This is a genomic window from Neorhizobium sp. 2083 (assembly GCF_031455615.1).
Classification (GTDB): domain Bacteria; phylum Pseudomonadota; class Alphaproteobacteria; order Rhizobiales; family Rhizobiaceae; genus Neorhizobium.
Genome location: NZ_JAVDTC010000005.1, coordinates 336,763 through 392,740 on the forward strand (window position 1 = coordinate 336,763; position 55,978 = coordinate 392,740).

The window sequence follows — 55,978 nt, forward strand, 5'->3', positions numbered from 1 at the left end:
CGTCGCCGCCTTCCGGGCGGAGGCCACCCGCATCGGCGCGACCGATGCGATCCAGGCGATGGTCGAGGATCTCCGCCGCGCGAGCCCGGATTTCGAAGCCATCTGGCGCGACTACGACATCCAGAACTACGGCCAGGGCCTCAAGCATTTCCGCCATGAGATCGCGGGCGACCTGATGCTCGAATATTCGTCCTTCACGGTCGATGGCCGTCCGGATCTCGGCATCGTCGTCTTCACCCCGGCAACGGCGCAGGACGTCGATAGAATCAAGCTGCTGATCGAAGGTGCGGGAGAGGCCGGTTGAGCCGGGCTGAAAAGGAGCAGCGGCTCCTCCCGCGTCAGGCTACCTGCACCATGTGACCTGCGGAAACCTCGCGATACTCGCGCTTGGGCGGCCGGTAATCCATGCCGCGGACCGGGCTTTTCAGCTCGTCGTTGGAAATGCCCCGTCGGATGCCGCGGCGGGCCGGATCCGGTACCGGCACGGCCGCCATCAGCTTTTTGGTATAGGGATGTTGCGGATTGTCGAAGACCGCAGCGCGCGGACCGATCTCGACGATCTCGCCGAGATACATGACCGCTACCCGATGGCTGACCCGTTCGACCACCGCCATGTCATGGCTGATGAACAGGAAGGCGAGGTTCAGGCTCTGCTGCAGGTCAAGCAGCAGGTTGCAGACCTGCGCCTTGATCGACACGTCGAGCGCGGAAACGCTTTCGTCGGCGACGATCACCTTCGGGTCGAGCGAGAGCGCCCGGGCAATGGCGATTCGCTGGCGTTGGCCACCGGAAAACTCGTGCGGATAGCGGCCCGCCATGTCCGGCGACAGCCCCACCTTGCGAAGAAGGTCGGCGGTTTTTTCCTTGGCTTCCTTCGCATTGCCGAGCTTGTGCTTGACGAAGGGTTCGGAGATCGCGGCGCCGACCGTCATGCGCGGATTGAGCGACGAGAACGGATCCTGAAAGATCATCTGGATGGTCTTGCGCATGTCGCGCAGGCCCGTCTGGTCGAGGCGCAGGACATCGTAACCGTCGAGCGCCACCTCACCGCCCGTCGGCTCGATCAGCCGCATGATCGAGCGGCCGGTCGTGGACTTGCCGCAACCGGATTCACCGACCAGTGACAAGGTCTCGCCCTGGAAGAGTTCGAAGGACACGTTCTCGACCGCGTGGACGGCGCCGGTCTGCGTCGCGAACAGGCCCGAGCGAACCGCGAAGCGGGTGACGAGGTTCTTCACCGCCAGAACCGGGGTTTTTCGCGTATCGACGGTGCCTGCGACTTCCTTGGGCTCGGCCGTTTCGCCGGTATTGATGTCGACGACCGGGAACCGGGTCGGCCATTTGCGGTCCTGCATCGAGCCGAGCCGGGGCACGGCGGAAAGAAGCGCGCGGGTGTAGGGATGTTTGCCGTGGTGAAAAATCTCCTCGGTCGGGCCGCTTTCGACCGCCTCGCCGCGATACATGACGATGGTGCGATCGGCGATCTCGGCGACTACGCCCATGTCATGGGTGATGAAGAGCACCGACATGCCCTCTTCTTCCTGCAATACCTTGATCAGGTCGAGGATCTGTCCCTGGATGGTGACATCGAGCGCGGTTGTCGGTTCGTCGGCGATCAACAGCTTCGGTTTCGAAGCCAGGGCCATGGCGATCATGACGCGCTGGCGCATGCCGCCCGAAAACTGGTGCGGGTAATCGTCGAAGCGGGCGCCGGCATTCGGGATACGGACCTTTTCGAGAAGCCTCACGGTTTCGGCGCGCGCCTGGGATTTCGTCAATCCCTTGTGGCGCGTCAGCACTTCCGAGATCTGCCGCCCGATCGTGAAGATCGGGTTGAGCGAGGTCATCGGCTCCTGGAAGATCATCGAGGCGTCGTTGCCGCGCACGCCGCGCATCTCCTTTTCAGAGATAGACAGGAGATCCCTGCCGGAAAGCATGATGCTTCCTTCGATGCGGCTCACATTGGCTGCCAGAAGCCGCATGATCGACAGCGAGGTGACGCTCTTGCCGGAGCCGCTTTCGCCGACGATCGCCACCGTCTCGCCGGGATGAACATCGAAGGAGACGTCGCGGACGACGCTTTTCCATTCGCCGTCGACCAGGAAGGAGGTCGTCAGGTTTCGGACGGACAAAACAGGTTTCTCGGTCATCGGGATTTCCGTCTTAGGGGCTTCCGTGTTGGGGGCTTCCGTCATTGGGGCTTCCACGGGGTGGCAAAGGAGGCGGACGCGCGGCCTTCCGCCTCGCGGGCGGCTTCCAGTTCGGCGATCTTCTGGTCGATGACACGGCGGTCGATCATGCCGTGCGGGTTTTCGCGGGTGGGCATGGTTTCGGCGACGTGCAGGAAACGCTCCTGCGCCACGGCATAAAGCCGGCGCAACTCCCCCAGCGGGTCGGTGTGGTCGTCGGCGTTGATGCGCAGCCAGGGGTAATCCTGGTCGCGGTAGAGAACCATCGCGGCGGATTGCCTGCCACGCTTGTCTCCGCCGGCTGCCTCTCCGGCATCCATGGCAGCGAGCAGGCGTTCGGCGAGCGGTGCGCCCTCGGCCGCCTTTTGCTTGTAGACCCTGAGCGTCTCGGCGATCACCTGAGGCCGGGCCAGCATGTTGCCCGCAACGGAGACGTTGTCGTCAACGAGATGGCCCGCCCAATCGACGCAGATTTCGCCGGTATAGGCAGCGTTGCGGCCCTGGGCGTCGATCAGGTGGAACTGACGTTGCCTACGGCCGTCGTCGCGAGCGGTCAGCGCCTCGATGATCTCTTCCGGCGATCTGCCTTCCTCCAGGAGCTTCAGTCCGTCGGTGCCGTAGAGCGGGCTGACGAAGGCCTGGGTGGCAACCGCCCCCACCCTGCCCTTGATATGCGGCACGGCGGCGCCGACCGCGAAGAAACGGCTGGCGACGGAAATTCCGAAATGACCCGTCTGCGGATCGCGTGCGACGATCGACCAAGTCATGGCTTACCTCCCCACCGCGTAAGCCTGCATCAGGCGCGGCGTCGCCGCTGCCCGCATCAGGCCGTCCGCATCGCGGCGGGCGGCGGTCAGGCGGCCGACGCTCCAGGGATCGGCAACGGTGATCTGGTGGCCGCGGCTGCGCAGTTCGGCGAGCACGTCGGCGCCGATATTGCTTTCCACCATGATGTTCCCCGGCTGGCTGGTGCGCGGATAGAAGGAGCCGGGGAAATGCGTGGTGTGGAACAGCGGCATGTCGATCGCCGCCTGCAGGTTCGGCTTGTGGTGGACGTAACGCAGGAAGAACGGCAGCTGCCACTGGTCCTGCTGGTCGCCGCCGGGCGTGCCGAACACCAGCGTCGGACGGCCCTGATGCAGGGCCAGCGACGGGGTGAGTGTCGTGCGCGGGCGCTTTCCAGGCTCGAGCGAGGTCGGCAGGCCGGGCTTCAGCCAGAACATCTGGGCGCGGGAATTCAGCGCAAAACCAAGGCCCGGCACGATCGGCGAGGATTGCAGCCACCCGCCGGACGGCGTGGTCGAGACCATGTTGCCCCAGCGGTCGATGACATCGATATGGACGGTGTCGCCGCGCTTTTCGGTGAGGTGCGACATGGTCGGCTCGTAGACGGCGCCCTTGCCGCTGACTTCCGCCAGCATTCCCATGGTGAGGTCGAACTGGTGGTCGTAACCGGGAACGCGGCCGGGACGCAGTTCGAGCGAGGCTCGGCTGCCGATCAGCTTGCGGCGCTCGGCGTTATAGCCTTCCGAAAGCAGGTATTCGGTCGGGATCTGCGCGAAATCCGGATCGCCGTAATAGACTTCACGGTCGGCGAAGGCGAGCTTCATGGCTTCCACGACGACATGCACGAAATCCGGTCCCGCCGGATCCATCGCCGAGAGGTCGATGCCTTTCAGCAGCGCCAGCGACTGCAGCAGCACCGGTCCCTGCCCCCAGGCCGGCGTCTTGGCGACGGTCCAGTCGTGATAGTCATAGGTCTGCGGTGCCTCGACGGTCGCCTTGTAATTCGCCATGTCGTCGGCGGTCAGCACGCCCTTGTGGCGGGCGCCGCTCGCATCCATGACTTCGGTCGTCAAGGCATAACGGTCGATCGCCTCGGCCACGAAACCGCGGTAGAAGGCGTCGCGGGCGGCCTCGATCTGGTTTTCGCGGCCGGTCCTGGCTTCGGCCTCAGCGATGATGCGCTTCCAGGTATCGGCAAGCACCGGGTTCCTGAAATTGCTCTGCGCCTCGGGAGCCACGCCGCCCGGCAACCAGGTCGCGTAGGAGGTCGGCCATTCGGTCTCGAAGAAGCTGGCCAACCCCTTGATGGTGGCGGAAACGCGGGCGAGCACCGGATGGCCGTGCTCGGCGTAATAGATCGCCGGCTCCAGCACGTCGCGGACGCTCATCGTGCCATAGTCGCGCAGCATCAGCATCCAGCCGTCGAAGGCACCGGGGATGACCGTTGCCAGCAGGCCGTCACCCGGGATCAGTTTCAGGCCTTCCGACGTGTAATGCTCGATGGTCGCGCCGGCCGGCGCCGGCCCCTGCGCACAGATGACTTCGACCTTGTCCTTCTTCGCCGAATAGAAGACGGCCGGCATATCGCCGCCCGGGCCACACAGATGCGGTTCGACGATCTGCAACACGAAACCGGTTGCGACGGCCGCATCGAAGGCGTTGCCGCCCTTTTCGAGGATGGCCATGCCGACGGAAGAGGCGATCCAGTGGGTGGAGGTGACGACCCCGAATGTGCCGAGGATTTCCGGCCGTGTGGTGAATTCAGTCATGGTATGGTTCCTTTCAGATCTTGTTTCGCACGGCCATCACGCTTCGCGGGGATCCAGCGCATCGCGCAGACCATCGCCGAGAAGATTGAAGCCGATAACGACGAGGAAGATCGCCGCACCCGGCCACATCGCCATCCAGGGAGCCTGGCTCAGGAAATTCTTGGCAACGTTCAGCATCGAGCCCCAGGAGGGGGCCGGCGGTTGCTGGCCGAGGCCAAGGAAGGAAAGGCTCGCCTCGGCGATGATCGCGGTTGCGATCGTCAGCGTCGCCTGGACGATGATCGGGGCGAAAACGTTGGGCAAGATGTAACGGACGATGATTTCAAAATGATTCAGGCCGACGGCACGTGCGCCTTCGACATAGTCCTCGGTCTTGACGGCCAGGACCTGGCCGCGGGTCAGCCGAACGAAGATCGGCATTGCCGACAGCCCGATGGCGATCATCGCATTCAGCAGGCTCGGGCCGAGAAACGCCGCAAGCGCGATCGCCATGATCAGGAAGGGCATCGCGAGCAGTGCCTCGGTGATGCGCGAGATCACCATATCCACCCAGCCGCCGAAATAACCGGAGATCAGGCCGAAGGGCACGCCGATGCCGACCGCGATGGCGACGGAAAACACCCCGGCCATCAGCGACGCCCGCGCGCCCCAGATCATGCGGGACAGGATGTCGCGGCCGAGATCGTCGGTGCCGAGCCAGTACATGGCCGAGGGCGCCTTGCGGATCGCTGTCCAGCTGGTGGCGACGGGATCGATGATCGGCAGGATCGGCGCGCTCACCGCCAGGATGGCGAAGAACAGGACGATGACGGCGCCGACAAGCGCGCTCCTGTTCCTTTTCATCTTGCGCCAGGCGCGGCTCTTGTCGCGCTTTACCGCCGCGACGGACGGTGCTTGATCGATCGTGGTCATAGGGCGGCCCTCAGACGCGGATTGAGCAGGACGTAGAGGATGTCCGCAAACAGGTTCATCAAGATGAAGCCGACCGCCGTGCACAGCACGACGCCCTGCACGACCGCATAGTCGCGGTTGAACACGGCATCGACGATCAGCTTGCCGAAGCCCGGAATGGTGAAGATCTGTTCGGTCAGGACCGCGCCGGCGAGCAACTCGCCGAACAGCAGCGCCGACAGGGTCACCACCGGCAGCAGCGCATTGCGGAAACCGTGGCTCAGGATGATTTCGCTCGGCGACAGGCCCTTGGCGCGGGCGGTGCGGATATAATCGGCGCTGAGCACGCCGATCATTGCCGAGCGGGTATGGCGCATCAGGGTCGCGGCGAGCGCATTGCCGAGCACGAAGGCCGGCATGACCATGGTCTGCAGGGACCGGACGGGATCGACGAAGATCGACTCGTAACCGGAGGCCGGCAGCCAGCCGAGCTGCACCGAGATCAGCAGGATCAGCATGATGCCGAGCCAGAAGTTCGGGATCGACAGGCCGGTGAGCGCCAGCACGTTGGCGAGGTAATCGATGAAGGTGTTTTTCCTGACCGCCGCCAGGATGCCGATCGGGATGCCGATCAACATGGCAAAGAACATCGCCATCACCGCAAGCTGGATCGTCACCGGCAGCTTCTGGAGGATCAGTTCCAGGACCGGCTGGTTGGTGCGCAGCGAAATGCCGAAATCGCCGGTCAGAACGCCGCCGAGCCAGTAGAAATATTGCACGACGACCGGGTCGTTGAGCCGGTATTTGTCGCGCAGGAATTCGATGACGGCGGGATCGCGCTCCTCGCCGGCCATGGCCAGAATGGGATCACCCGGCAACAGCTTTTGCAGTGAAAAGACGAAAATGGAGATGATCAGCAAGGTCGGGATGGCGACCAGCAGACGCTTTCCGATGTAGACAGGCATGACGCCGTCCCCCGTTGAGCAGTGTTGTCACAAAGTGATGCGGGAAAAGTGCCGCATGGGTCCACTCCCATGCGGCACGGGAGCGTTAGCCCTTCTTGACGCCTTGCAGGCGGATCATGCCGTCAGGACTGGGCACGAAACCTGTGACGTTCTTCTTGTAAGCCCAGATCCACGACTGGTGGCCGAGATAGATGATCGGCATGTCTTCGTTGAGGATCACGGAAGCCGCATCGTATTTCTGCTTGCGGACCGCATCGTCGGTCGAGGCGCGCGCTTCGTTGAGCAGCTTGTCGACTTCGGCGTTGCAATACTTGGTATCGTTGATGCCGCCCTTGCAGGTGATGAACTGGTGGATGTTGCCATCGGGATCGACACGGCCGGACCAGTCGGAGCGGCTGAGCTGGTAGTTGCCGCGGGTCTGTTCGTCGAGGAGCGTCGCGAATTCGGTCGACTTCAGGCTGACGTCGAAGCCGGCCTCGGCGACCATCGCCTGCAGGATCTGCATCATCTGCTGGGCGACCGGATTGTTCGGGATCTGCAGTTCGACCGGGACGCGGTCGAAGCCGGCGGCCTTGATGAGGGCCTTGGCCTTGGCGACATCGCGGGCCGGAACCGGAAGCGCCTTGTTGAACCACGGGCTGTTCGGCGGGAACGGCTGGTTGCCGCCGACGGCGGTCCCTTCATAAACGATCTGGTTCATCGCGTTGCGGTCGATCGCCAGCGAGAAGGCCTGGCGCAGGCGCTTGTCCTTGCCGAACGGATTGTCGGCGCGCGTACCGTTGCCGATATTGGCGTAAAGCGCCATGTAGCCGATGTTGACGGTCGCGTCGTATTTGAGGCCCGAATTGCCCTTGACGGCGGCAACGTCGGTCGGCGCGAGGCGCTCGATGAAATCGAGATCGCCCGACTGCAGGTTGGCAAGGCGCACAGTCGTATCCGGGATCGGCAGGTAGGTGACCTTGTCGACGAAGATCTTGTCCTTGTCCCAGTAATCCTTGAACTTTTCGAGCACGATGCGGTCCTGCTGGACGCGCTCGACGAACTTGAACGGGCCGGCGCAAACCGGCTTGGAGCCGAAATTGGCGCCGAGCGCCTTGGCGGCGACCGGCGAGACGATCATGCCGGCGCGGTCGGAAAGCTGGGCGAGCAGCGTCACGTCCGGGGCCTTCAGCGTGAACTTGACTTCCAGCGGACCGGTCGCCTCGACCTTGGCGACAGAGGTCAGCTCGCTCTTGCGGCGGGATTCCGGCAGGGTCATGTTGCGTTCGATGGTGGCGACGACGGCTGCGGCATCAAGCGGCGTGTCGTCGTGGAACTTGACGCCCTGCCGGATCTTCATGGTCAGTTCCTTGCCGTCGGCGGACCATTTCCACTCGGTGGCGAGCTGCGGAACGATCTTCAGGTCCGGCGACACGTCGACCAGCTTGTCGCACAGGGCCGTATAGACGATACGGCCGACGAAGGTGCGGGACTGAGCCGGATCGAGAACGTCGGCATCGTCCTGCAGGCCGATGCGCAAATCGACCGCAAGCGCCGGGAAGGCGAAAAGCGCGCCCGCCAGCAGGGCGGTCGTGAGCCTGGTAAGTCGCATCATCATCAATATTCCTCTCTTTTTAGGTTCCTGTTTTTAGTCTTGGCCGGTTTTCCGGCTTCTGGTGGTGGCTGCCGCGGGGGCGACTGTTCAGCTTACCTGGCTCAGCGGCCCCTGTTCTGTAGGGCTGAGGGATGTCGCCCGGATCAGACGCTCCTGGAGCATCAGCAGATGTTCGCGCATCGCCTCCCCTGCCCGCACCGGATCCCGGGCGGCAATCGCCTCGATGATGCTCTGGTGCTGCGCGAAGGAGATATTGACCGCATTGCCGCTGGACCGGGCACGCTCGCGGATCGCCCGCCATGCCTCGTCCTGGCGGACACGGTTGATGACATCGAAGATCGACAGGAAAAGCTGGTTGCCGGCGCTCTGGGCGATCAGCCGGTGCAGCGTCCCGTCCCACAGCTCGCGCGCGTCGGCATCGGTGCTTTCGATGATCTTCAAGGCGATCTCGTGCATCTTGGCGATATCCGCCGGCTTGGCACGCATGGCCGCGAGCTGGGCGAGCTGCGGCTCGATCCGCAAGCGGACCTCCATGATCTCCATAAAATCAGTGCCGGCGACGATCGAGCCCAAATGGTTGCTCCAATCGCTCGGCCTTTCGCCGATAAAAGTGCCCGAGCCCTGGCGGCGCCAGATCAGGCCCTCGGATTCCAGCACTTCCAGCGCACGGCGCACGGCGCGGCGACTGATGCCGAGCATATCGGTCAGGGCGCGCTCGGTCGGCAGGCGGCCTTCCGTACCCAACTCCCCCGCTCTCAAAAGCTCTCTCAAGCGATCCAGGGCGTAGCTCGAATTGTCGGGAGCCTCGCCCGCCTTCCCCTGTACCATTTTATGTACCAATTTCTAATTGGTTCAAATGGACGGCATTTGCCGACCTCCGTCAAGTTAATTTTTCGGCAATTTCTGCAATGCACAAAATTCATGCACCGGAATTGCAATCGAGGCTTGGAGGGCCGCAATCAAAACTTTAGAATAGGCGGCTACAAAGGGATTCGTGAGTGCTGCTGCATCGCGGCGGCCGCAAGATTTCGGAGCGGAGCATCCCATGAACCAATACGACCTCATCGTCGTCGGCAGCGGACCGGCAGGTCGCCGAGCCGCCATTCAGGCAGCCAAACTCGACAAGAAGGTTCTGGTCGTCGAACAAGGCAAAAGGGTCGGCGGCGTTTCGGTCCACACGGGGACGATCCCCTCGAAGACGCTGCGCGAAACCGCGCTCAACCTTTCGGGCTGGCGCGAGCGCGGTTTTTACGGCCGGGCCTACCGGGTCAAGCAGGAGATCAGCGCAGAAGATTTGCGCCGCCGCCTGCTGATCACCCTCGATCACGAAGTGGAGGTGCTGGAGCACCAGTTTGCCCGCAACCGCGTCCAGAGCATCCGCGGCAAGGCGACCTTCGTTACATCCGACACGCTGGCGATCACCAAGGACGACGGCGACGTGATGCATGTCATGGGCAAATCGATCCTGCTCGCGGTCGGCACCAAACCCTTCCGCCCCGACTACATGCCCTTCGATGGCAAGACGGTTCTCGACAGCGACGAGCTTCTGGAAATCGAACAGCTGCCTCGGTCCATGGTCGTGATCGGCGCCGGCGTCATCGGCATCGAATATGCCACGATCTTCAGCGCGCTGGATGCCGCCGTGACCGTCATCGACCCGAAGCCGACCATGCTCGACTTCATCGACAAGGAGATCGTCGAGGACTTCACCTACCAGCTGCGCGACCGCAACATGAAGCTGCTGCTCGGCCAGAAGGCCGAAAAGGTCGAGCGCCTGCCAGACGGCAAGGTTTCCGTCGAGGTCGACAGCGGCCGCCACATCGTCACCGACATGGTTCTGTTCGCAGCCGGGCGCATGGGCGCCACCGATACGCTGAACCTCGCCGCAGCCGGCCTCGAGGCCGACAGCCGCGGCCGCCTCAAGGTCAATCCGGAAACCTTCGAGACGTCGGTTCCCAACATCTATGCCGCCGGCGACGTCGTCGGTTTTCCGAGCCTTGCCTCGACCTCGATGGAACAGGGGCGCGTCGCGGCCCGCGTCGCCGTCGGCGCGATCGCCAAGGAACCGCAGAAATATTTCCCCTACGGCATCTATGCCGTGCCGGAAATCTCCACTTGCGGTCTCACCGAAGAGGAAATGAAGGAGCGCGGCATTCCCTACGAATGCGGCATCGCCCGTTTCCGCGAGACCTCACGCGGCCATATCATGGGCCTCGATACGGGTCTCCTGAAGCTGATCTTCTCGCTCAAGACCCGCCGGCTGCTCGGCGTCCACATCGTCGGCGAAGGCGCGACCGAACTCGTACACATCGGCCAAGCCGTGCTGAACCTCAAGGGCACGGTGGAATATTTCGTCGAGAACACGTTCAACTATCCGACGCTTGCCGAAGCCTACAAGATCGCCGGGCTGGACGCCTGGAACCGGATGGGCGAAGGCCCGAAGGAAGCACCGGTCGCAACCGCGCAGCCGCTCGATACGACCGCGAACAGCGAGGCCGCGACAGAGAAGAAAAAAGCCGCCTCCAAGTGAGGCGGCTCAACACGAGGAAAACCGAAGTGGCCTGGAAACCTGTCGTCCGCCCCGATGGTGAGGGTGAAAAAATCCTCTTCAAGGTCGGGTTGATGACCTTCAAGGCTACCTCTGCCGAGACCGATGGCCAGTTCGCCTTTATAGAAACGATCCTGCCGCCGGGCGCGAGCGTAGAACCTCATCAGCATCCGGAGGCGGAGGTGTTCTATATTCTGGATGGTCAATTCACGTTCTGGATCGGCGACGAACCAGGTACGATCTGCGATAAAGGGGCCTTCCTCAGCGTGCCGCCGCAGGTACGGCATGCCTATCACAACCACACGAATCTACCAGGCAAGATTCTCGGAATGCTTGCGCCAGGTGGCGACGGTGGTTTGGAGACCTTTTTCCGCCAGGTCGGCGTACCGCTCAGCGACGGCGATGAAGCGCCCGATCTGACCCGGCCCGTCGCGGTTCTCCATGAAGAAATCGCGCGTCGGCGCAACAAAGATCGGTCGCAGATGTCCTGACGTCGCGATCAAACCATGTCGCTTGACGACGAAAAGGGAATGTCGGCAGCCGATATGAAAATGGCCCCTTTCGGGGCCATTTCCTTGCGATTAACGCGAGTAGAATTCGACGACCAGCTGCGGTTCCATGATGACGGCGTAAGGAACGTCCGTCAGGCCCGGGATGCGGGCGAAGGTGGCAACCATCTTGTTGTGGTCGACTTCGATATAGTCCGGAACGTCGCGTTCAGCGAGCGAAACGGCTTCGAGAACCGTGACGAGCTGCTTCGACTTCTGGCGGACTTCGATAACGTCGCCGGCCTTGCAACGGTAGGAACCGATGTTGACGCGGACGCCGTTGACGGTGACGTGGCCATGGTTGACGAACTGGCGGGCAGCAAAGACCGTCGGAACGAACTTGGCGCGGTAGACGATCGCGTCAAGGCGCGATTCGAGCAGGCCGATCAGGTTCTCCGAAGTGTCGCCCTTGCGGCGGTTGGCTTCGTCATAGATGGCGCGGAACTGCTTTTCGCGCAGGTCGCCGTAATAGCCCTTGAGCTTCTGCTTGGCGCGCAGCTGCACGCCGAAGTCGGAGAGCTTGCCCTTGCGGCGCTGGCCGTGCTGGCCCGGGCCGTATTCGCGGCGGTTCACCGGGGACTTCGGACGGCCCCAGATGTTTTCGCCCATACGGCGGTCAATCTTGTATTTGGACGATTCGCGCTTGCTCATCGTATTTCCTTCTCAAACAGTTACACCGGTTTGTTGCCAAACCGGATCAAGGAAACACACCCTCCTCTGAGCTCTGGTTCAAGAGCTCTGACAGGTCTCTCACGAAAGCGTCCGGAGAAAACCACGGGACATGTCAGTGAAACACCGGGTCTTTGCAGCCCGGCGTTGGCGCGGTGTTTAGGGGGATGTCATGGAAATGTCAACAGCGCCTGCGTCTTAACCTTTCGGCAAGCCTGTCTGAAGGCTTTTTTGACGGGGCAAGGCATTAGCACCATCTTATGGAAAGGAGGTATCGTGTCATGAAATCGAAACTCTGGAGCAGCCCGATCAGGATCGAAAATCCCGAAACCGGCATGGTCCGCACCGTCAAGACGGTACGCGAGGCGAAGGCCGTCCTCGACCGCTTCTGGCCGGACTATCACGGCAGTCAGCATCATCACGCGGAACAGGTCTGCGAGGAGGCGCTGAAGGGAAAATCGAGACCCTCGGAAGCGCGGCGGGCCTTTATCGCCGCGGCTGTCGAAGCGCATTTTCACATCCACTGAGGGCCTATTCGGCGGCGATCCTCGCCTCGCCCTCATCCGGCGCGTCGGCGCTGCCCGGCGCGGTTTCCGCCTGCAGATCCGGGAAGGCGACGATGCGCTTGCCCGAAAAATCCGCATGCACGACGATCAGGCCCTGTTCCTCGAAATAACCGAGCAGGCGGCGGGCGCGACGCGCCGAATGGGTGCCATAGGCCCGCGCGATCCGGGCGTCCGAGGGACATGGTTCGCCGCCGATTGCCGCCTTCGCCATCAAGAGAAAAACGCCCTGCAGATCATCCGAAACGCCGGATGACAGCGAGAGCGCCGTCGCCCAGGCCTCGCCTGAAGCGGTTTCCGCATCGACGCCCGAGCGGGCGATCGCCGTGCGGCGGCGGAATTCGCCGAGCGACAGCGGCGGTCCGGGCAGGCGCCGCATCCGGGCGCGCACCAGAAAATCCTGGTAGAGGATGGAATCCGTGCGATAGGCCGATTGCGGATCGTCGAGAATTTCCGACAGCACGGCGGACAGCCGCTCCTCACGCTCCTCGGCGGACAATTCCGGCTGCACGGCGCGCGGCTCCTGCGATGCAGGCGCGGCTGATGGCGTCGAGCGCGACAATTCGGCGAGGATATCCGTCGTCGGCCGCGGCGCTGGCGGGGCCCGGCGGACGATCGGCCGGCTGAATTCTTCCGGATCCGGCGTGAAGATCAGGTCCTCGACATCCTGCGGCGCATCCGGCAGCGGCATCAGCTTGGGACTGGAAGAGCGCGCAGAGGTCTCGACCGTGCCGATGACGATCGGCAGCGGACGGCGCGACAGGGCCGGGCCGAGGGCGACGAAATTGCCGCGTTTCAGGTCGCGGAACATTTCCGCCTGGCGGCGGTCCATGCCGAGCAGGTCGGCGGCGCGGGCCATATCGATGTCGAGGAAGGTACGGCCCATCAGGAAGTTCGAGGCTTCCGCCGCGACGTTCTTGGCAAGCTTTGCGAGGCGCTGGGTGGCGATGACGCCGGCCAGCCCGCGCTTGCGGCCACGGCACATCAGGTTGGTCATGGCGCCGAGCGAAAGTTTTCTGGCGTCTTCCGAGACATCGCCGCCGACCGACGGCGCGAACATCTGCGCCTCGTCGACCACGACGAGGACCGGATACCAGTATTCGCGATCGGCATCGAACATGCCGTTCAGGAAAGCGGCGGCGGCGCGCATCTGTTCTTCGAGATCGAGGCCTTCGAGCGTCAGGACGCAGGAGACGCGGTTCTTGCGGATGCGGTTGGCAATGCCGGCAAGCTCGGCCTCGGTGCGCTCGCCGTCGACGACGACATGACCGAATCTTTCCGACAGCGTGACGAAATCGCCTTCGGGGTCGATCACCACCTGCTGTACCCAAGGAGCGGACTGTTCGAGCAGGCGGCGCAGCAGGTGCGACTTGCCGGAGCCGGAATTTCCCTGCACCAGCAGGCGCGTCGCCAGAAGCTCCTCGATATCGAGCTTGGCCGGATCGCCCCCGGACACAATTCCCATATCGATACCGACCTGCAATGCACTTACCTCGTATGCTGTCTCTTCGCGGTGACCGTTGGAGGCCGCGACTCCGGAACCCTAACAGAGATCGGGATTCGTTTCGCCGGGCAAGATCGAAAATGCACAGGCGTTTGGCGGTTATTCGAAATTGAGCTGCCAGGAGATGCCGAAACGGTCCTGCAGCCAGCAGAATTTCCGGCTGAAACCGTAATTGTCGAGCGGCATCAGGAACATTCCATCCTCGCTCAGCGCTTCGGCCAGCCGCCCGAGCTCTTCATCGGTTCCGCATTCCACGAAAAAGGAAAAGGAGGGCGTGAAATCGAACACATGCTTCACGGGGCTGTCGATGCAGACCACCTGCTGGCCGGCGACCTCGAAGGTGGCACGGAACACGCTGCCTTCCGGCCCCGCCTCGCCCGGCCCGTAGCGCCTGATGTCGGTGACCCGGCCCGCCGGCAGCACCGAGGTGTAAAAGGTGATGGCCTCCTCGCAATGACCGTTCTGAAACATCAGGAACGGCCGCACGGATTTCACTGGATCCGACATCATGTCCCTCCTTTTACGAAGCTGCCCTTCGGTAAAGCGCCAGCGAACCAGCGAGCGCCAGAAGCGCGCCGCCGCAGAGCCGGTCCAGCCAGAGCGCGCCTTTCTTCTTCAACAGGTGCACCGCCCGCGAGCCGAGCAGCGCGTAACCGAGCATGACGGCGAAATCGATCAGGGCGAAAACGAGCGCCAGGATCGTATATTGCGGAAACTGCGGCGCGTCCGGCACGATGAACTGCGGCAGGAAAGCCGAGAAGAACAGGTAGCCTTTGGGATTGGTGACCGCGACGAGGAAGCTTTTGAGGAAGATCGACGTAGCGGAACCCGAGCCGGCGGCGGCATCGCCTGACGTTACGTCAAGCGAGCCTTTCGAGCGCAGAAGCATGAACCCGAGAAACGCGAGATAACCGGCGCCCAGCCATTTGATGACCGAGAACCAGAATTCCGAGGCCGCCAGCAGCGCGCCGAGGCCGAGCGCCACGGCACCGATCAGCACGAAGTCGGAAATCATCGCGCCGGCCATGCCCGGCAGAGCGCGGCGCAGCCCATAACGCGAGCCGTTGGTGAGGGCCAGCAGCACGGTCGGCCCGGGTGTGGCGATGCCGATGAACGCGACGATCGCAAAGGCAAGCAGGGTGACGTCACTCATCTATCTCTCCTCCTACCAGAGATTCCGGCCGTCGATGACCGTGTGCGGCCAGTCCTCGGCATCGAAATCGTCGAAAAGGCGGGCATTCACGCCGATACGCCGGGTCTTGCCGTCCCAGGTGCCGTCCATCTGGAAATCCGGGCTGTCGCTATAGGTCGTGCAGCCGCAGGTGCCGCAGAAATGATGCGCCACCATTTTCGAGTTCCAGCGATAGACCCTGTCGCTCGCGGCATCGGCAGTGACCTTCACCTGCTTCGGCTCGTAATAGGCATGCAGTGCGCCGCGCCTGGAGCAGAAGGTGCAGGTGCAGCGGGTGAGCGCCTGCGGCAGTTCACCCCTGATCTCGAAAACGGTCTCGCCGCAATGGCAACGTCCGGTGATCATCAGCTGTTCCTCCCCGATAAAGCTCAGGCGGCCGCGCGCTTCAAGCCGACCGACAGCAGGCCGGCGCCGATCATCAGCGAACCGCCAGTGCGGTTGACGATCCGCTGGACCTTCGGCTTGCGGATGGTGTTGCGCGCCATCGAGGCAAGCACGCCGTAGAGCGTGGCGTTGAGCGTCGCGAGCACCAGGAAGGTCACTTCGAAGACAGCCATCTGGAAGAACAGCGGCTGGCTCAAATCCAGGAACTGCGGCAGGAAGGCCACGAAGAAGACGATGCTCTTCGGGTTCAATGCCGTCACCACGTAGGTATGGAGGAAAATCCGGAGAGGATTTGCCGAAGCCACCTCTGCCTCGTCCACCTCGTCGGCCCGTTCGGAAACGGGCGCGCGCCACAGCTTGATACCGAGATAGACGAGATAGGCGGCGCCTACCCATTTCAGCACCGTGAAGAGCGCCGCGGAGGTCGCAAGCAACGCGCCGAGACCGAGCATGGAGGCGGTCATCGCCGTGAAATCGCCAAGCGCCACACCCGCGACTGTGGCCGATGCCACCTTGCGGCCATGGCTCAGAGCGTAGGAAATGACGAGCAGGATGGTCGGCCCCGGAATGGCCAAAAGAACCGAGGACGCGGCAACGAAGGCGAGCCAGTGTTCAAGCGACATGCGAATGTTCCTCCAGAGAATGGAGGGAGCAAGCCACCGATTTTTTCGGTTTGCAAGCGGTGTTTTATTCAGTCCTCACGCACCCACCGATAGAGAACGTCCGGCTCCTTCTCTTCATTGTCGCGGCCATCGGTCTGCTCGATCGCGAGGAAGCCACGCGTCTCGTAGAAGCGGCGAGCAGCTGTATTGCGCTGGAAGGTCCAGAGAAAGAGCTGTGGGTATGCCGTCTTGGCGATATCGATAAGGCGGGTGCCGATCCCCTCACCCTGTGCGTTCGGCAGGATATAGAGCTGGTCGATCCAGTCCTTGCGAAAGGCGACGATGCCGAGCAAAACGCCATCCCGTTCGGCGCCCCAGATGTCGCAAGTCGCGAAGAGATGTCCGCTCCAGTATCCGCGATCTTCCTCCGGCGTGTGACGGCGAGCGAGCCAGGGCAGCCGCCTATCAAAGGACGTGCGATGAACCTTAGCCGCGGCCGGCATGTCGTCACAGCCAAGTTTACGAAATACGACCGTCATTCCTTGAGCCCAAACCCTCGCATCCCTGCAGGCGAGCCCCCGGCGGTAACCGCCGGAGACCCTATGCCGGTCCTCTCACAGCCGGATGTCCCAAGGGTTGAACCGGACATTTCGGCGTTCCTCCTCGAGTTCGGGGAACCCCACATCGCGGCGCATCCGGTTGGAAAGTTCCGAGATCTGGTTCTTCTCCTCACGGTGTTTCCAGGCTGCCAGGAGCAAGGCACGTGCGGTCTTCCAGACCCCGTGTTCGCGGCAGAGGTCATGAACCGCAGCCGAAAGGGTATCAACAACCAAAAATTGTGATTCACGCATGATTTTCCGTCCCGGCGCATGTCGCGACCAGGTCCTCTGAGATATAGAAAGACGCGCGGATGCGGGCGAGAAAACGGAGTGGATCGCTTCGTCAGCCGGTCACGTCAGATCAATGGAAGAAGTGCCAAAAACGGCGGAAATTCAGACTTATACGGTCTGAAAGCACATGCCGGCCGGCATCGATGAGCTACGCATCGAGGCCAAAATAGCCGTTCCGCCAGAAAGGCGCATAAAAATGGTAATGGACTTCATTTCACGCCTCCTGTGTTCGATTTGCGGAATGGGTGGATGATACACGAGATAACCAGATGAGCAAGCCCACAATCGCGAATTGCAGCCGCCACGAGAAAACCGTGGCAAAAAAGGCACATTACCCGATGGCGCTCACGCCTTCAGACCGAAACCCTGCATCAGGCGTCTCGTGGCGAAATCGGGATTGCCGGAGGTGAAGACGGCAAAGTCGTAGTTGTCGGGGTGCTCTGCGCCCTCGACCAGCGGCACCTTTCGCCGTGCCTGCCTGGCGATCGCCTCGGCGGGATCGAGCCAGTCGACCGGCCAGGGCGCCAGCCTGCGGAAGACATTGGCCATGAAGGGATAATGGGTGCAAGCGAGCACGACGATGTCGGTCTTCCGGTCGTCCTTCTCGACGAAACAGGGAGCGATTTCAGCAAGGACCGCTTCGTCGGAAATCGTCTCGCCACGGATATAAGCTTCCGCCATGCGCGCGAGATTTTGCGAACCGACAAGGCGCACGTGACACTGGGTGGCGAAAGACTGGATGAGGTCCCGCGTATAGGCGCGCTTGACCGTGCCCGGCGTGGCAAGCACGGAGACGAGGCCAGACCGGGTACGTTCGGCGGCGGGCTTGATCGCCGGCACGGTGCCAACGAAGGTCATCTTCGGAAAGGTTTCGCGCAGGTCGGCACCGACCAGCGTGAAGGCGGTATTGCAGGAGATGACGCAGACTTCCGGATCGTATTCGTCGAGAAGTTTGGCAAAGAGGGTGATGATCCTCTCGCGCAGTGCCGGTTCCTCCCAGTCGCCGTAGGGAAAGCCGGCATCGTCGGCGACATAGATGAAGCCGCGTTCCGGGATCAGCACCCGCGCCTCGCGCAGCACGGTCAGCCCGCCGATGCCCGAATCGAACATCAGCACGGGTTTTAATTCATTCGTCTGCGTCATTCCCCGTATTCTCCCCAGATGCCCCTTCGGGCAGGTCAGCCTTTTCAGGCTTCGGCCCGTCCTTTTTCGACCATCCGCGGGGAAAACGGTCGAGCGAGTTGATGACGCCCCGGAACACGCTGATCTCCTGTTCCGTAAAACCCCGCCGCGAGATGACGGCGCGGAGGTTGTCGATCATTCTTGGCTTTTTCGCGGGCGGATGGAAATAATTACGGGCATCCAGCGCCTCTTCCAGATGCTCGAACAGGCCAATGACCTGTTCCTTGGTGGAAGGGCGCTGCTCGATCGGCAGAAAGACCGTCTCGGCAAGATCGTCCATGCCGGATTTCATCCATTCATAGGACATCAGCAGCACGGCCTGGGCGATGTTGAGCGAGGCGAAGGCGGGGTTGACCGGAAAGGTGACGATCTCGTCGGCGAGCGCCACTTCCTCGTTGGTGAGGCCCCAGCGTTCGCGGCCGAACAGGATGCCGGTCTTCTCGCCGGCCTTGAACTTGGTGCGCAGGGTCTCGGCGGCGGTCACCGGCGAGCGCACCGGCTTGAAACCGTAACGCTCGCGCGCCGTCGTCGCATAGACGAAGTTGAGGTCGCTGATCGCCTCCTCCAGCGTCTCGTAGACCTTGGTTCCGTCGATCACGTGGTCGGCCTTGGAAGCCGCCGAGCGGGCCTTTTCGCTCGGCCAACCATCGCGCGGTTTGACAAGGCGCAGTTCGGCAAGGCCGAAATTGGCCATGGCGCGCGCCACCATGCCGATATTCTCGCCGAGCTGCGGCTCGACCAGAATGATCGCCGGTCCTTCGGCTATGAGTTCGCGCTCGCTGTTGGTGCCTGACATTTCTGTTTCCGTATCCAGATCCGGGGGCCGGAATAGCGGTGCCCGGGGCAATCGGCAAGTCTTATGCGGCTGAGGGATAAAGCCGGCCCAGCATTGTGCCGATCATCTCGACCCCGACCCGGCTGCCATGCTTGAAGATCGGCAGATGCCGGCCGGCACTTCTGCTCGTCTTGCGCTTGACCACGAAACATTCCGAGCCGCGGCGCGAAAGCGCGTCGATATTGCGTAACGTGTCCTCCAGCGCGGCCAGCACATCGCCTTCCGGCTTGCGTCCCGCCTCGACCGCGTTGCGGGCGAAGATGCGCGCCCAATAGGTGGCGCCGAGAAAGATGGCGAGCGTCTGGCGGACCTGGCCCGGCCGGGTGACCACCGACCAGGTCGTGCCGAGCGGGCGGGCGGCAAGCGTCACCTCGCGATAGGCGGCATCGAGCTTGCGGGAGAGCGTGATGATCTCGTAATCGCATCTCCCCTCCTTCACGGCCGCAAGCAGCTCATTCAGCCCGTCGAACCAGCGGCCGAGCGCCAGGTCGAGGGTCGAGCGGGTCGATGCCGGGAAAACGAGGAAGGCGACGACAGTGCCCGCAAGCGCACCGATCAGCGTCTCCTCGATCCGGAGCTGCAGCAGGTCAAGCGTCAGCACCCCGGTCATGCCGTAGATCAGGCAAAGCACGATCGAGATGAAGAAAGTCATCGCCGCATAGGAAATCTGCAGGCAATAAAAACCGAGAAAGATGGAGAGCAGCGCGATCGGCGCGGCGAGCAGCGGATACCCCCCGATCAGCGTCGCCAGCACGAGCCCGGTCGCGATGCCGAGCAGGGTGCCGACAGATCGCTGCAACGCCCGGATCGCCGCATCGCCGCGCGACTTGGTGTTGGTGAAGATCAGGAAGGCGGTCAAAACAGCCCAGAACCAGCGATCGCGCGACAGCATCAGTCCGAAAACCATCGCCAGGCCCGATGCGACGGTGATCTGCACCGCGGAACGCATCACCGGATTCTTGAGCGAAAAATCGATCTTCGCTGGAGCCGGTGAGATCGCGGGACCGTCGATCGAGCGGAAACGGTCGCGCCGCCCTTCCTCGACGGATTCCGCCAGCGCCGTCCTCGCCTTCTGCAGCCAGATCAGCGCGCTGGCGCTTTCCGCCACCCGGTCGTCGCCCGCGACGGCCGGGCTGGCTGCGATCCTCTCAGCCATCTCCTGCTCGCCTTCGATCAGCGCGTGGACGAGCATGAAGGGCGGCAGCGCTTCGAACGACAGAACGATCGCGCTTTCGGCGGAAAGATGCATGTCGAAGATCTTCATGGTCAGGGCAGTGACCGCCTCGTCTTCCGGATCGATCGCGCCATCTGCCGTGCGCGGCAGAAAGCCTTCCGCCATCAGCACCACGTCCTTCAGCCGCTCTTCGAGCTGGCGCAGCTCGCGCCGGTCGCCGTCCGAGACGGTGGCGCCGCTCGACAGAACCGCGAGCTTCATCAGGATGTCGCCCACCCTGCCCTGGATCGCCACCAGCGACTGCAGAAGATCGCGCCGCCAATCGTCCGGCAGGAGATAGGTGCGCACCAGATGGCCGGTGACGATCGCGATCGCCGGACCGATGACGGCGAGCGGAAGATCGGCAAGCCTCGGCTTCAGATAGGCGCCCATGAAATAGGACGTGAAGGCGAACATGCCGACTGCAAAACCCCTCGGGCCATAAACGCGCCCGACCGTGGCGCAGGCGATCACCACCAGGAACATCGGATCGGAGATATAACGGTAGTCCTCCAGCGCCGCGGCAAGCCCTACGCAGACGAGGCTTGCGACACCGCCGATCAGCCGCGTCTTCAACTGGTCCGACGGCAGCCGGTCGCGCACCGCGATGCCGCCCTCGATCGAGAGCATGATGGCAAGCCCGTAAGCGATCGTCGGCAGTGCCAGCCCGGCGATGTGGATGAGCGCAAGGCAGGCCACCGAGGCGACGACGGTCAGGGTCACGCGTCCCGCCATGCGCAGGCGCGAGAGCGCCGGGTCGTTGGCGAGCAGCCAGTCTCGGATCTTTGCGGCAAACGTCATCGACCACCCCAGGCGGGTGCCCGCACCCGCTTCTGGCCGGCGAATATATCGCCTGGATAAAGTTTGGCGATACCGTGCATAAGTCCGGCTGGCCGCGACCGGCAGTTCGATGCGCCGCCGGGCACCAGCGCAGTCACTCGCCCTTGGCGATCGACTGCATCTCCTCGATCACCGAATCCCGCTCGCCGTCAGCGACACGGTGGATATCGTCGATGACCGGCTTGCCCCCCTCCTGGATGATGTCGAAATGCAGTTCGTTGACGCTGTCCTTCACGTCCGCCTCCTCGACGCAGGTCCACATCTTGAAGGTGACGGTAACGTCAGTCATGCCGTTGGCGCCCGGTGCCGACGTCGTCTTGATTTCCTTCAGCGGGCAGCCGTCCTGCGACGAGGTGATCACGTCGTAACCGAAGGGATCGCCGGGCTGGTTGTTTTCGGTCTCATAGGCGGGGTGCTTGGCGGCCTCGGCATAGGCGCCGCGGAATTTCTTGCTGAACAGGCGCGACAGCGGATCCGCATCGAAAATGTATTTCCATTCGCTATCGGAGGTGTTCCAGTTGTCTTCGGTGATCTTCATCACCTCTTTGACAGGATCGGTGACATCAGCCGCAGCGGCAAAGGTGGATATCAGGGAAAAAGCAAGAGCAAGCGGCAAGGTCCGCATAAGATCAAATCCGGCTGTTGGAGAGCGATTTGGGCGGACATTAATCCGGCAATATGGTTTGGCAAGGGCAATCATCCGCCGCTCCGAGGGCGCCGCGATTTCTCGCATCAAAAGCCGCTTATGAGGACCTCAATGCCTTTGCGTTCCGGCCCGGCGGTGCTATAGCGCACCCACTGGTGTCCACCCGTCGGGACCTTGCGGTCCCTTCCACGTCCAAGAGGAATTCCATGCAAAAGATCAAGGTAGCAAACCCGGTCGTCGATCTCGACGGCGACGAGATGACCCGCATCATCTGGCAGCTCATCAAGGACAAGCTGATCCTTCCCTATCTCGATCTCGACATCGAATATTATGATCTCTCGGTCGAGAACCGCGACGCCACCAACGACCAGGTGACGATCGACGCGGCCAACGCCATCAAGAAGCACGGCGTCGGCATCAAGTGCGCGACGATCACCCCGGACGAAGCCCGCGTCAAGGAATTCAACCTCAAGGAAATGTGGAAGAGCCCGAATGGCACGATCCGCAACATCCTTGGCGGCGTCATCTTCCGCGAGCCGATCATCTGCAAGAACGTACCGCGCCTGGTTCCGGGCTGGACCAAGCCGATCGTCGTCGGCCGCCATGCCTTCGGCGACCAGTACAAGGCAACCGACTTCAAGTTCCCGGGCAAGGGCACGCTGTCGATCAAATTCGTCGGCGAAGACGGCCAGGTGATCGAGAAGGAAGTGTTCAAGGCACCGGACGCCGGCGTGGCGATGGCCATGTACAACCTCGACGAATCGATCCGCGATTTCGCGCGCGCTTCGTTGAACTATGGCCTGATGCGCAAGTGGCCGGTCTACCTGTCGACCAAGAACACCATCCTCAAGGCCTATGACGGCCGCTTCAAGGATATCTTCGAGGAAGTCTTCAATGCCGAATTCAAGGCGCAGTTCGACGAACTGAAGATCACCTACGAACACCGCCTGATCGACGACATGGTCGCCGCAGCGCTCAAGTGGTCCGGCGGTTACGTCTGGGCCTGCAAGAACTATGACGGCGACGTCCAGTCCGACATCGTCGCCCAGGGCTTCGGCTCGCTCGGCCTGATGACCTCGGTCCTGCTGTCGCCTGATGGCCGCACGGTCGAAGCCGAAGCCGCCCACGGCACCGTTACCCGCCACTACCGCCAGCACCAGAAGGGTCAGGAGACCTCAACGAACTCGATCGCCTCGATCTTCGCCTGGACCCGCGGCCTCGCGCATCGTGCCAAGCTCGACGACAATGCAGCCCTTGCAAAGTTCGCCGCAACGCTCGAAACGGTCTGCGTCGACACCGTCGAAGCCGGCTACATGACCAAGGACCTGGCGCTGCTCATCGGTCCGGACCAGCCGTGGCTCTCGACCACCGCCTTCCTCGACAAGGTCGACGAGAACCTCCGGGTGGCCATGGCTTCCTAAGTCGGAAAAATCGGCTAATCATTGGACGGCGGGGAGCGATCTCCGCCGTTTCTTTTTTGGGAGGAAGTTTGCCATGACCACCATCGTCCGCCCGCTCGAGCCATCCGACCGCGCCGCCTGGGAGCCGCTCTGGGAGGCCTATCTCCACTTCTACGAGACCGTTCTGCCGCGGGAGATGTACGACCTCACCTGGAGCCGCTTCCACGATCCCGCCGAACCGATGCATGCGCTGGGCGCCTTCGACGAAACCGGCAGGATGATCGGCATCGCGCATGCGATCTTCCACCGTTCCTGCTGGCTGCCGGACCGGACGTGCTACCTTCAGGACCTTTATGTGGCACAGACCCAGCGCGGCAAGCGCGCCGGTGAAGCGCTTATCGAGGCCGTGGCCGATCTGGCGCGGGCAAATGACGCCGGCCGGCTCTACTGGCTGACGCACGAAAGCAATTCCACAGCCCGGCGCCTCTACGACCGCGTCGCACGGAATTCCGGCTTCATCCAGTATCGCAAGCCACTCTGAAATCGGGAAATTCCGGACCGTCTTGATTCTGTGACAAGGGGATACTAGAACAAAGAAGGAACAATGAGGAGACGCCTGTGACCGATCTGGTGCTATACACGAACCCGATGTCGCGTGGCCGGATTGCCCGCTGGATGCTGGAAGAGGTCGGCATTCCCTACCGCACCGAAATCCTGCATTTCGGTACGACGATGAAGGGTGACGCCTACAAAAGCGTCAACCCGATGGGCAAGGTGCCGAGCATCATGCACGACAAGACCGTCGTGACCGAATGCGCGGCGATCTGCGCCTATCTGGCGGACGCCTTTCCGCAAGCGGGCCTTGCGCCTGCCCCCGCCAAGCGGGCCGACTATTACCGCTGGATGTTCTTTGCAGCCGGTCCGCTGGAAGCTGCCGTCAGCAACCGCGCACTCGGCTTCGAAGTGCCGAAGGGACGCGAGCGGATGATCGGTTACGGTACCTATCAGGACGTGATGAATACGCTGGAATCCGCCGTGCGCGCGAACGCCTATATCGCCGGCGACACATTCAGTGCGGCCGACGTCTATATCGGCTCGCAACTCGGCTATGGTCTGCAGTTCGGCACGATCGAAAAACGCGCGGCCTTCGAACAGTATTTCGGCCGCCTCGCACTTCGCGAAGCTTATCAGCGCGCGAACGACAAGGACAATGCTGCGGCGGCCGAGCTGCAGAAGGCCGAATGAGCGTCAGCGGTCAGCCGTCGTTCCCGCGGCCAAGCGCTTGGGGGACGGCATTGGAGTCGGGGTCCGTGCCGGGGTGGTCGCGTTGCCGGCATCAAAACGCAGCATCCATTCGTTGGTCATGGAGCTGGCGAGCACCACCTGCGATGCGGCAGGTCTTGCGGACTGGGTGGCTGCCGGACGGGCTGCGAAAGGATCCGGCCGTTCCACGGGAACCGGGACGTTCGTCGCCACCACCTGATTCGTGCTCGTCGTCGGAATGGAGGCGACGTCGAATTCCTTGGCCTGAATCAGGCTCAACGGGTCGGGGTTGCTTTGCACCAGCGCGAGCACGTATTCGTCGGGAGCCTTCGGCGGCGGCGTCTGCAGCTCTCCGTCCCTGTCGCGCTTCTCATAAAACGCGTTGCCGCCGGCAACCGTCACATAATGCATGTTCTGATAGGGGAAGCGCAGGCCGGCCGTGTGGAAGAACATGGCGTCCTTGACCTCGGGGTTCCGCTCGCCGCGAATGATCGCATCGACGGCCGCATCGAGTTCCGGCACCGTTTCTTCGCTGACCGCCCGGGTCAGCACGCCCGGAGCGAACTGCCTTTCCTGAGCGACGATGCCGCAGATCGTCGGCGGATAGGCATCCGAGGTGAGCCTGTTCATGATCACGGTACCGACCGCCATCAGTCCCTCGCGGCTGGACCGCTTCGATTCGAAATACATCGCCCGCTTCATGCAGTCGCGATCGGCCGGCGTATAATGGTAGACCTGTTTCTTGGAGATCGGTGCCGGCTTCACCGTGGTGCTGGCGGGCGAAATGGATGACGTCGTCTGCGCCGAGGTGCATGCCGACAGGAACATCATTCCAACCAGACCGATTGCCGGCCGGAGAAGGGCCTTATCGCTCGCCGTCATGAATACTCCCCCTGCGGTATAATTCCAGAAATCGCTACGGCGGGAAAATGGATACCTCAAAAACAGATTCAGATCAAACGCCATGTGAGACAATCAAAACTGGGCGGAAAAGCGTTCCGGTTGCGGGTCGGCACGGCGGCGGCACCGTCGAATCGACGCATTCCACGCAGGCCGAGAACCTCTTATGACAGCCGCCCTAACGGAAGGTTGATTCTCCGGCCAAGCGACGCTTGGGCGGAGGATCACATGGTCACTCGCCCTCAGCTCCTCAGTCCCGGCGCCTCGTAACCGGTGCGCTCCACATATTCCGTGTAACCGCCGTCATAACGCTGGATGCCGTCGGGCGTCAGTTCGAGCACGCGATTCGACAGTTCGGCGAGGAAATGCCGGTCGTGGCTGACGAACAGCATAGTGCCTTCGTATTCCGACAGCGCCTTGATCAGCATCTCCTTGGTATCGAGGTCGAGGTGGTTGGTCGGCTCGTCGAGAACGAGGAAATTCGGCGGGTTGAACAGCATCGCGGCCATCACCAGACGCGCCTTCTCGCCACCGGACAGCACCCGGCATTTCTTCTCGACGTCGTCGCCTGAAAAACCGAAGCAGCCGGAAAGCGCCCTGAGCGAGCCCTGCCCCGCGCGCGGAAACTGCTGCTCCAGCCATTCGAACACCGTCAGCTCGCCGTCGAGCAGATCCATGGCGTGCTGGGCGAAATAGCCCATCTTGACGCTGGCGCCGATCGCGACGCTACCTTCATCCGGCTCGGTCGAGCCCGTCACCAGTTTCAGCAGCGTCGATTTGCCGGCGCCGTTGACGCCCATGATGCACCAGCGCTCGCGACGCTTGACCATGAAATCGAGGCCCTCGTAGATCGAACGGCTGCCGTAGCGCTTGGCGACATTCTTGATGTTGACGACGTCTTCGCCGGAGCGCGGCGCCGGCTGGAATTCGAAGGCGACGGCCTGGCGGCGCTTCGGCGGCTCGACGCGCTCGATCTTGTCGAGCTTCTTCACCCGGCTCTGCACCTGCGCGGCGTGGCTGGCGCGCGCCTTGAAGCGCTCGATGAACTTGATTTCCTTGGCAAGCATCGCCTGCTGGCGCTCGAACTGGGCCTGCTGCTGCTTTTCGTTCTGGGCCCGCTGCTGCTCATAGAAGCCGTAGTCGCCGGAATAGGTGGTGAGCGCCCCGCCGTCGATCTCGATGATCTTGGTGACGATGCGGTTCATGAACTCGCGGTCGTGCGAGGTCATCAGCAGCGCGCCGTCATAACCTTTGAGGAACTGTTCCAGCCAGATCAGGCTTTCGAGATCGAGATGGTTGCTCGGTTCGTCGAGCAACATGACGTCCGGGCGCATCAAGAGGATGCGGGCGAGCGCGACGCGCATTTTCCAGCCGCCGGAGAGCTTGCCGACATCGCCGTCCATCATCTCCTGGGTGAAACTCAGGCCGGCGAGAACTTCGCGGGCGCGGCCTTCGAGCCCATAGCCGTCAAGCTCCTCGTAACGCGCCTGCACCTCGCCGTAACGCTCGATAATCTGATCCATCTCGTCGAGCCGGTTGGGATCGACCATGGCCGCTTCGAGCTCGCGCAGTTCAGCGGCCACGACGCTCACCGGACCCGCACCGTCCATCACCTCGGTGACGGCGCTGCGGCCGGCCATTTCGCCGACGTCCTGGTTGAAATAGCCGATCGTCACGTTCTTCTCGACCGAGACCTGCCCCTCGTCCGGTATTTCGGAACCGGTGATCATCCGGAAGAGCGTCGTCTTGCCGGCGCCGTTCGGGCCGACGAGGCCGATCTTCTCGCCACGGTTCAGCGCGGCGGCCGCCTCGATGAAGAGGATGCGGTGGCTGTTCGATTTGCTGATGTTTTCGATACGGATCATGGGCGGCGGACTCGAGAGGTTTCGTCACAACAAAAAGCCGGGTCGTCGCCGACCCGGCTTTTCTACTCAATCAATGCGAAGCTTATTCGGCGCTGTCTTCAGCAGCCTTCTTCTTCGGAGCAGCCTTCTTCTTCGGAGCGGCAGCTTCTTCGCCTTCGGCGGCTTCGTCAGCAGCCTCGGCCTTCGCGGCCTTCTTCGGAGCGGCCTTCTTCTTGGCCGGCTTCTCAGCGCCTTCCGAGCCTTCTTCGTCTTCCGCCATCAGCTCTTCCTTGGTCACGGTCTTGTCGGTGACCTTGATCTCGGAGAGCAGCTTGTCGACGACCTTCTCTTCGAAGATCGGCGCGCGCAGCGATGCGGAAGCGCCGGGGGTGTTGCGGAAGAAATCGAGGATTTCCTTCTGCTGGCCCGGGAACTGCTGGAGCTGCGCATAAAGGGCGCGCTGCATTTCTTCCTCGGTCACTTCGACGCCGGCCTGTTCGCCGATTTCGGAGAGCACCAGGCCGAGACGAACGCGGCGTTCGGCGAGCTTGCGGTATTCGACGCGCGCATCTTCCTCGGTCGTCTCTTCGTCTTCGAAGGTCTTGCCGGACTGCTGCAGGTCGGTGTTGATCTGGCGCCAGATGTTGTCGAACTCGGCGTCGACGAGGGTCTGCGGGGTGTCGAACTGGTACATGCCGTCGAGCTGGTCAAGGATCTGACGCTTGACCTTCTGGCGGGTGACATTGCCGTACTGGCTTTCGATCTGGCCGCGGACGATCTCCTTCAGGCGATCGACGGATTCGATGCCGAGCTTGGAGGCGAGTTCGTCGTTGATCTCGATAGCGGCGGGAGCCGCAACTTCCTTGACGGTGACGTCGAAGGTGGCTTCCTTGCCGGCGAGGTTCGCGGCCGGATATTCGGTCGGGAAGGTCACGGTGATGGTCTTGTCCTCACCGGCCTTGACGCCCACGAGCTGGTCTTCGAAGCCCGGAATGAAACGGCCCGAGCCGAGAACCAGTTCGGCATCTTCGGCAGCGCCGCCATCGAAGGCAACGCCGTCGACCTTGCCGAGATAGTTCATCGTAACGCGGTCGCCATTGGCAGCCTTGCCGGTCTTGGTTTCGAAGGTCCGCGCGCTTTCGGCGATCTTCTCGATCTGCTCGTTAACTTCGTCTTCGGTGACTTCGACGACTTCGCGAATGACGGAGAGACCGTCGGTCGGCTGCAGTTCGATGTCCGGGATGACTTCGTAGGAGAGCGTGAATTCGAAATCGACCTCGGCGTTGAGGATCTTTTCGGCTTCCTTCTCGTCCTCGGTCATGCCAACCGAAGGCTGGGTCGCCGACTTCTCGCCGCGGTCGGAAAGAATTTCGGTCGGACGTTCGCGGACGATCTCGTTGACGAGATCCGCCATGATCGACTTGCCGTACATCTTCTTCAGATGGGCGATCGGCACCTTGCCCGGACGGAAACCGTTGATGCGGACCTTGTCCTTGGCGTCGGCGAGGCGCACGTTGAGCTGCGCTTCCATATCCCGCTTGGGGATAACAACCTTGATTTCGCGCTTCAGCCCTTCAGCGAGCGTTTCGGTAACCTGCATTTTCATACCTTCATATCGTGGCGGCGGTGCTCAGACAGCCGTTGGTTTCAATGAGCACATCGCCGGAACTTTGTGAGACCGGCCGCGGCTTCAAGGAGCGCCGATCCTTTAGCCAGAACCGGCTCGGACCGCACTCCTGGCGGTTTTGATGCGGGGCGGTTCTGGTGCGGGTAGAGAGACTTGAACTCCCACGCCTTGCGGCACCAGAACCTAAATCTGGCGTGTCTACCAATTTCACCATACCCGCGCCCCAACCGCGTCGAAAATCCTCGTGGCCTGAGGCCTTCCGGAGCGCGCGTCTCTATATCACCCGTTTTGGCGCGCGCAAAGGGAAAATGACGCTTTTTTGGCAGTTCGGAGAAAGCGCGGTGAACGGGTGATTTTGCTGCCTGCCCGCCCGCGATGGGATCGGGAATTCCGGGGACGATTAACTTTTTATTAAATTCTAATGTGTACATTGAAATCATCAGGAGAGAGCCATGCACGGATCGCATGTCATCCATTCTGATATTGCACTGCACAATTCCACTGCAATCTCATAGTATGCAAATGCAGGGATTGATCGAAGGTTTTGGTCTCTCTGGTTCGGACGGCCTGGCGCCCGCCCTGAACAGGAATATGCCCTCGGGATGAACCCGCGAACATCAATTCGGGCCGCGCACTCCTCCTCCCAGCGTTGGCCCGATCGGACTGGCGGTCCTCCTCCTCCCAAATCGCCAGTCGTTACAAATGACGCCCACCGGACCTCCTCCCCCGGTGGGCGTTATTTTTTGTTCTGCGATACGCTATCTGCCTATAAATCGCCCAGCTTCTCCCCATTTCAGCATGGTAAATAATCTCGTAATGCACCAAATGCATAGGTGGCATACCGAATGGGCGCTGTTACTTTTTGCAGCGCAGCATATATTGGTGGTCATGAGATTGAAGTCAGCGCCGAACGGGCTGCTGGCAAGGGCCTAGAAAGGGACAAGATCATGAACATCGCACAGAAGCTCACCACCTGGCGCAAGTACCGCGAAACCGTCAACGAGCTCGGCCGCATGAGCGACCGCGAACTCAGCGACCTCGGCATCGGCCGCGCCGATATCCGCCGCGTCGCACGGACTGCAGTCGGCTTCTAAGCCTCGCGCAGACATTGCTGCACCATCAAAAAGCGCCTCCTCAGGGAGGCGCTTTTCTTTTTGTTCATAGAAATTTAACGCTTCAAATATCTGCCTGTTTTTCGAACTCAGCCGTAAATTTCAGCGATCTCCTGCACATTTGCATGGCAGTCGCACATTTTTTGCACTGCACATTCTTATTATGCGGATGTATAAGACCCTCATCGCTGATGACGACAGAGCATCAGGAAAATCTTGAGGAAACAACCATGAACCCGATCCGTATCGCCAAGAACTGGATCAGCTACCGCCGTACGATGAATGAGCTTGGAAATCTTTCGAGCCAGGCCCTCAGCGACATCGGTCTGACCCGCTACGACATCCGCCACATCGCGGCCCGCTCCTTCCGCTAATCCGCTTCTCGCAGGCGGACCCGCGCGGAATACGCCGCGCGGCGAGAATATGCGGTCCGAGAGGACACCCAAGGACGTATCGAAGGCACCTCATCGGGTGCCTTTTTGATTCCGGTCCGGCAATTGGCATGATAATGAGCCGGCCATGAGCAACAATTCTCCTTCTTCGACCTATCCGGCTCCCATCCATGTCGTCGGCGGCGGCCTTGCCGGTTCCGAAGCCGCCTGGCAGATCGCCTCGGCCGGCGTGCCGGTGATTCTCCACGAGATGCGCGGCGTGCGCGGCACCGACGCCCACAAGACGGACGGGCTTGCCGAGCTGGTCTGCTCGAATTCCTTCCGCTCCGACGATGCGACGGCAAACGCCGTCGGGGTCATCCACGCGGAAATGCGGCTTGCGGGTTCGCTGATCATGGCCTCGGCCGACAGGCACCAGGTCCCGGCCGGCGGCGCGCTTGCCGTCGACCGCGACGGATTTTCCGATGCGGTCACCGAAGCGATCGAAAAACATCCGCTGATTACCATCGTGCGCGAGGAAATCCAGGGCCTGCCGCCGAAGGAATGGGATCTGGCGATCATCGCCACAGGCCCCCTCACCTCGCCGGCGCTCGCCGCCGCGATCCAGGCGGAGACGGGCGAGGACCAGCTCGCCTTCTTCGACGCCATTGCGCCGATCGTGCACCGTGATTCGATCGACATGGATATCTGCTGGTACCAGTCGCGCTACGACAAGGTCGGCCCCGGCGGCAACGGCAAGGACTATATCAACTGCCCGATGGACGAGGCGCAGTACAACGCCTTCGTCGATGCGCTGATTGCCGGCGACACGGTCGGTTTCAAGGAATGGGAAGGCACGCCCTATTTCGACGGCTGCCTGCCGATCGAAGTGATGGCCGAACGCGGCCGCGAGACGCTCCGCCACGGGCCGATGAAGCCGATGGGTCTTACCAATGCCCATAACCCGACCGTCAAGGCCTATGCGGTCGTGCAGCTCCGGCAGGACAACGCGCTCGGCACGCTCTACAACATGGTCGGTTTCCAGACGAAGCTGAAATACGGCGCCCAGGCGGATATCTTCCGCATGATCCCCGGGCTGCAGAATGCCGAGTTCGCAAGGCTCGGCGGCCTGCACCGCAACACTTATATCCACTCCCCCGTGCTGCTCGACAAATCGCTGACGCTGAAAAGCCGGCCCGGCCTTAGATTCGCCGGCCAGATCACCGGCTGTGAAGGTTATGTGGAAAGTGCGGCGATCGGGCTCCTCGCCGGCCGCTTCGCGGCGGCCGAGCGCAAGGGCGAAACGCTCGCGGCACCGCCTGCGACGACCGCGCTGGGCTCGCTGCTCGGCCATATCACCGGCGGGCATCTGGTTTCCGAAGACGAGCCGGGCAAGCGTTCGTTCCAGCCGATGAACGTCAACTTCGGACTGTTTCCCGAGCTGGAGCCCGGCTCGATCGTCAAGCCGGAGGGCGTCAAGCGTTTCCGCGGCAAGGACAAGACGGTGATGAAACGGCAGCTGCTCTCGGCCCGGGCGCTTCGCGACTGCGCTAGTTGGCTCGGTCGGGGCTGATATCGGCGGCCGGCGACGCTGGCTTTTCCTCGATATCGCGATCGGCAACACTGACATAATTGTCGAGCAGCCAGAGTGCGACTTCGGCCGCCTCCTTTTCCGTCGAGAAGAGGTAGGTGCCGTTCTGCGTCGAGGCGTCCAGAAACTCGACGGTGAAACCCTTGGCATTCGGCATGGGCGAGACGCGCACCCGGCCCGGCTCGATCAGAAAGCAGGCATAATGGTTGCGGTGGCTGCGCATGAAGCCGGCCTTGTTGTCGTGCAGGCGCACGAAGATCGCTTCGCCATTGGCCGTGACATGCAGGCTGCGGATGGCTTCATTGGGAAAGGCGCGCCCGAACTCGAGGATGGCGACGCCCGTGTCATGGAGGTTGCCGTCCTTGTCCCTGTCCTTGCCGGACATACGGGTGACGTAATAGGCGAGCGCCATGAGGAGCACGAAGATGATCGACCAGACGACGACGGGGCTCACACCGCTTCTCCTTATGATGGCGCCGGATTTCTGCTTTTCGTCCCTTAGCGGGCGAGCCTTGCGCGAATTTGACGCCCGTCAGAAGCGCCTGGTGACGGAGGCCTTCATGAGCCGCATTTGCCGCCGCCATTGCGGCAGCTGCAGGGCGGTGTCGAGCACCGAGGCACCGGCGCGCGCAGCGCGGCGCAGGACCGGTTCGGCAAGCGATACCGGCAGGTAGGCCGGAAAGATGGCGGCAGGGACGCGTCCCGACCGTCTCGCCTTGCCCAGATGCTCCAGCCCGAGCCCGGCAAAAGCCTCGATCGCAGCGGAAATGCGCGGCCGGTCTTCACCGGCGAGAAATGTATCACGATCGAGCCCGGTCGCCGAGAGAATATCGAGCGGCAGGTAGAGCTGGTGACGGCGGCGATGGATCGGCATCAAGAGAAGGAAACCGGCGATCGCCTGGGCGACACCCGCGTGTCCCGCCGCTTCGGTGGATTTTGCGGCCTCGCCGGCGGAGAGAATCAGGCTCGCGAGCTGGATCAGCGCCGAAGCGGTCTCGCCGGCATATCCTTCGAGGGCGTTGCGGTCGGTGATCGGATCGTCATAGAGGTCGAAGATGCGCGCCTCGATCATGTCGACCAGCGTCTGGCGAGGCAGGCGATAGGTCTCTATCGCCTCGAGTAGGCCGGCAGCGACGGGGTTGCCGGTGCTGTCGCCCGAAGCGCTGCCTTCCAGAAGGTCGCGCCACCATTGCAGCCGGATCTCGCCGGGCAGCGGCTCGCGCACCATGTCGCGGACACGGGCAATCTCGGCGTTGAAGGCATAAAGCGCTGCAAGTGCGCTGCGCTTGTCTTCCGGGGACAGAAGGCAGGCGAGATAGCGGTCGCGGTCGGTGTCCCTCAGCGTGGCAAGGCAGATATCGCCGTTCTGTCCGGTAGGGGCGGCCATACCTAGACGGCGATCAGGGCCGCCGCGACGGCGCGCGATTCGGCCAGCATGATGTTGAAGGTGCGGACGGCAGCACCGGTGCTCATCGGATCGGAAGCGATGCCCTTGGCCTTCAGCGCCGCCTTCACTTCGGCCGGTATCGGCTTGAGGTTGGCGCCCATGCCGACGAGCAGCACTTCGATCTCACTCGATTCGGCCAGCACCTTCACCAGGGAAGCGACCGTCAGCGGCTCACCTTCCTTCAGCTCCCAACCATGGATGCCGGAGGGAAGGCAGAGCAGCGAGCCGCGATGCGACATATCGGCAAAGCGGAAGCCGCCATTGCCATAGGCATCGATCGGAGCGCGACCGGGAAAATGGGCGTCGCGGATTTCGATGCCTTTTGCCATCGGTCGCATGCTTTCCAAAAGAGTTACGGGCCGGACGGTGTCCGGCCCTTGGGGTTCGGCGCCCGCAAAGCAAGCTGGCGGGCATCGGCCTGGCTTTAAGAAGCCGCTCCGGTCTTTGCAGGCTCGGTCTTGACCGGCTCGCCCTTGACGCGGACTTCGGCGATATAGGCGCGCATGGCGCGGATCTTGACGCCTTCGGCGATTTCCACTTCAACTTCGGCGTCGTCGATAACCTTGGTCACCTTGCCGGTGATGCCGCCGCCGAGAACGACCTGGTCGCCGCGGCGGATGTTCGTCAGCGTTTCCTGGCGCTTCTTGGCCTGGGCGCGCTGCGGACGGATCAGGAAGAAGTACCAGACCACCATCAGGGGCGCGAAGAGGAAGAGCATCTCAAGGCCGGAGCCGAACGCGGAGGCTCCCGGTGCTGCGGCCGGGGCCTGGGCGAATGCTTCGGTAATGAACATCGAAAACTCCTAAGATGACCGGGGACGCCGGGCCCCCGTTACAAGCCGCCGGAATATAGTTGCGATAAGCCGGAATGCAACAGAAACACACGGGCCGGAGTACCGAATCCACGGCTCTCAGGCTTTTGATGCACTAACGAGCGTGTTACCGCAGCGAAAAGGCCGAAAAACTGGCCGATGCGACTGGAGAAACACCATGAGCGAAGACTTCAACACCCTGATCCTGGCCGAGGTCCGCAGGCTCGCGGACGCGCTGGAGCGGCTCGCCGGGCCTGCGCCCGCCGTCAACGACTGGAATGCCGCCGACTGCTTCGTCTGGGTGCCGGCAAACCAGCGCCTGCAGCCGGTGCCGCGTCCGAACCGGGTGGCGTTGACGCTGATCCGAGGTGTCGACCACGTGCGCGACATCCTGCATGAAAACACGCTGCGGTTTGCGGAAGGTTTTGCGGCCAACAACGTGCTGCTGTGGGGTGCACGCGGCATGGGCAAATCCTCGCTGGTGAAGGCCGTGCACGAGGATGTGCGCGCCGCGACCGGCATCTCGCTGAAACTCGTCGAGGTGCATCGCGAGGATATCGCCTCGCTCCCTGCCCTGCTCGACATCCTGAAAGCCTCCGGCCAGCGCGTCATCGTGTTCTGCGACGACCTTTCCTTCGATCATGACGACACCGCCTACAAATCGCTGAAGGCGGCGCTCGACGGCGGCATCGAAGGTCGGCCGGACAATGTCCTGTTCTATGCGACCTCCAACCGCCGCCACCTTCTGCCGCGCCACATGATGGAAAACGAGCAGTCGACGGCGATCAATCCGTCCGAGGCGGTCGAGGAAAAGGTGTCGCTGTCGGACCGTTTCGGCCTGTGGCTCGGTTTCCACAAGTGCAGCCAGGACGACTATCTGAAGATGATCGACGGTTATGCCGAGCACTTCGATCTCGGCCTCGCCCAGGACGTGCTGCATCACGAAGCGCTCGAATGGGCGACGACCCGTGGCGGGCGGTCGGGCCGCGTCGCATGGCAATATATCCAGGATCTCGCCGGGCGGCTGAGGAAGCCGCTTTCCAGAGACTGAGCAATCGCGGCTCTGGCCACTTAGCAAGCCCTGCCCCGGCACATCATCGCACGACGTTAGGCGGTAAATTCCCTGCGCCGCCGGACGCTTGACTCTCGTAGGTCAATTGTCCTAATTCATATCTAGGTCAATCGTCCTACAGATCGCCACTGCCCGGCGATCCGAGGCTGGAGAAGATGCAGTGAGCGCTGAAGACACCAGGCGGCAAATCGTCGAGGCCGCGGACCGGCTCTTCTACGAGCGGGGGTTCGAAGCGACGTCGTTCGCGGACCTCGCCGCGGCGGTGCATCTGTCGCGCGGCAATTTCTATTACCACTTCAAGACGAAAGACGACGTTCTGAGGGCTGTGATTACCCATCGCATGATCACTACACGGCAGATGCTTGATGACTGGGAAGTCCGCAACAGCCGGCCGGCAAGCCGGATCATCGCTTTCATCGAGATCCTGATCGCCAACCAGGCAAAGATCATGGCCCATGGCTGCCCGGTCGGCACATTGTGCAACGAGCTTGCCAAGCTTCAACACGCCGCCAAGGACGATGCCGCGCAGCTGTTCGCCCTCTTTCGCGATTGGCTTGCAAGGCAATTTGCAGCCCTCGGCCGCGCGGCCGATGCCGACCAGCTGGCGATGCACGTCCTGATGCGCAGCCAGGGCGTTGCAACACTTGCGACCGCGTTTGCCGACAGCGCTTTCATCCACCGGGAAGTCCAGTCCATGCGCGATTGGCTCGAAATGCAATGCGCCCGGAAAGATGCCGTCTGACACCTTCCATCCCAAAATCAAGGAGATATCCAGATGTTCGTCGTGACGCTCAAATTCGCTGAAAACAAAACGAAAGCGCCCGACTTCATGCAGGGCCACAACGAATGGATTGCCCGCGGCTTCGCGGAAGGCGTCTTTCTTCTTGCCGGAAGCCTGCCACCCGGCCTTGGGGGCGCAATCCTTGTGGACGGCCTATCCCGGTCCGATCTCGAAGAACGCCTGCTGGACGATCCTTTCGTCGCGGAAGGCATCGTCAGCCCCGAGATCCTGGAGATCAATCCAGGCCGAACCGACGAGCGCCTGGCATTCCTGAAGGCGTGATCCCCGATCGATACCGTGAACGCAAAAAAGCCCGGCACTGCCGGGCTTTTCTCCGTCCCCTGAAACGCACTACTTATTCAAGGAAGGTAATCGGGTTGACCGGGGTCGCGTCCTTGCGGACTTCGAAGTGGACCTGCGGGCGCTTGGCGTCGCCGCTCATGCCGGAGGAGGCAACCGTCTGGCCACGGGTGATCTTCTGCCCGCGGGTGACGTTGATGCTGCCGGCATGGCCATAGACGGTGACCTTGCCGTCGTCGTGACGGACGAGAACCGTATTGCCGAGCTGCTTCAGGCCGTTGCCCGCATAGATGACCACGCCGTTCTCGGCAGCCTTGATCGGCGTGCCTTCCGGAACCGAGATGTCGATGCCGTCATTGCGGTTGCCGTCGACATTCTGGCCGTAACCGGCGATGACGGCTCCGTTGACCGGCCAGCGATACTTGCCGATGCCGGTGGACTGGGGGGCTGCCGACGCGACGTCGGATTTCTTCTCCACCTCGGCGACCGATGCGTTGTCGACGGCGGCCTTGGCTGCCGCCGGTGCCACGGACACCTGGGCGACCTGAGCAGGTGCCGTGGCGACTGCCGGCTTGGCGGCAGCAGCCGGAGCCTTTTCGGCCGGCTTCTGCGGAATGGACGCGGTCTTGACCGGATCGGCGACAGGCGCGGGAGAGCCGTTCGCGACCTTGAGCGTCTGGCCGACCCGGACACCGCCGGAAGTCAGGTTATTGGCGGCCTTCAACTGGTCGATCGGCGTGCCGGTCTCGCGGGCGATCTTGTTGATCGTGTCGCCCGGCTTGACCACATAAGTGCCGCCAATCGGCTTGCCGCCCGGAGGCGTCAGCTTGGCCGGTTCGGCGGCTGCCTTATCGCGTGCCGGGGTCGGCAGGACCGCCAGCTTCTGTTCGGGCTCGCGGGCTGGTGTCGGAGCCTTGTTCTGGAGGTCGATCGTGCCGGCCGCATTCTTGGCGGAGTTCTGCGCCGTACCGAAGGTCGGGATGAGGACCGCCTGGCCGGGGGCGACGGCACCGCCGTTTGCCTTCAGGATTTCCTTTTCCGGAACGCCATAACGCTTGGACAGGGTCGAGACCGTCTCACCAGGCCTCAGCGTGACCTTGGGCGCGTTGACCGTGGACCAGCCGGACATCGGCTTTGCGGTCGTGCCGGTGACGACATTGTCGGCCTTCAGCGTCGAGGCGGACGGAGGGACCAGCGTGTGGGCGGCCTGCTGACGGCCGGGGAACGGCTGGGCCAGCGCTTCCTGACGGGTCGCCGGATCACGCGCCATCGGGGCGGCGTTACGCTGTGCTGCGGCGCTGCCTGGAGCCGCCAACTCGGAGCGCTGCACCGCAACCGGAGCGGAGGCGGTGCGCGCCGGTGAAGTATAGCCGCCGGAATTGCCGGGATAGGGCTGAGCCATTGCGGTATTGCGCGAACCATAGTCGTTCCGCGGGATTGGCGGCAGGGCCTGAGCCTGCCCCGAGCCGAGATCGGCCTGCGGCGTTGGTGCGCGGCCATAGGCCCCGCCACCCTGTCGCTGCGGTATGGACGCCGTCGTGATATTGTCGGATTTCGAAAAGAGCCCCGAGAACCGCGTCGCATCCGAACTGCACCCGGTCGCCGCACTGGCAAGCAGTGCCGCGACGGCAAATTTGATTACAGATTTTCCGAACTTCGGAGAACTCTTCATACGCATGACTCGCCTACAGATACGCCACCATCGTGAGAGTCATTAAAACGCGTTAGTCTTACTGCACCGTTAAAGGGCGCACATTGTTCTAATATTTTTGGGAAATTGATAACCATGACGGCTGAAGAGCCGGCGCGGCATGGAACAAAACGACCCTACAGGGCCGCCGCGATATGGGGAATGATCGGCAGAAACGGCACAGGGAACAGATCCTCGCGCTCGAATCGGCTGCCGGTCTTGGTCAGGCGGACCATCATGCACGCCTCGCCGTCCATCAACGGTGCAACCATCGATCCGCCATGGGTGAGCTGCTCGGCATAGAATCGCGGCAGCGACGGGAAGGCTGCGGTGACAAAAATGCGGTCGAACGTGCCCTCGCCCGGCATGCCGTTGCCGCCGTCGGCCTGGCGCACGACGACATTGCGCAGCCCCAGCGCATCCATGCGGTTCTGCGCGGCGGCGACCAGGGTGCGGTAACGCTCCACGGTCAGCACCCGCTCGGCGATCCGGGCGATGACGGCGGCGGTGAAGCCGCTGCCGGTGCCGATTTCGAGCACCCTGTGCCCGGGTTTGACCTGCAGGCGATGCAACAAGCGCACGGCCAGATCGGCGCCTTCCATGAAGGACCCGCAATCGATCGGCACGGTACGGCTGGAATAGGCGTCTTCCGCAAGCGGCGCGGGCACGAACTGCGACCGCGGCGTCTGTTCAACGGCGGTCAGCAGATCGAGGTCGGAAATGCCTTCCGACCTGAGGCGCAGCACGAGCGCCGCAAAACCCTCTTTTTCGACCATGCCCGATTTCAATCGGCCGCTCCGAATCCCAATGCTTTCGCCACACGATCCTGAACCGAATGATCGGTCAGGTCCAGTTTCAGGGGCGTGACGGAAATCTTGTTTTCCTTGATGGCCTGGATATCGGTGCCGTCGCGGAAATGCCCCTTCCGCTCTCCGAATCGCAGCCAGTAATAGGGCAGACCGCGGCCATCATTGCGGGCGTCGATCGTCAGGCCGAAATCGAGCTTGCCCTGCGACGTGACTTCGACACCCTGCACCTCGCCGGGTTCGCAGTTCGGGAAGTTCAGGTTGAGGAAGGTACCGTCCGGAAGGTCCACATCGATCAGCTTGCGGATGAGATCCGGCGCGTAGGATTCGGCAACTTCCCAGGGTGCATAACGGCCGTTCTCGCGGCGCACCGCCTGGCTCAGCGCAAACGAGCGCACGCCTTGCAGCGTGCCTTCGATCGCGCCGGCAATCGTGCCCGAATAGGTGACGTCATCGGCCATGTTGGCGCCGTCGTTGACGCCGGAAAGCACGAGATCCGGCTTTTCCGGCAGGATTTCCCGGATGCCCATGATGACGCAATCGGTCGGCGTGCCGCGCAGTGCGAAATGCTTGTCGCCCACCTTGCGAAGACGCAGTGGCTCGGAGAGCGTCAGCGAATGGGCAAGGCCGCTCTGGTCGGTTTCCGGCGCGACGATCCAGACATCGTCCGAGAGTTTTCGGGCTATCCGCTCGAGAACGGCGAGGCCCTCGGCGTGGATACCGTCATCATTGGTCAGGAGTATCCGCATCAGGCCGCCCGTTCGATCTTGGTCAGACCACCCATATACGGCAGGAGCGCGTCCGGAATTGTGACCGAACCGTCCTCGTTCAGGTAATTTTCCATGACGGCGATCAGGCAGCGGCCGACCGCCACACCCGAGCCGTTCAGCGTGTGAACGAACTTCAGCGTCTTGTCGTCCTTGGCGCGATAACGCGCATTCATGCGACGCCCCTGGAAATCGCCGCAGACCGAGCAGGACGAGATTTCGCGGTAGGTATCCTGGCCCGGCAGCCAGACCTCGATGTCGTAAGTCTTGCGTGCACCAAAGCCCATGTCGCCGGTGCAAAGCGTCATGGTGCGGAAATGCAGGCCGAGGCGCTTCAGCATGTTCTCGGCGCATTCGGTCATCCGCTCGTGCTCGGCGATCGACGATTCCTGGTCGGTGACCGACACGAGTTCGCACTTCCAGAACTGGTGCTGGCGCAGCATGCCGCGCGTATCGCGACCGGCCGAACCTGCTTCCGAACGGAAGGACGGCGTCAGTGCCGTGAAGCGCAGCGGCAGCTTTTCCTGTTCCAGCATTTCGCCGGATACCAGGTTGGTGAGCGTAACCTCCGCCGTCGGGATCAGGTAACGGCCGTCCGTCGTCTTGAAGAGGTCTTCCTCGAACTTCGGCAGCTGGCCGGTGCCGTACATGGTCTCGCCCTTGACCATCAGCGGCGAGGAAACTTCCGTATAGCCATGCTCCGTCGTGTGCAGGTCGATCATGAACTGGCCAAGCGCCCTCTCGAGCCTGGCGAGCTGGCCCGTCAGGACGGTAAACCGCGAGCCCGAGAGCTTCGTGGCGCGCTCGAAATCCATCATCCCGAGCGCTTCGCCGATCTCGTAGTGTTCCTTGGCCGTATGGTTCCAGCGCGGCTTTTCGCCGACGACGCGCTTGACGACGTTGTCGTGCTCGTCCTTGCCGACCGGTACGTCGTCGAGCGGAATGTTCGGGATGCGCGACAGGGCGTCGTCGAGGGCGGCGACGGCGTCGCGCTCTTCCTGCTCGGCAACCGGCATCGTCTCCTTGATGGAGGCGACTTCGGCCTTCAATTTTTCGGCAAGCTCGGAATTCTTCTGCCCGAGCGCAATGCCGATCTCCTTGGAAGCGGCGTTGCGGCGGGACTGCATGTCCTGAAGCTTCTGGATGACGGAACGGCGCGTGTCGTCCAGCGCCAGCAGGGTCGCCGCCATCGGCTCCGCACCGCGCTTGTTCAGCGCCGCGTCGAGAGCCCCTTCGTTTTCACGGATCCACTTGATATCGAGCATCTTGCCTTGCCTTTAGAGCGAAACACCGCGGACTCGCCAGGCAGGCCGGAAGGCTTCAGGCCTTATCCGTCTCCGCAACATCCGAAGGTTCCTGCTCCGAAAGCTTTTCCTCGGCACGTTTGCGCTCGACGAGTCGTGCGGCGTAGATGGAAATCTCGTAGAGAAGGATGGTCGGCAGTGCAAGACCGATCTGGGACATCGGATCGGGCGGGGTGAGCACCGCGGCGACCACGAAGGCCAGCACGATCGCGTATTTGCGCTTCTGCCGCAGCCAGTCGCTGGACAGGATGCCGACGCGGGCGAGCAGCGTGGTGATGACCGGAAGCTGGAACACCAGGCCGAAGGACAGGACCAGCGTCATGATCAGGCTCAGATATTCCGAAACCCGCGGCAGAAGCGAGATCCCGACTTCGCCTTCGGTCGGCGCCTGCTGCATGGCGAGGAAGAACCACATGACCATGGGTGTGAAGAAGAAATAGACCAGCGCGCCGCCCATCAGGAACAGGATCGGCGAAGCGATCAGGAACGGCAGGAAGGCCGCCCGTTCATTCTTGTAGAGGCCGGGCGCCACGAATTTGTAAATCTGCGAGGCGATCACCGGGAAGGCGATCACCAGCGCGCCGAACATCGCCACCTTCACCTGCGTGAAGAAGAATTCCTGCGGCGCCGTATAGATCAGCTCTGACTTGGCAAGATCGAGATGGGCCCAGATGACGGCCCATTTGTAGGGCACGACAAGCAGGTTGAAGAGCTGCTTGGCGAAGAAGAAGCAGACCACAAAGGCGACGAAAAACGCGCCGATCGACCAGATCAGCCGGGTGCGCAGCTCCATCAGATGCTCGATGAGCGGCTGCGGCTTGTCTTCGATGTCACCGCTCATGCGTCGTCCTTCGGGGTATCTTTCGTCTTCGGCGTCCGCTTGCGGACCGGCGCCTTGACGGACGCTTCATCCACAGCCTGGGCGGCGGGTGCAGGCTTTGCCGCCGGGCGGCTGCGCTTCGGCTTCTCGACAATCGCAGCCGGGGCGGCGGAAGCCGGAGCGGTCTCGACAACGGGTTTTACCCGCGCCGCGGTCTTGCGGACCGGTTTCGGCTTTTCCGCGACGGCCGCAGTTGCCACTGGCTGCGGCGCGGCCGGCACCGACTGGGCAGGAGCCGTTACCGGCGCCGGTGTCGAGCTTGCGGCCGGCGACGGGAAATTGGCCGGGATCTCAGGAGCGGCGTCGATGGGCGACGTGCCCTCCACGGCCTGCTGCGCCTCGATATCGGTCGGGCTCGCGGCGGGGGTCGGCATCTGCGTCGCCTTCTGCAGATCGGCACGGATATCCTGCCCCATCTGCCGCAGCGGGTTGATCGCATCCCTCAGCGCATTCGTCGGGTTCAGGCGCTGCGCATCCGAAATCGTCTTGCGCACGTCGTCGAGTTCCGACTCCTTCAGCGCTTCGTCGAATTGCGCGCGGAATTCACCGGCCATCTTGCGCAGATTGGTCGTCATCTTGCCGAAGGCCCTGAGCATGGGCGGCAAATCCTTGGGACCAACCACAACGATCAGCACGATCGCGATGACGAGAAGCTCGGTCCAGCCGATATCAAACATTCAATGAGGCTCCTGGAACCCGCCATCCGGCCATTAGGACCGGGTGGTATCCTTGACCTCTTCAGGCTTAAGATCGACAGTCTTTGCCGTGGTCGTCGCGCCGTTCGCCTCGGGGGCGTCGTCGTCGCTCATGCCCTTCTTGAAGCTCTTGATGCCCTTGGCGAAATCGCCCATCAGCTCCGGAATCTTGCCGCGTCCAAAGAGGACAAGCACGATGACCAGAACGATCAGCCAATGCCACACACTGAAAGAACCCATAAGTCCAACTCCATTAGTACCGTTTCATCGATGTAAGCTCTTTATGATGGTTTTTCAAACACCAAAATGTCCCACGGGCGTCCGTTCTTGAGACGCCGTCGCACACGGCTGCTGACCGTCCGAGAGTGTATGCGGGGATTTCGGCATCCGGTGCGACAGACGGACGCGCTCCATTCGCCGCACTCTTCCAGTCGGCGGGTCGCAGCCTGTCCGGGCCTTCGAAGGAAACGGAGGCTATTCCTCGGCATCACCGCCCGGAGTGAGCAGTCCGAGTTCCTCCAGATCAAGCTGCGTGATCGGGTCCTCGTCGTCGGAGAGCTCGTCGACATTGACCGGGATGGGGATTGCAAAGCCCGGCGGGATGCGGCCGGAAAGCAGGCCGGCGCCCTTCAATTCTTCGAGACCGGGGAGATCGCGCAGCTCTTCCAGACCGAAATGGTCGAGGAAATCAGGCGTCGTGCCGAGCGTCACCGGCCGCCCCGGAGTGCGGCGGCGGCCCCGGAAGCGGACCCAGCCCGCCTCCATCAGTACGTCGAGCGTGCCTTTCGATGTCTGCACACCGCGGATCTCCTCGATCTCGGCACGGGTGACCGGCTGGTGATAGGCGATGATGGCGAGCACTTCGAGCGCCGCGCGCGACAGTTTCTTGGTTTCGCTGTCGTTGCGAATGACGAAGGAGAGATCGGCGGCGGTGCGGAAGGCCCAGCGGTCGCCGGTCCGGATCAGGTTCACGCCCCGTGGAGCGTAAATCTCCACGAGCCGCTGCATGACGGCATTCACATTGGTGCCGCGTGGCAGGCGTTCGGCCAGAAACGCTTCGGATACAGGCTCGGCGGAGGCAAAGACCAGCGCCTCGGCGATCCGCTCGACCTCCGCCAGCGAGAAAGCTACCGGCTCCTCGCCCGCCTCGTCGGCGATCGTCAGATCGTCGTCATCCTCCTGCGGCGTCAATCAACGCCTCCCGTGGTGGGCTGTGCCGGGACGGGAGGCTGCGGCCCGGGCCCCTTGCGCAGGTAGATCGGCTGGAAGGCGCCGTCCTGGCGAATTTCGAGCTTGCCCTCGCGCACCAGCTCCAGCGATGCGGCAAAGGCGCTGGCGGTCGCCGTGACGCGATCCTCCGGTGGAAGATAGGGCAAGAGATAGTGCTGCAGCGTCGTCCAGTCGACGATCTCGCCCAGCATGCGGGTGAGCAGCTCGCGGGCATCGACCAGAGACCAGACCTTGCGCCTCTCGATCGTCACCTGGGTGACGGCGGTGCGCTGCCGAAGGTTGGCATAGGCCGACAGCAGATCGTAGAGCGTCGCATCATAAGCGGATTCGACGTTGTGCGGGATATGTTCCGGCGCACCGCGGGCAAACACGTCGCGGCCGAGCCGGTTGCGGTTGATCAGCCGGGTCGCAGCCTCGCGCATCGCCTCCAGGCGCTTCAGGCGGAACGCAAGCGTCGCCGCCAATTCCTCGCCGCTCGGCCCGTCGTCGCCCTTGGCCTGCTGCGGAATGAGGAGCTTGGACTTGAGGTAGGCGAGCCACGCCGCCATGACCAGATAGTCGGCGGCCAGTTCGATGCGCACCCGGCGGGCGCTATCGATGAACAGGAGATATTGTTCGGCAAGCGCCAGCACCGAGATGCGGGCAAGATCGACCTTCTGGGTACGGGCAAGATGGAGGAGCAGGTCGAGCGGACCTTCGAAGCCGGTGACGTCGATCACCAGCGCCGGATCGTCGGTCGCCCGGTCCGCGCCGCCGGCATCCTGCCAGAGCTTGTCCATCGGAATGGCGTCCTGCGATGTCATTGTGGCCATTCCCAAATCCTGTCCTGTCGACAGCCGTCAAGAGACGGCGAGAAGACCGTGGAATTCCGCGCGGACCGCCTCTTCGCTCAAGCCGTCGCCCGCGCCGAAGGCCGCTTCCACCGCCCTCGCCCGCCGCAACGCATCCCCGGCAAGCGGTATCGCTTCCTTCACGACAGCCTTCATTTCGTCCATGACGCCGTTGCAATGCAAGACAATATCGCATCCGCCCCCAACGATTCTCGCGGCGCGCTCGCCGATCGTGCCCTTCAGCGCGTTCATCGACGTGTCGTCTGACATCAGCAGCCCGTCAAAGCCGATATGGCCGCGGATAATCTCGTCGATCACCTTGCGCGAAATGGTTGCCGGCTCGTCCGGGTCGATTGCGGTGAAGACGATATGGGCGCTCATCGCCATCAGCTCGTCCTTCATGGCGATGAAGGGCAGGAAATCATGCGCTTCGAGCTCGGTGCGCGAGACGGTGACCACCGGCAATTCGTGATGGCTGTCGGCCATGCCGCGGCCGTGACCCGGCATGTGTTTCATCACAGGCAGCATGCCGCCCGCCTTGAGGCCATCGGCGGCGGCCTGGCCCATTTCGGCCACCGTCTTCGGATCGAAACCGTAGGCGCGATCGCCGATGACGTTGCTCGCCCCCTCGACCGGCACGTCGATGACCGGCAGGCAATCGACATTGATGCCGAATTTCATGAGGTCGAAGGCATGCAGTCGCGACATCAGCCAGGTTGCCCTGAGACCCTTGTCGCGATCCTGCCTGTACAGTTCGCCAAGCACCGCGGCCGAGGGATAACGCTCGATCATCGGCGGACGGATGCGCTGGACGCGACCGCCCTCCTGGTCGATCAGCACCGGCGCATCCGGCCTGCCGATGGCGTCACGCATGGACGCGACGAGATCGGTTATCTGAGCCGGCTCGACGCAATTGCGGGCAAACAGGATAAAGCCCCAGGGGCGCTCGTCCCGGTACAGCGCCACTTCGTCGGCGGTGAGGGTCGGGCCGCTGGAGCCCAGGATCATTGCTTTTGATTCGCTCATGGCTCGATCTTAGATCATTGGAGGCTCAACGAAAAACGGGGCGCCAAGCGCCCCGTCCGATTTCGTTTCTTCGGTCTTACCGGCCGACCAGGCAGGTCCCGCCGGCGGCGCGATAACGTTCGCAGAGCGCCACGGCATCGTTCTTGCTGCCGGCCGGAATGCGGACGCGGTAGAACGTGCCCTTGCCGGCAAGCTCGGCCGCCTTGATATCGACACCGCGGCCGCCGATGACGCTGCCGAACTTGGCCGACAGGCTCTGGTAGGATTTCTGGGCTTCCGCCTGGGACGGCAGCGAGGCGATCTGGATGACGTAGTCACCGGAGCCCAGCGAAGCGACCTGGTTTGGCGCGGATGCCGGAGCCGCGGCCGTTGGCTGGCCGGGAGCGCGCACATTGCCCTGATCGGTGACGGCGGCGACCACGTTGACCGGCTGCTCAGCCGGACGTGCGATCGGAACCGGAGCCTTGGCGGCAGGCGCGGAGGCCTGAACCGGAGCGACCGGCGCAGGCGCCTGTACGGCCGTCGCAGCGGAAGCCGGGGACGACTGGGCGGGAGCGGCCGCGACGGCCGGCGTGACCGAGTTTGCCCGCACCACGTTGACGTGTTCGCCCGGCGCCGCCGGATTGGCGGGCGCCGACACCGGAAGCACACCGGCGGAACCGGCATTCGACGTCGCCGGCACGGGTTGCGTGCGAACCGGGTTGGAAGCCGGAAGCTTTTCAGGGAAGGCAGCTGCCGTCTCGACCGGCTTTGCGCCGGCGGCTGGCAGCTTGGCCGTTTCAGGTGCCGCGAGCGCCGGGGCCGCGATCTCCTGCTCGACCAGCTTGCCGTCCGGGCGAACGATCATTGTCTTGACCTTGCGCGGCATGACCGTCACAGGCTGCTCCGCGGAACCGTTGTTGGCTGCAGTGCGGTCCTGAGGCAGAAGGCGTGGATCCTGCGTCTCGCCGACGTCGGTCGGGTCGATATCGTTCTCACCTTCAAGCGGCAACGTGTCGGGCATCAGCGTCTTCTGCACCACATCGACCGGCTCCTCGTTGGAGGAGATCAGGGTGCGCTGCTTCGGATCCTTCGGCGAGACACCGGCAACGCGATCGTAGACCGCCTTGTCCTGGTTCGGCACCGTCTTTCCGCCCGGATTCTCGGGAGCAATCTTGATCGGCTCGTTATCGGCGGCAATGATGACCGGTTCACCGCCCGAAACGACGCTGGCGACACGGCTGCCAAAGACCGCATAGGCGCCGACACCACCAAAAATCACCACGCCGGCAACGACCAGCGGCACGGCCCAGCTGCGGACGGAACGGCGGGCGTTCTCGACCGTCGCGACATAGTCGGTGTCGGAATAATGCAGTTCCTCATGCTCGGCCGCCGGCAGCGGCGCCGTCAGGCTGCGGCGGAAGTCCTCTTCCAGCGCACGCTCGAAATCGTCGAGATCGGTATAGTTCGGCGAACGGGCGGCCTCGGCGGCGGCCTGCTGGCCCCTCGGTGCGATATCGATCTCCGGCTTGCGGACCTGTGCCGGGGCCGGTTTGTTCGGCGTCGCCAGCAACGTCGCAAGCTCCGCATCGATGTCGAGTTCGTAATCGGGACGATATGCCGGCGGCTGCTCCGGCTCTTCGGCCGGCAGCGACGGCACGTCGAGTTCGGCGATCGCCTCCACCTGGTCTTCCGAATCGGCAATCTGGGCCGGATCGAACGGCAGGTCGCCGACCGATTCGGGCTCTTCTGCAACCTGCGTCTCCGCGACCGGCGCTGCCGCAGCGGCGACGGGTGCAGCGGTGACGGGTGCAGCGGTGACGGGTGCGACACGCGCCGGCTGCGCCATCGCCGGGGCGACGGCAGGCGCAGGTTCGGCCTTCACAGCGGCGACCACCGGCGGCCTAGCCTCAACCGGATGTTTCTGCGCCTCTTCAACGACGATGTCGGCAAGGTCGAGTTCGAGGCCGTCGAGCGCCAACTCGAACTCCTCGTCCGAGAAAGGATCCTTCTCGTCCAGGGATCGCGCTTCGGCAACCGAAGGCGCCGAAACCGGCTGGCTCGCAACAACCGCGGCAGCGGGAGCGACAGGTGCGGCGGCGGGCTTTACGGTGGGTTCGGCCGCTTTCGCGACCGGGGCCGCAAATGGCTGCGCAGCCGATGTCGGCAGCGAATAACGCTGGACGTCGTAGATCAGCTCATCCAGCGCGGAGAACCGGTCCTTTTGTGGCGCAGCGGCATTCTGAGCGGTCGATGCGACAGGCTCTGCCACCGGTATCGCAGCGACCGGCGCATTCCGTTGCGGCTCTGGAGCCTGAACTTCCGGAGACTTTGAGGAAACCTGCAGCTCGGCAACGGGTGCCGGCATCGGCTGGAGGCTCGGGACGTTGTCCGGAACCGGTCGCTCGACGGCATGCTCGACCGGCGCAGACGGGGCAACCTGCGGCGCCGAGACAGGCGCCGGCGCGGAAGCCGCAGCCACATCTCGAGCCACGCTGAAATTGGTGAGCGGCATGCGGAAGCCGGGGACGTAGGCCCCCTTGCCTCTCTCGGCCTTAACCTCCGGCTCAAACCCGGTTTCGGGTTCGTATCCCGCTTCAGGCTCAAATGCCGCTTCAGGTTCGAACGCCGGCTCCGTCTCGACCGTAGCCCGGGGTTCGAATTTCACCTCGGGCTCGATCCGCGTCACAGGCTCGAACGCGACCTCGGGCTCGACCATCACTTCGGGCTGGCTCTCGGCAACGGGCTCAGCCCCGATCGAATTTTCCAGCTCGGCCGCGAGATCGAATTCCTCTGCCGGCTCTTCGACCGTTGCGGCCGGCGACATCGCGCCAGCAGCCGCAAAATCGGGCAGATCGAAAACAGGCTCTACATGCGCGGCTTCGGGAGCCGGCTCGAATACCGGTTCCGCAGCGGCGCGCTCATAGACGGCATCCGCCGCCAGCGGCGGCTCCTCGTCGCCGAACTGAAGGTCGTCGCGATCGCGGATTTCGCCGTCGGCCGAGAAGGCCTGCCGAGGCTCGCTGGCAGCCGGTTCAGCCGGAACGAATTCCAGCTCCTCCGGCTCTACCGGCGGCGCGGCGACCACGACATCCGGCGCGGGCTCGGCGAAGTGCTGCGGACCGTCGTCAAGAGCGATATCGTGAATGGGGTCGAGGCGCGGCGCGTCATAACGCTCGAACTCCTGAAGAAGCTCGTCCTCAAGATTGAACGCCGGCTCCCGCCGCGTAAAAGAATTATCGGCGGAAGATGATCCGGGCTTGGCAGCGACGGGAAGATCGTCGTAGCCTACGATGCGGGCGAGTTCTGCCAGCGGGTCATCATCGGCAAAGAAGTCCGGCAAATCATTCCGGCTACGCGCAAGGTTGTTATCGGCCATTACCTCGTCCACTCACCTACATTACAACGCATATGCCAGTGCAATGTGGGGAAATGGTGGCGATATCTACCGCATTTCTTCCGGTGCCGCAGTGCCTGTGATTGCAAGTCCTGACTTCAAAACAGAGGCGACAGCATGCACCAGCCCAAGTCTGGCAATGCTCAATTCTCGGTTTTTATCATTAACAAAACGTAATTCCGGTTGTTCCTTACCTTTATTCCAGTGCGCATGGAAGAAACTTGCCAGATCATAGAGGTAAAAAGCAAGCCGATGCGGCTCCTGCGCCTGGGCTGCAGCCTCGATAATCCGGGGATATTCCGCAAGCTTCGCAACGAGCTGCATCTCGTTCGGATCGTTGATCAGGCCGCTTGAGCCCTTGAGGTCGAGCGAATCAATGTCCAGATCCGGGAAGGCTTCCTTGGCCTGCCGGAACACCGACGAGCAGCGTGCATGCGCATACTGGACGTAGAAGACCGGATTGTCCTTCGACTGCTCGGTCACCTTGGCGAAATCGAAATCGAGCGGCTCCGAGCTCTTGCGATAAAGCATCATGAAGCGCACCGCGTCGCGGCCGACCTCGTCGACCACGTCACGGAGCGTCACGAAGTTGCCGGAACGCTTCGACATCTTCACCGGCTCGCCGTTGCGGTACAGCTTGACGAGCTGGCAGAGGAGCACGGTGAGCTTGGCCTTGCCGCCGGAAACGGCACGCGCCACAGCTTCCAGGCGCTTGACGTAGCCGCCATGGTCGGCGCCGAGGACATAGATCATCTCGTCGTAACCGCGGTCGAACTTGTCCTTGAAATAGGCAACGTCGGCGGCGAAGTAAGTATAGCTGCCGTCCGACTTGATCAGTGGCCGGTCCATGTCGTCGCCCACTTCCGTCGAACGGAACAGCGTCTGCTCGCGGTCCTCCCAGTCTTCCGGCAACTGACCCTTCGGCGGCGGCAGCGTGCCCTTGTAGACATGCCCCTTGAAGGTGAGGTCATTGATCGCCTGGCGGATGCGCTGCGCGCCATTGGCATGCAGTGTCCGCTCCGAATAGAAAACGTCGTGATGGACGTTGAGCGCATCGAGGTCGTCGCGGATGAGCACCATCATCGCGTCGATCGCCTTGTCCTTGACGATCGGCAGCCAGCTCTCTTCCGGCATGTTGTGCAGGCGCGGACCGTATTCTTCCGCAAGCGCCTGCCCAACCGGCACGAGGTAGTCGCCCGGGTAGAGACCGGAGGGAATCTCGCCGATCGTCTCGCCCAATGCCTCGCGGTAACGCAGGAAGACCGAGCGGGCGAGAACGTCGATCTGGCTGCCGGCGTCGTTGATATAATATTCCTTGGTCACATCGTAGCCGGCAAACGCCATCAGGTTCGCCAGCGCATCACCGACGACCGCGCCGCGGCAATGGCCGACATGCATCGGGCCGGTCGGGTTGGCCGAGACGTATTCGACATTCGCCTTCCTGTCGGCGCCGACCGTCGAGCGGCCGTAGTCGGTGCCTTCGGCGATCATGGAACCGAGCACGCGCTGCCAGTAACCGGCGCCGAGCCGGATATTGATGAAACCGGGGCCGGCCACGGAAACTTCGCTGACATCGGCATCCGAACGCAGCGCTTCGGCGATGATATCGGCAAGCGCCCGCGGATTGGTGCCGAGCGGCTTTGCCAGCACCATGGCGGCATTGGTCGCCACATCGCCGTGGCTCTGGTCGCGCGGCGGCTCGACTGCGATACGGCCGAAATCAAGCTCGCTTCGCTTTTCCTTGATGATATCAAGAGTTTCCAAAGCGTTCTTAATTCTAGTTTCGAAGTCGGCGAAGAGATTCATGTTCAATCATCCCCGAGGCATGCCCGAGGACCCTTGCTGGCCAGTGTCATTGGTGGCGGTGCCTAGCGCAAATCCGGAGTCTGGTCAAACAGCTCGCCATGCGCCTTGATCGCGAACGTATCGGTCATCCCGGCAAGATAATCGCCGACATGGCGCGCCCTTGCGGTCTCGCCGAGACCGGAGATGTGGTTGACCCAATAGTGGCTGCGCATCAGCGACGGATCGTTCATATAGGCGTTGAAGAGATCGGAGACGATCCGGGAGGCGCCGGCGCGGATGCGCATGATGTCCGGATGCCGGTAGATACGCGAGAACAGCAGCTTCTTGATGCAGCGGTCCGTCTCGGCCATTTCCTGCGAGAAAGTGGCGATCACGTGGCCCGCAGCACGGACGTCTGCCGCGCTCTGCGGAGCCACCTTGTTCAGATTGTGCTGCGCGACGTCGATGACGTCCTCGACCATATGCGTGATCTGCCGGCGCATGATCTCATGGGCGAACCGGCTTGGTTCGAGATGCGGATAACGCGCCCTCACCTCCGCCATCAGTTTGGCGAGGAACGGGACGTCGTCCAGCATCTCGAAGGTCAGCAGGCCGGAGCGCAAGCCGTCGTCGATGTCATGGGTGTTGTAGGCGATGTCGTCGGCGATCGCCGCCACCTGCGCCTCGAGGCTGGCGAAGCTCGCGAGTTCCAGGTCATGCAGTTCGCAATAGTCGCGGATCGGCTGCGGCACCGGGCCCCGCGTCCCCTCGCCGGTCTCGGTCAGCAGCGGGCCGTTGTGCTTGACGAGGCCTTCCAGGCTTTCCCAGGTCAGATTGAGCCCGTCGAAATCTGCATAACGGCGCTCAAGCTTGGTGACGATGCGCAGCGACTGGGCGTTGTGGTCGAAACCGCCATAGGGCTTCAGCATCTCGTCCAGCGCGTCCTCGCCGGTATGGCCGAACGGCGTGTGGCCGAAATCATGGACCAGCGCCACGCCCTCGGCGAGATCCTCGTCGAGTTTCAGGGCGCGTGCGAGAGCTCGGGCGATCTGCGCCACCTCGACCGTGTGGGTGAGCCGGGTGCGGTAATGGTCGCCGTCGGGGCTGATGAATACCTGCGTCTTGTGCTTCAGCCGCCGGAATGCGGTCGTGTGGACGATGCGGTCGCGGTCGCGCTGGAACTCGGAGCGTGTCAGGCTGCTATCCTCGGGAAACAGCCGACCTCGCGATGCCCAGGGATTGGCGGCATAGACCGCCCGCTCGCCACTGCCGAAACCCAGCGCCCTGGTATCGATCGTCATGCCGTCACCCGTTTGTTCATCCCCAACCTGCCGCCCATTGACGTGCCCTTCACGTCTTCATACCTATAGTAAAGCTGTGCGCAATGCCGGTGACAGGAATCTCTCCGGGCCTTGAACCCGGCAGGAGGCGGATAATATGGAAACAAATGTAACTCTTTCGAATGCGGCGGCCAAGCGCATCGCCGAAATCGTCGGCAACGAAGCCGGCAAGCAGGCGCTTCGTGTCTCGGTCGAAGGCGGCGGCTGTTCCGGCTTTTCCTACAAGTTCGATCTCGCCGAAGCACCTGAGGACGACGATGTGGTAATCGCCAATGGCGACGCAAAGGTGCTCATCGACAGCCTCTCGCTCGTCTATATGGCGGGTTCGGAGATCGACTTCGTCGACAACCTGCTCGGCCAGTCCTTCCAGATCAAGAACCCGAACGCGGTGGCAAGCTGCGGCTGCGGCACCAGTTTCTCGATCTGATAACGCTCTCTTGCGCACACTTCGCCCTTCCCAACGCTTCCTCTTTCGCTAAAAGAGGAAGCGAACAGTGGGAGGCAATGGCCGATGAAGATCGCCACCTGGAACATCAACGGCGTCAAGGCGCGGATAGACAACCTGCGCCAATGGCTGACCGACTCTTCCCCGGACATCGTCTGCCTTCAGGAAATCAAGTCCGTCGACGAGACTTTTCCGCGGCTGGAGATCGAGGCGCTCGGTTATCACGTCGAAACCCACGGCCAGAAAGGTTTCAACGGCGTGGCATTGCTGTCGAAGAGCAAGCCGGACGAAGTGATGCGCGGGCTGCCGGGGGGCGAAGGGCCGGACGGACAGATGGACGAGCAGTCCCGCTACATCGAAGGCGTCTTTTCCGTTCCGGGCGGCGCGATTCGCGTTGCCTCCATCTATCTGCCGAACGGCAACCCGGCGGACGACCCGGTCAAATATCCCTACAAGCTGGCCTGGATGGAGCGGCTGCGCCAGCACGCGCAAAACTGCCTTCTGCTTGAAGAACCGCTTATCCTTGCGGGCGACTACAACGTCATTCCCGAGCCGCATGACTGCTTCGATCCGGCCGTCTGGGCGACGGACGCGCTCTTCCTGCCGCAGACGCGCGCCGCCTTCCGCAGGCTCGAAAATCTCGGTCTCGTCGATGCGGTGCGCGCCACGACCGACGCGACCAAACTCTATTCCTTCTGGGATTACCAGGCCGGCGCCTGGCAGAAGAACAACGGCATCCGCATCGACCACCTTCTGCTGTCGGCAGAAGCCGCCGACAGGCTGAAGTCCACGGCGATCGAGAAACACGTTCGGGCCTGGGAAAAGCCTTCCGACCACGTGCCGGTCATCGGCATCTTCGATTTCGGCTGATCGTCCGCAAGGGCCTGACGGCGTTCAAACCCAAGGCGTCGGTTATTCCACGCCTCGGGCGAATTCCTGCGACAGGGCCACCGCGCCGCGGCGATCCTCCTCGCCGACGACGGAAAACGCCTGTTCCTGCAATTGCTGCATCCAGATGCATTCCTTGGCGGCACACTTGTCGAGCGCCGCCGTCATGAAGGCGAGCCCCCGCACCGTCTGGCCTTCCTGGAACAGGACATTGCCGAAAACCGACATGGCGCCCGCATGGCCGCTCTTGCGGGCCTGGTTCAGCCATTTCTTCGCCTGCTGGATATTGGCGGTACCGCCCTCGCCGGCAAGAATCATCCGGGCAAGCTGAAACTGCGCTTCCGCCACGCCGAATGTGGATGCCGCCTGGAAATAGAGCTGGCGGGCCTGCGACAGATCGGGCTTGACCGGGCTGCCGGGAATGCCGCGGCGATAATAGTTGGCGAGCGACAGAAGTGCGTTGACGAAGAAGCCGGTATCTTCCGAACCGGGCTCGACACCCTGCGCGGCGATCTCGTTATAGATCTTGAAGGCCTCGAAATCGTCCTTGGCGACGCCGTCGCCATAGGCATACATATTGGCGAGCGCCCAGCGCGAGCCGGTATGGCCCTTTTCAGCGGCATAGCGATAGGCTTCGACCGCGTCTTCCTTCTGCCCGTTCTTATAGGCCTTGAAGCCGAACTTGAAGAGATCGAAGGGGCCTGACTCTTTCGTCACGCCGGATTTGATGTCGAAGGCCGCTGCCGATCCCGCCAAAATCGAGGCGAGCGACACTCCAAGAAGCAATACTCTCATGGATCCGATGTCAGACTTCGGCATGGTTCAGTTTCTTTCACTCCGCGCGCGGTTTACCGCCGCAGCCCGAGCATGGCTCGCTGCCCGAAAATGGTTCGTCCGGGGATATCCCGTGCCTGCTCCTCCCGAGAGACGATCGAAACTGTAGCTGCCGTTTTCGGCAAGACTTGGACCCGTAACCGCGACGATTGCGGCAGGACAGGACGGTATCCGAATCCGTCCGCCTGAGCGCAAAAAGCCCGGCTTTTCAAAATGAAACCCGCCCATGATACTCCAAAATACGCGCCCCGCCCCCGCGTTTCGCGCCTGCTCTGCCTCTATCGCTGCTCCCCGTTTGTGGCGGGAAGTGGACAGAAATCCCCCTCTCAAGGCACAGGACAATAGTCTCGAAAAAGTGTTGCTAAATCGTCACAAGATCGATGGTCAAAATTTGGATTTCGAGGCCGACGAAGATTCAAGAAACTCCCCGCCGACGAAAAATCGGCGCCGGCCAGGATAGTCAAGCTATCCGCAGCCGGCGCCGCTCTTCGTCTCGTTTTTTAGAACTTGATGGTATAGCTCGCGGTCAGCGCGTAAGCCCAGTCGCCATCGGCCGTTGCATTGAAGTTTGCACCCTTCGCGGTCGATTGGCTGCCTGAAGTGAGATAGCTTACGCCACCACCAACACGAAGCTGACCCGGCCCGCAATCGATGGCCGCGCCGGCGCCGACCGACCAGGTGTCAGTCATGATATCGGCGCCGTTGCCGACGCCCTTGTCCCAGCGAACATTGATGGTGCCCGCCACCTTTTCTGTAAATTGATGGCCGACACCGCCAACGATGGTCCAGCCGTCCTTCCAATTATAGATGTCCTGCTGCGGCGGCAGGCCGGCGATATTATAGTCGAGCGTCTTAAGCACGCTCCAATCCGTCCATTCTACCGAGCCGTAGACCAGCCACCCGGGAGCGACGCCGCTCTGCAGGCTGAGTTTCAAAGATTGCGGCAGGGTCCCGTGGCCATCGGCCGCTACCGGCGCCGTCCCGAGCAAACCAGCCAATGCAGCCGGTGTAAAATCGCCGTCAGCCTTATGCTCGATCTCCGACCGGTACATCAACTGCGCCCGCAGCGCATATTCGGGAATGTCGTAACCGATGCCAAACCGATAGCCAAAGGCGGAATCGTCATCAAGCCTCAGCGTTCCGTAAAAGGATTTTGCCTCATAGGTGAAATCCTGCATGAAGCCGCCACCGAGGAAGTGCAACCGCCCCTTGCCCATTTCGAAGCTGACATCGCAAGTGGCGCCATATTCGTTGGCATGGAATTTCTTGCCAAAATAATAGTTCGAGCTGGCTGGCAGGCCGGCGGCCGCATCGGCAGCCCTGGCTTGAGGACCGTATTCCGAATCGCCACCGTAAGGCTTGGTATACGTGAACGCACACGCAAGCGCATCTGAGATACGGCCCATCGCAGCAACGTTGGGAATCGCATAGTCCTGCGAAAACGGATCGTCGGAAGAACTTGCGCCATTGATCGTGTCGAATTGGCGACGCGGGTTCACGTAGATGACGCCAGCCTGAACAGCGGCGTTACCGCGCTCGTAGAGAATGTCTGTACTAGCCTCGCCCCACGAAAAACCACCTGCATGGGCTTGAGTTTGCCCAAGGCCCGCTGCGGTAAGAGCTAGGAGGCCCCTCGTAATAAACTTGCTTACCATAAATTCTCCCACTCCCTGGTAAGTGACCGAAATCACTCTAGATGGTTCGCCCTAATTGACAACTTTCGGCTGCCGGGCGCTTCGCGGCGCAAACGTCT

57 protein-coding genes and 1 tRNA gene (1 of these 58 cut by a window edge) are annotated in these 55,978 nt (G+C 62.5%); 16 read left to right on the plus strand and 42 right to left on the minus strand.

Going from position 1 to position 55,978, the window contains the following annotated elements; all coding sequences use genetic code 11:
- On the plus strand, positions 1-304 hold the 3' portion of the coding sequence (locus tag J2X76_RS20930) for a helix-turn-helix transcriptional regulator (RefSeq protein WP_310219221.1). 536 nt of this gene lie to the left of the window's left edge; only the last 304 of its 840 coding nucleotides appear in the window; its start codon lies off the left edge, out of view; the stop codon is at positions 302-304.
- Positions 305-338: 34 nt separating this feature from the next.
- Here J2X76_RS20930 and J2X76_RS20935 read toward each other — a convergent pair whose 3' ends face one another.
- From J2X76_RS20935 to J2X76_RS20965, 7 genes are all read right to left on the minus strand, one after another.
- Positions 339-2,150: an ABC transporter ATP-binding protein gene (locus J2X76_RS20935; RefSeq protein WP_310219384.1), complete on the minus strand. Its 1,812-nt coding sequence runs from the start codon at positions 2,148-2,150 to the stop codon at positions 339-341.
- 41 nt (positions 2,151-2,191) lie between these two features.
- Positions 2,192-2,956 carry a DUF1028 domain-containing protein gene (locus J2X76_RS20940; RefSeq protein ID WP_310219222.1) on the minus strand — a complete coding sequence of 255 codons (765 nt, stop codon included), beginning with the start codon at positions 2,954-2,956 and terminating at the stop codon, positions 2,192-2,194.
- Between the two features lie 3 nt (positions 2,957-2,959).
- Positions 2,960-4,744 carry a gamma-glutamyltransferase family protein gene (locus J2X76_RS20945; protein ID WP_113128902.1) on the minus strand — a complete coding sequence of 595 codons (1,785 nt, stop codon included), beginning with the start codon at positions 4,742-4,744 and terminating at the stop codon, positions 2,960-2,962.
- A 36-nt stretch (positions 4,745-4,780) separates the two neighbouring features.
- Positions 4,781-5,656, minus strand: coding sequence for an ABC transporter permease (locus J2X76_RS20950; protein ID WP_310219224.1), 876 nt, complete (start codon positions 5,654-5,656; stop codon positions 4,781-4,783).
- A complete protein-coding gene (locus J2X76_RS20955; protein ID WP_310219225.1) occupies positions 5,653-6,600 on the minus strand; it encodes an ABC transporter permease in 948 nt (315 codons plus the stop codon). Before J2X76_RS20955 ends, J2X76_RS20950 begins: the two co-directional genes overlap by 4 nt.
- Before the next feature lie 85 nt (positions 6,601-6,685).
- A complete protein-coding gene (locus J2X76_RS20960; RefSeq protein ID WP_113129016.1) occupies positions 6,686-8,194 on the minus strand; it encodes an ABC transporter substrate-binding protein in 1,509 nt (502 codons plus the stop codon).
- An 87-nt stretch (positions 8,195-8,281) separates the two neighbouring features.
- Positions 8,282-9,022: a FadR/GntR family transcriptional regulator gene (locus J2X76_RS20965; protein ID WP_310219227.1), complete on the minus strand. Its 741-nt coding sequence runs from the start codon at positions 9,020-9,022 to the stop codon at positions 8,282-8,284.
- Positions 9,023-9,239: 217 nt separating this feature from the next.
- Here J2X76_RS20965 and sthA point away from each other — a divergent pair, with 217 nt between their 5' ends.
- Together sthA and J2X76_RS20975 are read left to right on the plus strand one after the other, a co-directional pair.
- A complete protein-coding gene (gene sthA, locus J2X76_RS20970; protein ID WP_310219229.1) occupies positions 9,240-10,724 on the plus strand; it encodes a Si-specific NAD(P)(+) transhydrogenase in 1,485 nt (494 codons plus the stop codon).
- A gap of 26 nt (positions 10,725-10,750) precedes the next feature.
- Entirely contained in the window at positions 10,751-11,233 is a 483-nt protein-coding gene (locus tag J2X76_RS20975; RefSeq protein ID WP_310219231.1) for a cupin domain-containing protein, read from the plus strand.
- A gap of 90 nt (positions 11,234-11,323) precedes the next feature.
- On the opposite strand, the gene rpsD is transcribed toward J2X76_RS20975, so the two are convergent.
- On the minus strand, positions 11,324-11,941 hold the full coding sequence (gene rpsD, locus J2X76_RS20980; RefSeq protein ID WP_113128898.1) for a 30S ribosomal protein S4: 618 nt from the start codon (positions 11,939-11,941) through the stop codon (positions 11,324-11,326).
- Between the two features lie 299 nt (positions 11,942-12,240).
- On the opposite strand from rpsD, the gene J2X76_RS20985 reads away from it, so the two are divergent.
- Complete coding sequence (locus tag J2X76_RS20985; RefSeq protein WP_310219232.1) at positions 12,241-12,486, plus strand: DUF982 domain-containing protein; 246 nt, start codon at positions 12,241-12,243, stop codon at positions 12,484-12,486.
- A 4-nt stretch (positions 12,487-12,490) separates the two neighbouring features.
- Here the strand turns inward: J2X76_RS20985 and J2X76_RS20990 are convergent, their stop codons facing one another.
- From J2X76_RS20990 to J2X76_RS21040, 11 genes are all read right to left on the minus strand, one after another.
- Positions 12,491-14,005, minus strand: a complete 1,515-nt coding sequence (locus tag J2X76_RS20990) for an ATP-binding protein (RefSeq protein WP_310219233.1) — start codon at positions 14,003-14,005, stop codon at positions 12,491-12,493.
- Between the two features lie 120 nt (positions 14,006-14,125).
- A complete protein-coding gene (locus J2X76_RS20995; protein ID WP_310219234.1) occupies positions 14,126-14,533 on the minus strand; it encodes a VOC family protein in 408 nt (135 codons plus the stop codon).
- A gap of 13 nt (positions 14,534-14,546) precedes the next feature.
- Complete coding sequence (locus tag J2X76_RS21000) at positions 14,547-15,179, minus strand: LysE family translocator (protein WP_310219235.1); 633 nt, start codon at positions 15,177-15,179, stop codon at positions 14,547-14,549.
- A gap of 12 nt (positions 15,180-15,191) precedes the next feature.
- Entirely contained in the window at positions 15,192-15,563 is a 372-nt protein-coding gene (locus J2X76_RS21005) for a GFA family protein (RefSeq protein ID WP_113128894.1), read from the minus strand.
- Positions 15,564-15,586: 23 nt separating this feature from the next.
- Positions 15,587-16,225, minus strand: a complete 639-nt coding sequence (locus J2X76_RS21010) for a LysE family translocator (RefSeq protein WP_310219236.1) — start codon at positions 16,223-16,225, stop codon at positions 15,587-15,589.
- A gap of 68 nt (positions 16,226-16,293) precedes the next feature.
- On the minus strand, positions 16,294-16,743 hold the full coding sequence (locus J2X76_RS21015) for a GNAT family N-acetyltransferase (protein WP_310219238.1): 450 nt from the start codon (positions 16,741-16,743) through the stop codon (positions 16,294-16,296).
- A 75-nt stretch (positions 16,744-16,818) separates the two neighbouring features.
- A complete protein-coding gene (locus tag J2X76_RS21020) occupies positions 16,819-17,055 on the minus strand; it encodes a DUF1127 domain-containing protein (protein WP_310219239.1) in 237 nt (78 codons plus the stop codon).
- Between the two features lie 384 nt (positions 17,056-17,439).
- Positions 17,440-18,237, minus strand: a complete 798-nt coding sequence (gene murI, locus J2X76_RS21025; protein WP_113128890.1) for a glutamate racemase — start codon at positions 18,235-18,237, stop codon at positions 17,440-17,442.
- Positions 18,221-19,072: an RNA methyltransferase gene (locus J2X76_RS21030; RefSeq protein WP_113128889.1), complete on the minus strand. Its 852-nt coding sequence runs from the start codon at positions 19,070-19,072 to the stop codon at positions 18,221-18,223. The genes murI and J2X76_RS21030 overlap by 17 nt, the downstream gene beginning before the upstream one ends.
- 61 nt (positions 19,073-19,133) lie before the next feature.
- A complete protein-coding gene (locus tag J2X76_RS21035; protein WP_310219241.1) occupies positions 19,134-21,125 on the minus strand; it encodes an FUSC family protein in 1,992 nt (663 codons plus the stop codon).
- 133 nt (positions 21,126-21,258) lie between these two features.
- Positions 21,259-21,702 (minus strand): hypothetical protein, encoded by a 444-nt coding sequence (locus J2X76_RS21040; RefSeq protein ID WP_310219243.1) that lies wholly within the window; start codon positions 21,700-21,702, stop codon positions 21,259-21,261.
- On the opposite strand from J2X76_RS21040, the gene J2X76_RS21045 reads away from it, so the two are divergent.
- The 4 genes from J2X76_RS21045 (at position 21,683) to J2X76_RS21060 (ending at position 24,455) form a co-directional block, all read left to right on the plus strand.
- The gene (locus J2X76_RS21045; RefSeq protein ID WP_310219245.1) at positions 21,683-21,913 is read left to right on the plus strand and encodes a hypothetical protein; all 231 of its coding nucleotides are present in this window, start codon (positions 21,683-21,685) and stop codon (positions 21,911-21,913) included. The genes J2X76_RS21040 and J2X76_RS21045 overlap by 20 nt on opposite strands.
- A 103-nt stretch (positions 21,914-22,016) precedes the next feature.
- Positions 22,017-23,231, plus strand: a complete 1,215-nt coding sequence (locus J2X76_RS21050; protein ID WP_113128886.1) for an NADP-dependent isocitrate dehydrogenase — start codon at positions 22,017-22,019, stop codon at positions 23,229-23,231.
- 73 nt (positions 23,232-23,304) lie between these two features.
- The gene (locus J2X76_RS21055; RefSeq protein ID WP_113128885.1) at positions 23,305-23,751 is read left to right on the plus strand and encodes a GNAT family N-acetyltransferase; all 447 of its coding nucleotides are present in this window, start codon (positions 23,305-23,307) and stop codon (positions 23,749-23,751) included.
- 77 nt (positions 23,752-23,828) lie between these two features.
- Positions 23,829-24,455, plus strand: coding sequence for a glutathione S-transferase family protein (locus tag J2X76_RS21060; RefSeq protein WP_310219247.1), 627 nt, complete (start codon positions 23,829-23,831; stop codon positions 24,453-24,455).
- 3 nt (positions 24,456-24,458) lie between these two features.
- Here the strand turns inward: J2X76_RS21060 and J2X76_RS21065 are convergent, their stop codons facing one another.
- From J2X76_RS21065 to J2X76_RS21080, 4 genes are all read right to left on the minus strand, one after another.
- Positions 24,459-25,355 (minus strand): cell wall hydrolase, encoded by an 897-nt coding sequence (locus tag J2X76_RS21065; protein ID WP_310219248.1) that lies wholly within the window; start codon positions 25,353-25,355, stop codon positions 24,459-24,461.
- Between the two features lie 260 nt (positions 25,356-25,615).
- Entirely contained in the window at positions 25,616-27,238 is a 1,623-nt protein-coding gene (locus J2X76_RS21070; protein ID WP_310219250.1) for an ABC-F family ATP-binding cassette domain-containing protein, read from the minus strand.
- 82 nt (positions 27,239-27,320) lie between these two features.
- The gene (tig, locus tag J2X76_RS21075; RefSeq protein ID WP_113129012.1) at positions 27,321-28,817 is read right to left on the minus strand and encodes a trigger factor; all 1,497 of its coding nucleotides are present in this window, start codon (positions 28,815-28,817) and stop codon (positions 27,321-27,323) included.
- Between the two features lie 162 nt (positions 28,818-28,979).
- Positions 28,980-29,064 (minus strand) — tRNA-Leu (locus J2X76_RS21080).
- Positions 29,065-29,791: 727 nt separating this feature from the next.
- Here J2X76_RS21080 and J2X76_RS21085 point away from each other — a divergent pair.
- The 3 genes from J2X76_RS21085 (at position 29,792) to trmFO (ending at position 31,900) form a co-directional block, all read left to right on the plus strand.
- Entirely contained in the window at positions 29,792-29,938 is a 147-nt protein-coding gene (locus tag J2X76_RS21085) for a DUF1127 domain-containing protein (RefSeq protein ID WP_065814416.1), read from the plus strand.
- Positions 29,939-30,186: 248 nt separating this feature from the next.
- Entirely contained in the window at positions 30,187-30,330 is a 144-nt protein-coding gene (locus tag J2X76_RS21090) for a DUF1127 domain-containing protein (RefSeq protein ID WP_007762204.1), read from the plus strand.
- Between the two features lie 145 nt (positions 30,331-30,475).
- Positions 30,476-31,900, plus strand: coding sequence for a methylenetetrahydrofolate--tRNA-(uracil(54)-C(5))-methyltransferase (FADH(2)-oxidizing) TrmFO (gene trmFO / locus J2X76_RS21095; protein ID WP_310219253.1), 1,425 nt, complete (start codon positions 30,476-30,478; stop codon positions 31,898-31,900).
- Here the strand turns inward: trmFO and J2X76_RS21100 are convergent.
- From J2X76_RS21100 to yajC, 4 genes are all read right to left on the minus strand, one after another.
- Entirely contained in the window at positions 31,878-32,330 is a 453-nt protein-coding gene (locus J2X76_RS21100; RefSeq protein ID WP_113129011.1) for a hypothetical protein, read from the minus strand. The genes trmFO and J2X76_RS21100 overlap by 23 nt on opposite strands.
- A gap of 120 nt (positions 32,331-32,450) precedes the next feature.
- Positions 32,451-33,305, minus strand: a complete 855-nt coding sequence (locus tag J2X76_RS21105) for a phytoene/squalene synthase family protein (protein ID WP_310219255.1) — start codon at positions 33,303-33,305, stop codon at positions 32,451-32,453.
- Between the two features lie 2 nt (positions 33,306-33,307).
- Positions 33,308-33,694, minus strand: coding sequence for an Mth938-like domain-containing protein (locus tag J2X76_RS21110; protein ID WP_113128880.1), 387 nt, complete (start codon positions 33,692-33,694; stop codon positions 33,308-33,310).
- A 95-nt stretch (positions 33,695-33,789) separates the two neighbouring features.
- Positions 33,790-34,158 (minus strand): preprotein translocase subunit YajC, encoded by a 369-nt coding sequence (gene yajC / locus J2X76_RS21115; RefSeq protein WP_113128879.1) that lies wholly within the window; start codon positions 34,156-34,158, stop codon positions 33,790-33,792.
- Positions 34,159-34,354: 196 nt separating this feature from the next.
- On the opposite strand from yajC, the gene J2X76_RS21120 reads away from it, so the two are divergent.
- From J2X76_RS21120 to J2X76_RS21130, 3 genes are all read left to right on the plus strand, one after another.
- Positions 34,355-35,227 (plus strand): ATP-binding protein, encoded by an 873-nt coding sequence (locus J2X76_RS21120; RefSeq protein WP_113282933.1) that lies wholly within the window; start codon positions 34,355-34,357, stop codon positions 35,225-35,227.
- 181 nt (positions 35,228-35,408) lie between these two features.
- Positions 35,409-35,990 (plus strand): helix-turn-helix domain-containing protein, encoded by a 582-nt coding sequence (locus tag J2X76_RS21125; protein WP_310219258.1) that lies wholly within the window; start codon positions 35,409-35,411, stop codon positions 35,988-35,990.
- 33 nt (positions 35,991-36,023) lie between these two features.
- A complete protein-coding gene (locus J2X76_RS21130) occupies positions 36,024-36,311 on the plus strand; it encodes a hypothetical protein (RefSeq protein ID WP_310219259.1) in 288 nt (95 codons plus the stop codon).
- Between the two features lie 73 nt (positions 36,312-36,384).
- Here the strand turns inward: J2X76_RS21130 and J2X76_RS21135 are convergent, their stop codons facing one another.
- The 13 genes from J2X76_RS21135 to J2X76_RS21195 all read right to left on the minus strand — a co-directional run bounded on the left by J2X76_RS21135 (position 36,385) and on the right by J2X76_RS21195 (position 52,019).
- Entirely contained in the window at positions 36,385-38,007 is a 1,623-nt protein-coding gene (locus J2X76_RS21135; protein WP_113282936.1) for a peptidoglycan DD-metalloendopeptidase family protein, read from the minus strand.
- Between the two features lie 149 nt (positions 38,008-38,156).
- Positions 38,157-38,807: a protein-L-isoaspartate(D-aspartate) O-methyltransferase gene (locus J2X76_RS21140; protein ID WP_113128874.1), complete on the minus strand. Its 651-nt coding sequence runs from the start codon at positions 38,805-38,807 to the stop codon at positions 38,157-38,159.
- Positions 38,804-39,574, minus strand: coding sequence for a 5'/3'-nucleotidase SurE (gene surE / locus J2X76_RS21145; RefSeq protein WP_113128873.1), 771 nt, complete (start codon positions 39,572-39,574; stop codon positions 38,804-38,806). Before surE ends, J2X76_RS21140 begins: the two co-directional genes overlap by 4 nt.
- Complete coding sequence (serS, locus tag J2X76_RS21150) at positions 39,574-40,857, minus strand: serine--tRNA ligase (protein ID WP_310219262.1); 1,284 nt, start codon at positions 40,855-40,857, stop codon at positions 39,574-39,576. The genes surE and serS overlap by 1 nt, the downstream gene beginning before the upstream one ends.
- A 55-nt stretch (positions 40,858-40,912) precedes the next feature.
- Complete coding sequence (gene tatC, locus J2X76_RS21155) at positions 40,913-41,737, minus strand: twin-arginine translocase subunit TatC (protein ID WP_113128871.1); 825 nt, start codon at positions 41,735-41,737, stop codon at positions 40,913-40,915.
- The gene (gene tatB, locus J2X76_RS21160; RefSeq protein WP_310219263.1) at positions 41,734-42,453 is read right to left on the minus strand and encodes a Sec-independent protein translocase protein TatB; all 720 of its coding nucleotides are present in this window, start codon (positions 42,451-42,453) and stop codon (positions 41,734-41,736) included. Before tatB ends, tatC begins: the two co-directional genes overlap by 4 nt.
- 33 nt (positions 42,454-42,486) lie before the next feature.
- On the minus strand, positions 42,487-42,711 hold the full coding sequence (locus J2X76_RS21165) for a twin-arginine translocase TatA/TatE family subunit (protein ID WP_113128869.1): 225 nt from the start codon (positions 42,709-42,711) through the stop codon (positions 42,487-42,489).
- Positions 42,712-42,945: 234 nt separating this feature from the next.
- Positions 42,946-43,635: an SMC-Scp complex subunit ScpB gene (gene scpB / locus J2X76_RS21170; RefSeq protein WP_310219385.1), complete on the minus strand. Its 690-nt coding sequence runs from the start codon at positions 43,633-43,635 to the stop codon at positions 42,946-42,948.
- A gap of 23 nt (positions 43,636-43,658) precedes the next feature.
- Entirely contained in the window at positions 43,659-44,513 is an 855-nt protein-coding gene (locus tag J2X76_RS21175) for a ScpA family protein (protein WP_113282940.1), read from the minus strand.
- A 27-nt stretch (positions 44,514-44,540) separates the two neighbouring features.
- Positions 44,541-45,557: a beta-N-acetylhexosaminidase gene (gene nagZ, locus J2X76_RS21180; RefSeq protein ID WP_310219264.1), complete on the minus strand. Its 1,017-nt coding sequence runs from the start codon at positions 45,555-45,557 to the stop codon at positions 44,541-44,543.
- Positions 45,558-45,633: 76 nt separating this feature from the next.
- Positions 45,634-48,915, minus strand: coding sequence for an SPOR domain-containing protein (locus tag J2X76_RS21185; protein WP_310219265.1), 3,282 nt, complete (start codon positions 48,913-48,915; stop codon positions 45,634-45,636).
- 66 nt (positions 48,916-48,981) lie between these two features.
- On the minus strand, positions 48,982-50,739 hold the full coding sequence (gene argS / locus J2X76_RS21190) for an arginine--tRNA ligase (protein WP_310219266.1): 1,758 nt from the start codon (positions 50,737-50,739) through the stop codon (positions 48,982-48,984).
- Between the two features lie 62 nt (positions 50,740-50,801).
- Positions 50,802-52,019: a deoxyguanosinetriphosphate triphosphohydrolase gene (locus tag J2X76_RS21195; RefSeq protein WP_310219267.1), complete on the minus strand. Its 1,218-nt coding sequence runs from the start codon at positions 52,017-52,019 to the stop codon at positions 50,802-50,804.
- A gap of 136 nt (positions 52,020-52,155) precedes the next feature.
- On the opposite strand from J2X76_RS21195, the gene erpA reads away from it, so the two are divergent.
- Positions 52,156-52,485 carry an iron-sulfur cluster insertion protein ErpA gene (gene erpA / locus J2X76_RS21200; protein WP_113128862.1) on the plus strand — a complete coding sequence of 110 codons (330 nt, stop codon included), beginning with the start codon at positions 52,156-52,158 and terminating at the stop codon, positions 52,483-52,485.
- An 84-nt stretch (positions 52,486-52,569) separates the two neighbouring features.
- Positions 52,570-53,373 (plus strand): exodeoxyribonuclease III, encoded by an 804-nt coding sequence (gene xth / locus J2X76_RS21205; protein ID WP_113128861.1) that lies wholly within the window; start codon positions 52,570-52,572, stop codon positions 53,371-53,373.
- Positions 53,374-53,415: 42 nt separating this feature from the next.
- Here xth and exoR read toward each other — a convergent pair whose 3' ends face one another.
- Together exoR and J2X76_RS21215 are read right to left on the minus strand one after the other, a co-directional pair.
- On the minus strand, positions 53,416-54,210 hold the full coding sequence (gene exoR, locus J2X76_RS21210) for an exopolysaccharide production regulator ExoR (RefSeq protein WP_113128860.1): 795 nt from the start codon (positions 54,208-54,210) through the stop codon (positions 53,416-53,418).
- A 515-nt stretch (positions 54,211-54,725) separates the two neighbouring features.
- The gene (locus J2X76_RS21215) at positions 54,726-55,880 is read right to left on the minus strand and encodes an outer membrane protein transport protein (RefSeq protein WP_310219268.1); all 1,155 of its coding nucleotides are present in this window, start codon (positions 55,878-55,880) and stop codon (positions 54,726-54,728) included.
- Between the last annotated feature and the right edge of the window lie 98 nt (positions 55,881-55,978).

Coding starts and splice junctions, on each gene's coding strand:
- J2X76_RS20985 (WP_310219232.1), top strand. CDS start 12,241: ATGAAATCGAAACTCTGGAGCAGCCCGATCAGGATCGAAAATCCCGAA.
- J2X76_RS21090 (WP_007762204.1), top strand. CDS start 30,187: ATGAACCCGATCCGTATCGCCAAGAACTGGATCAGCTACCGCCGTACG.
- J2X76_RS21035 (WP_310219241.1), bottom strand. CDS start 21,125: ATGACGTTTGCCGCAAAGATCCGAGACTGGCTGCTCGCCAACGACCCG.
- J2X76_RS21110 (WP_113128880.1), bottom strand. CDS start 33,694: ATGGCAAAAGGCATCGAAATCCGCGACGCCCATTTTCCCGGTCGCGCT.
- J2X76_RS21135 (WP_113282936.1), bottom strand. CDS start 38,007: ATGCGTATGAAGAGTTCTCCGAAGTTCGGAAAATCTGTAATCAAATTT.
- J2X76_RS21215 (WP_310219268.1), bottom strand. CDS start 55,880: ATGGTAAGCAAGTTTATTACGAGGGGCCTCCTAGCTCTTACCGCAGCG.
- nagZ (WP_310219264.1), bottom strand. CDS start 45,557: ATGAGCGAATCAAAAGCAATGATCCTGGGCTCCAGCGGCCCGACCCTC.
- rpsD (WP_113128898.1), bottom strand. CDS start 11,941: ATGAGCAAGCGCGAATCGTCCAAATACAAGATTGACCGCCGTATGGGC.
- J2X76_RS21195 (WP_310219267.1), bottom strand. CDS start 52,019: ATGACGATCGATACCAGGGCGCTGGGTTTCGGCAGTGGCGAGCGGGCG.
- J2X76_RS20950 (WP_310219224.1), bottom strand. CDS start 5,656: ATGACCACGATCGATCAAGCACCGTCCGTCGCGGCGGTAAAGCGCGAC.
- J2X76_RS21050 (WP_113128886.1), top strand. CDS start 22,017: ATGCAAAAGATCAAGGTAGCAAACCCGGTCGTCGATCTCGACGGCGAC.
- J2X76_RS20945 (WP_113128902.1), bottom strand. CDS start 4,744: ATGACTGAATTCACCACACGGCCGGAAATCCTCGGCACATTCGGGGTC.
- xth (WP_113128861.1), top strand. CDS start 52,570: ATGAAGATCGCCACCTGGAACATCAACGGCGTCAAGGCGCGGATAGAC.
- J2X76_RS20940 (WP_310219222.1), bottom strand. CDS start 2,956: ATGACTTGGTCGATCGTCGCACGCGATCCGCAGACGGGTCATTTCGGA.
- J2X76_RS21120 (WP_113282933.1), top strand. CDS start 34,355: ATGAGCGAAGACTTCAACACCCTGATCCTGGCCGAGGTCCGCAGGCTC.
- J2X76_RS21055 (WP_113128885.1), top strand. CDS start 23,305: ATGACCACCATCGTCCGCCCGCTCGAGCCATCCGACCGCGCCGCCTGG.
- trmFO (WP_310219253.1), top strand. CDS start 30,476: ATGAGCAACAATTCTCCTTCTTCGACCTATCCGGCTCCCATCCATGTC.
- J2X76_RS21185 (WP_310219265.1), bottom strand. CDS start 48,915: ATGGCCGATAACAACCTTGCGCGTAGCCGGAATGATTTGCCGGACTTC.
- J2X76_RS21105 (WP_310219255.1), bottom strand. CDS start 33,305: ATGGCCGCCCCTACCGGACAGAACGGCGATATCTGCCTTGCCACGCTG.
- J2X76_RS21030 (WP_113128889.1), bottom strand. CDS start 19,072: ATGTCAGGCACCAACAGCGAGCGCGAACTCATAGCCGAAGGACCGGCG.
- J2X76_RS21065 (WP_310219248.1), bottom strand. CDS start 25,355: ATGACGGCGAGCGATAAGGCCCTTCTCCGGCCGGCAATCGGTCTGGTT.
- argS (WP_310219266.1), bottom strand. CDS start 50,739: ATGAATCTCTTCGCCGACTTCGAAACTAGAATTAAGAACGCTTTGGAA.
- tatB (WP_310219263.1), bottom strand. CDS start 42,453: ATGTTTGATATCGGCTGGACCGAGCTTCTCGTCATCGCGATCGTGCTG.
- J2X76_RS21100 (WP_113129011.1), bottom strand. CDS start 32,330: ATGGCGCTCGCCTATTACGTCACCCGTATGTCCGGCAAGGACAGGGAC.
- J2X76_RS21040 (WP_310219243.1), bottom strand. CDS start 21,702: ATGAAGATCACCGAAGACAACTGGAACACCTCCGATAGCGAATGGAAA.
- serS (WP_310219262.1), bottom strand. CDS start 40,857: ATGCTCGATATCAAGTGGATCCGTGAAAACGAAGGGGCTCTCGACGCG.
- J2X76_RS21085 (WP_065814416.1), top strand. CDS start 29,792: ATGAACATCGCACAGAAGCTCACCACCTGGCGCAAGTACCGCGAAACC.
- J2X76_RS20955 (WP_310219225.1), bottom strand. CDS start 6,600: ATGCCTGTCTACATCGGAAAGCGTCTGCTGGTCGCCATCCCGACCTTG.
- yajC (WP_113128879.1), bottom strand. CDS start 34,158: ATGTTCATTACCGAAGCATTCGCCCAGGCCCCGGCCGCAGCACCGGGA.
- J2X76_RS21175 (WP_113282940.1), bottom strand. CDS start 44,513: ATGGCCACAATGACATCGCAGGACGCCATTCCGATGGACAAGCTCTGG.
- J2X76_RS21165 (WP_113128869.1), bottom strand. CDS start 42,711: ATGGGTTCTTTCAGTGTGTGGCATTGGCTGATCGTTCTGGTCATCGTG.
- J2X76_RS20995 (WP_310219234.1), bottom strand. CDS start 14,533: ATGTCGGATCCAGTGAAATCCGTGCGGCCGTTCCTGATGTTTCAGAAC.
- J2X76_RS21015 (WP_310219238.1), bottom strand. CDS start 16,743: ATGACGGTCGTATTTCGTAAACTTGGCTGTGACGACATGCCGGCCGCG.
- tig (WP_113129012.1), bottom strand. CDS start 28,817: ATGCAGGTTACCGAAACGCTCGCTGAAGGGCTGAAGCGCGAAATCAAG.
- surE (WP_113128873.1), bottom strand. CDS start 39,574: ATGCGGATACTCCTGACCAATGATGACGGTATCCACGCCGAGGGCCTC.
- J2X76_RS21005 (WP_113128894.1), bottom strand. CDS start 15,563: ATGATCACCGGACGTTGCCATTGCGGCGAGACCGTTTTCGAGATCAGG.
- erpA (WP_113128862.1), top strand. CDS start 52,156: ATGGAAACAAATGTAACTCTTTCGAATGCGGCGGCCAAGCGCATCGCC.
- J2X76_RS21070 (WP_310219250.1), bottom strand. CDS start 27,238: ATGATCCGTATCGAAAACATCAGCAAATCGAACAGCCACCGCATCCTC.
- sthA (WP_310219229.1), top strand. CDS start 9,240: ATGAACCAATACGACCTCATCGTCGTCGGCAGCGGACCGGCAGGTCGC.
- murI (WP_113128890.1), bottom strand. CDS start 18,237: ATGACGCAGACGAATGAATTAAAACCCGTGCTGATGTTCGATTCGGGC.
- J2X76_RS21010 (WP_310219236.1), bottom strand. CDS start 16,225: ATGTCGCTTGAACACTGGCTCGCCTTCGTTGCCGCGTCCTCGGTTCTT.
- J2X76_RS20965 (WP_310219227.1), bottom strand. CDS start 9,022: ATGGTACAGGGGAAGGCGGGCGAGGCTCCCGACAATTCGAGCTACGCC.
- J2X76_RS21130 (WP_310219259.1), top strand. CDS start 36,024: ATGTTCGTCGTGACGCTCAAATTCGCTGAAAACAAAACGAAAGCGCCC.
- tatC (WP_113128871.1), bottom strand. CDS start 41,737: ATGAGCGGTGACATCGAAGACAAGCCGCAGCCGCTCATCGAGCATCTG.
- J2X76_RS21000 (WP_310219235.1), bottom strand. CDS start 15,179: ATGAGTGACGTCACCCTGCTTGCCTTTGCGATCGTCGCGTTCATCGGC.
- J2X76_RS20960 (WP_113129016.1), bottom strand. CDS start 8,194: ATGATGCGACTTACCAGGCTCACGACCGCCCTGCTGGCGGGCGCGCTT.
- exoR (WP_113128860.1), bottom strand. CDS start 54,210: ATGCCGAAGTCTGACATCGGATCCATGAGAGTATTGCTTCTTGGAGTG.
- J2X76_RS21020 (WP_310219239.1), bottom strand. CDS start 17,055: ATGCGTGAATCACAATTTTTGGTTGTTGATACCCTTTCGGCTGCGGTT.
- J2X76_RS20935 (WP_310219384.1), bottom strand. CDS start 2,150: ATGACCGAGAAACCTGTTTTGTCCGTCCGAAACCTGACGACCTCCTTC.